Genomic DNA, 57671 nt, shown 5'->3' on the forward strand with positions numbered 1-57671 from the left:
GATTTCCAGCATCGAGTTGGGGAAGTCCGAGTCCCAGCCGCCAGTACCGAAACCGACCTGACCGAACACTTCGCGGTGATGAAACGACAGTTTGGCGAAGGCTTTCGATGTGGCAACGAAGTCGTAGAACGTGCGGTCGTCCCACAGCGGTACGAGGGTGTTCCACAGTTCCTTGAGGCGTGGCACGTCACGGTCGCGGATCGCCTGCTGGATATCGGCGAACTGTGAGCCGGCCTCCAGAGCATCGGCCCAGGCGTCAGCCACTTCCTGGAACAGTGCAGGAAGATCCTTCAGGCTCTGTGCGTAATGGGTTTTGCCTTCCAGGTCGATCACGGTGCTGCCGGAGGCCGGCGTCAGCGGGTTGGGGAAGGGCCTGGTCTCGAGGCCGAGTTTGTCGACGTAGTGATAGAACGCGGTGGAAGACACCGGGAAGCGCATGCCGCCGAGCTCGGCGACGATGCCGTCGGTACCGTTGAACGCTTGCGAACGCAGGCGTCCACCAAGCTTCGAGGCCTCATACACGACCGGTTTCAAGCCGAGCTTCATCAGCTCGTAAGCCGCCACCAGACCGGCGATACCGGCCCCGACGATCGCCACTTCGGCACCGTGGTTGTGCTCGGGAATGCTGCCCAGGCCGGCCGGGTGTTCGATCCAGTCGTCGAAGGCGAAAGGAAAGTCCGGGCCAAAAATGGTGATCGGTTTCTTACCGTCTGCAGGATGGCGATTGTGCTTGTTCATGGCTGACCTTGCTGGCGACCCGACGCTGGAGGCGCGTCTGAGTATAGGAAAAGATGCCAGCCATTCTAGGGAGCGTAGAACACGTTAATAAGACGCAATGTGTCGTCGTTTTGAGTGTTTGAGCTGCAATGTGACGATGGTGATGATCAAACTGGATGCCCGCGATCAATCTTGCTGCTGAGGATGATCGACGTCGTGGTCTTCTCCACGCCGTCTACGCTGCCGATCTGATCCAGAAGCTGATCGAGTTGTTCCGGTGAATCGGTCCGCAGCCAGGCTACGTAGTCAAATTCACCACTCACCGCGCACAATTGCTGCACTTGGGCCATCGCGCTCAACCGGCGCAGCACCTCTTTGCCGGAGCGTGGCTGCACTTTGATTCCGACGTAAGCCTGCAGCCCGCCATCTACCACACGCTGGCCCAGACGCACGCCGTAACCAGTGATGACCTTGGCCTTTTCCAGTCGCGCCAGTCGTGAAGTCACGGTGGTGCGGGCGATCCCCAATTGCCGGGCCAGCATCGCCACGCTTTCGCGGGCGTTGATTTGCAGGGCAGCGATCAGCTGGCGGTCGATTTCATCGAGCACGGGTGGGCGGATGTCGGACAAAGAGGTTCTCCATGGCGTGCGGATTACTGGTCCGTATGTTACAGGCTCGTTTGGCGAGACGCTTGTGAGAGGCCACTGGGCAGTTGGTGGTGTGTGGCCGTTGTCGAATAGAGGGAAATGCTGAGTCGACAAAGCCGCGGTTTACGCGGCTTTTTACATCTGCGGATTCAGACTTCTGATTTTTTACATTGCCTGCTCAGGACATGTTCGATGAGTTCGACTTGAAAGCGATAGCGAGCGCTGACTTGTTTAAGTAACAACGCACCCAGAGACAGGCCTAGCACCATGGCAATGATCATCAACAGTGCAGTATTTCCCCAATTACCCAACACAAAACCGGCTTCAAGGGTTTTGCCAAGCCATGGAAAACCACCAAACTCCTTGGCGCAAACATAAGCTGTTCCCAGCAGGGCGAGCCCTGCCGTTTTTTCTCCAAAGAAATAAGCGACCCTTGCTTCTGCTCGGGTGATCTTTAGCTGCAGCCAGTATTTCGCTTCTTGTAGCACCGAAATCGCATGGTGCTGGAGTGAGTCGACCAACGTATTTTCATGCCTTATATCGTCGATCATGTTTTTCAGACTGATAGTTTTCCATCGTTTGAGAATGCAGATTTGCGCCACGATGGGAGTCAGGAACGAGAGCAGTACAGACACCGTCGAGGTAAAAATTAACACCAGTGCCAGGTCTTTTCCCCACATGGGAAGTGATTTGATGGAGCTATGCCAATAGGCCATGCAGCCCGCCAACGCAATTCCTCCCGCTCCGAAGCCTAGGAACAAGTTGGTCAATCTGTCGGCATTGACTTCCAGTTTGGTCCTGCGTGCTTTCGCTTTGAGCGGTTCGCAGGTATTCAGGTATTCGAGAACCTTGATGGTCTGTTCGATAGTGTTCTCTGGAATTTCCTTTTCCATGTTGCTCATTTTTTGCTCCAGTTGATGCAAGAGTCCGTCTTGGCATTGATGCAATGCCAGATGGGGCTTGAGTGCTTCCAGTGCACTTATGTTCCAAATACAAAAAAAGGTTTATGCCGTTGGCATAAACCTTTGTCTTGTTTGGTGGGCCCACACGGACTTGAACCGTGGACCAAAGGATTATGAGTCCTCTGCTCTAACCAACTGAGCTATAGGCCCTCAGTAGGCCGCGGATTATAGCGACGGTTTCTCGGCTGTGCTATCCGAAAAATCCGATACGGCTATACGAAGAAACGTCGCGGCGAACTCTTCTGGTGGCAGCGGCAGGCTGACGATGTAGCCCTGGATCTGTTCGCAGCCTTCGGCGGCGAGGAACTGTTGTTGGGCCTGGGTTTCCACGCCTTCGGCAATTACTGTGAATTGCATGCTGCGGCCCAGGGCGATGATGGCGCGGACAATCGCCGCGTCGTGCGGGTCGTCGGGCAGGCCGCGAACGAACGACTGGTCGATCTTGAGGATGTCCAGCGGCAGGCGTTTGAGGTAACTCAACGAGGAATAACCGGTGCCGAAGTCATCGATGGCCAGTTGCACGCCGAGTTGTTTGAGCTGGTGCAGCACTGCCAGCGCCTCTTCAGCCTGGCTCATGATGAAGTTTTCGGTAATTTCCAGTTGCAGTAATTCCGGCTGCAGGCGGTTGTCCTTGAGCAGTTGCTCGATGCGTCCCAGCAGATTCGGTTGACGCAGTTGTGCGCCGGCGAGGTTCACCGACAGCGGGCCGAGGGATTCATAGATCTGGCCCCACTCGAACATCTGCCGGCAGGCGGTTTCCAGCACCCAGTCGCCGATTTGCAGAATCATGCCGTTCTCTTCTGCCAGCGGAATGAAATGCTCTGGCGGCACTTCGCCGAAGTTCGGGTGGCGCCAGCGGATCAGGGCTTCGGCGCCGACCAGATTGTGATCGTCGAGGCTGATTTTCGGCTGGTAATAGAGGTACAACTCCTCGCGCTCGATGGCCCGGCGAAGTTCGTGTTCCAGTGCTACGCGTTCGCTGGCCTGGGCGGTGAGGTCGCGGGTGTAGCTTTCGACCCGGTTGCGGCCCTTGGCCTTGGAGCGGTACATCGCCGCGTCCGCGTTCTTGATCAGGGTCGCGACATCGCAGCCGTCGCGCGGGTAAAGGCTGGTGCCGATGCTGGCGCTGATGAAGAACTCATGCTCGCCGGCCTGGAACGGCGCGCCGAAGCAGTTCAGCAGTTTGGTGGCGATGTTGTCGGCATCGCCGGGTTGTTGCAGGCCGGGCAACAGAATGATGAATTCGTCGCCACCCAGCCGCGCGACGGTGTCGATGTCTCGCAGTTGCTCCTTGAGGCGTACGGCGATGCCCTTGAGCAGCAAATCGCCGACCGGGTGACCGAGGCTGTCGTTGATGTGCTTGAAACGGTCGAGGTCGAGGAAGAGCACAGCGCCCTGGCCGCCGTTTTCCTGCTGACTGTTGAGTGCCGTCAACAGACGGCTTTCGAACAGCGTACGGTTTGGCAGCCCTGTGAGCGGGTCGTGATGGGCCTGGTAGTCGAGTTTGGCCTGGGCGTGCTTGAGGCTGGAGATATCGGCAAACACCGCAACGAAGTGGGTGATGAACTTGTCGCGGTTGCGCACGGCGCTGATGGTCAGCCAGCTCGGGTACAGCTCGCCATTTTTACGCCGGTTGGAGATCTCGCCCTGCCAGTGACCTTCGTCGGTCAATTGATGCCACATCGCCGCGTAAAACGCGCTGTCGTGCAGTCCGGAGGCCAGCAGGCGCGGAGTGTGACCCAGTGCTTCGCTTTCGCTGTAGCCGGTGATTTCGGTGAAGGCCCGGTTCACGGCGCTGATGTGTTGCTGGGTGTCGGTGATCAGCACGCCTTCGGCAGTGCTCTCGAACACGGTCGCAGCTTGCTGCAGTTTTTCCTGCATCAAGTGGCGCTCGGTGATGTCCCGGGCGATGGTCAGCATGCAGTCTTCGTCGCCGATGGGCAGCGGACGGCTGGAGACTTCGCAGAGGCGGATCTGCCCGTCGCTGCGGCGGATGTGGCAGCTGAAGTCGCGAACGAACCCGTCGCGGTGCAGCAGATCGAGCATTTGCTTGCGCTCGTTGAGGTTGACCCAGATGCCCAGGTCCAGCGCCGAGCGATCCACCGACATGGCGCTGTTGAAACCAGTGATACGACTGAAACCTTCGTTGACCTCCAGCAGCAGGCCATCGCTCTGGCGCGACAGCAGCAGACCGTCCGGCGAGGCGTGGAAGGCCTTGGCGAACTTTTCTTCGGAGGTTTGCAGTTGCTGCTGGGTTTCCTTGAGCTGGGTGATGTCGCGCACCACCACGACCAGCGCCGGTGTGGTGTCGAGCTCGAAGGGTTCAGCGGAAATCAGCCCGGTGAACACTTGACCATTGTTGCGGCGAAAGGGCATCTCCAGGTTGCGAATGCTGCCGGCCTGCAGCCGCTGAAGCAGGCCGGGACCAACACCGGGAATGCCCCAGATGTTGAGTTCGGTGGCGGTCTGGCCGATGACTTCTTCGGCCTTGAGCCCGATCTGCTCCTCAAAGGCTTCGTTGACCTCCAGCAGGCAGCCGTCGGAGAGCCGTGCAATGACCAGGATGTCCGGGCATTGCTGGAATACCGACGCGAACTTCTGTTCCGACAGGCGCAACGCCTCTTCAGTGCGCTTGGTTTCGCTGATGTCGATCATCAGGCCGCGCATTACCGGTTCATGGCCATGTTCGATCAGGCTGACGATGTCGCGCACCCACAGGCAGCGGCCGTCAGCGGTGATCACCCGGTAATCGAGGCTGTGGTCGCGTCCAGCCAAGACTTCGTGATCGCAGAAGCTCTGGGCGCGGGTCAGATCCGCCGGGTGAATGATGTTGCGCCAGAAGCCCGGAATCAGCCAGTGAGACAGCGGATAACCGAGCAGATCTTCGGCGTGGGGCGAAACATAGCTGTAGGTGAAGTCACTGATCCGCGCTTCCCAGGCGATGGCCGAAAGACTCTCCACGAGTCCGCGATAGTGGTATTCGCTGCTGCGCAGTTCCTGTTCGAGGTCGATGCGGCGGGCGATTTCCGAACTGAGGCGGCGGTTGATGCGGATCACCACCGCCAGCACGATGACCAGAAGCGAGAGACCCGGTAAGCCGTAAACCAGCAGATCGGACCAGAATGTCCGGTGATCGAGGACGTTGCCCACCCAATGTTCCTGAATGCTGCTGATTTCCTCCGGGGACATATCGGCAAGCACCTTGTCCAGAATCCCCACCAGCATTTTGTTGTCCCGAGGAACGCCCATCGCCAGTTGGTAGCGATAAGGGGTTTCGCCGCTGACATACAAACCATCCAGTTTGAGTTGGCGCAGGCTCCAGACGCTGGAGGCCAGATCGCCGACCACGGCGTCCACTTCATCGGTGGCCAGGGCCTGCAGCGCAGAGCTGACATTGGGCATCGCCACCAGGTTCAGGTCGGGATGATGGGTGCGCAGCAGTTCGTGGGGCGCGTAGTTTTCCACTACGGCGATTTTCAGGCCGTAAAGCTCCTCGAGCTTGCGCGGTTGCGGGCCGCCGACGTGGGCGAGGATGACGATCGGAAAGTCGAGATAAGGGCGGGTGAACGACAGGTAGCTCTGGCGTTCCGGGGTGGACATGATGCCCGGCAACAGGTCGATCTTGCCGTTTTTCGCTTGTTCGAGCACTACGGTCCAGCTCACCGGCTCGATGGGCGTGAGTTTGATCGCCAGGCGTTGGCGAATCACATCGATATAGTCCGCCGCCAGGCCCTGGTAGCGATTCTGGTCGTCGCGGAACTCGAAGGGCGGCCACGATGCATCGACACCCAGGCGCAGGTCCGGGTGAGCCGCCAGCCAGCTACGTTCTTCATCGTTCAGAGTCAGCGCGTCAGCCGTTGCGGTCCAGATCATCAGTGGCAGCAAAAAAAGCACGGACGCCAGTCTGGGCATAACGGTCTCGTTATGGCTCGGGGGGAATGTTTCGAGTGTAGACGGGCTGTGCGCGGGGGAGGGCGGAGCTGAGTATTTAATCTGCCATATAAACAAAACCCCCGGCCTGGGCCGGGGGTTCTGGTATCACTCGTCGAGGAAGGAGCGCAGATGCTCGCTTCGCGTCGGGTGGCGCAGCTTGCGCAGCGCCTTGGCTTCGATCTGACGGATCCGCTCGCGGGTCACGTCAAACTGTTTGCCGACTTCTTCGAGCGTATGGTCGGTGTTCATGTCGATACCGAAACGCATGCGCAGTACCTTGGCTTCACGGGCAGTAAGGCCGGACAGCACTTCGCGGGTCGCTTCTTTCAGGCTCTCAACAGTGGCGACATCGATTGGCGACTGCATGGTCGAGTCTTCGATGAAGTCACCCAGATGGGAGTCTTCGTCATCACCGATCGGGGTTTCCATGGAGATCGGCTCTTTGGCGATCTTCAATACCTTGCGGATCTTGTCCTCAGGCATTTCCATGCGTTCACCCAGCTCTTCCGGGGTCGGTTCGCGACCCATTTCCTGCAGCATCTGGCGGGAAATACGGTTGAGCTTGTTGATTGTCTCGATCATGTGCACCGGAATACGGATGGTGCGGGCCTGGTCGGCGATCGAGCGAGTGATCGCCTGACGGATCCACCAGGTGGCATAAGTCGAGAACTTGTAACCACGACGGTATTCGAACTTGTCCACCGCTTTCATCAGACCGATGTTGCCTTCCTGGATCAGATCGAGGAATTGCAGGCCGCGGTTGGTGTACTTCTTGGCGATGGAGATCACCAGACGCAAGTTTGCTTCAACCATTTCTTTCTTCGCGCGGCGGGCCTTGGCCTCACCGATCGACATGCGACGGTTGATGTCCTTGATCTCGGCGATGGTCAAACCGGTCTCGGTTTCCAGCGCGGTCAGCTTCTGCTGGCAACGGATGATGTCCGGTTGCACGCGAGCAATGGCTTCGGCGTACTTGCTCTTGCCTTTGGCCAGGGCGTCGGACCAGCTTTCGTCGACTTCGTTGCCCGGGAACTGGCGCAGGAAGTCGGCGCGAGGCATACGTGCATCACGTACGCAGAGTTGCATGATCGCGCGCTCTTGCTGACGCAGACGATCCAGGGCACTGCGAACACGCTCGACCAGGGCTTCGAATTGCTTCGGCACCAGTTTGATCGGCATGAACAGCTCGGCCAGGGCCAACAGTTCGGCAATTGCCGCCTTGTTGTGACGACCGTGCTTTTTCAGGGCCTTGCGGGTGATTTCCATCTGGTCGGCGACAGCACCGAAGCGCTGTGCGGCAATGACCGGATCCGGACCGCTTTCGGCTTCTTCTTCGTCATCGGAAGCTTCGGCGTCGTCATCGTCGTCGGATTCTTCGGCTTTCGCCGCTTTCGCGTCGATCGGCGGCGGCACTTCGGCGGCAGGCGGCGCAATGCCGTCGTCCGGGTCGATGTAACCGCTCAGAACGTCGGACAGGCGACCGCCCTCGGTAGTGACGCGAGTGTATTCGGAAAGAATATGGTCAACCGTGCCAGGGAAGTGCGCGATGGCGCTCATCACTTCACGGATGCCTTCTTCGATGCGTTTGGCGATTTCGATTTCGCCTTCACGAGTCAGAAGCTCGACCGTACCCATTTCACGCATGTACATGCGCACCGGGTCGGTGGTGCGACCGATATCGGTCTCCACCGCCGCCAACGCAGCGGCTGCTTCTTCCGCAGCGGCCTCGTCGGTATCGGCGTCGGCCAGCATAAGGGCGTCCGCATCCGGAGCACTCTCGTGTACGGGGATCCCCATGTCGTTAATCATGCGGATGATGTCTTCCACCTGCTCCGGATCTGAAATATCCTCGGGCAGGTGGTCGTTGACCTCGGCGTAAGTCAGATACTTCTGCTCACGACCCAGTTTGATCAACTCAATAATACGAGACTGCTGTTGCGCTTTTCCGGACATAACACCCTATCCACTGAAGGTCTTGGCGGGCAAAAAACAAGCCGAGGATTATACCTGAGCTATGACCTCACGCGCCAGTTGAGGTCGGGTTTGATGCGGAAACATTGCGACTTAAAAGGTCGCGCAGTTGATTTTTCTCTTCGGCGCTCAGTTCGCTTTGACGCGCTTTCCTGAGCAGTTGTTCCAGATTTCGCTCGCGTTGGCGGGCTGACAAGCTAGTAATGGTGTCGAAAAACTGTTGTTCAAGGTTGTCTCCGTCAATCAGCCATTCCTTTTCCGCCAGCGCCTTGAGCAAGCGGCCCTGTTCGGTTCCGTGCCATCGCGCGATCAACTGAAATGAGTTTAGCTTGGGATTCTTCTGTACGGCTTCGAGCAGTGCCACCAGCAGTTGTGCGTTGGTCTGGTTCTCGTCCGCGAAGTGCCCGGCGTCCTCGACTTTCTCCGCCAGTTGCGGGTGATGCAGCAAGGTTCTCAGGGCGGCCAGGGTCGGTGGTTCGACGGCGGCCGGCACGCGCGGGGCACGGGGCTGGTCGCGATCGCCGCCACGCTTGCCATTCTTGTCCCACGGTTTCTTGTCCCATTTCTTGCCGCCGGCACCGGGTTTCTTCGGCGTCCATTCCTGCTGCGGCACATACATGTCCTGTGCCTGCGGCTGATGGTAGTCGCTGTAGTCCGGCATGGCGTCATAGTCGATGCCCGGGTCGTAGGCGGGCGGTGCTTCCTGTGGCGCGCTCTGGGCCAGCTGGCTGACGCTTTCACTGCTCAGGCCGGTGATCTCGCTCAGGCGCTGACGCATCAGGATGCGCAGGTTGGCGCCAGGGACCTTGTCGATCAGCGGTGCTGCGAGCGTGGCCATGTGGGCCTTGCCCTCCAGTGAGCGCGGGTCGGCTTCTTCGGTCAGTTGCTGGAAGAAGTAGTCCGCCAGCGGCTGTGCATGCTGATTGATCCGGGCGCGGAAGGCGTCAGTGCCCTCGGCGCGAATCAACGTATCCGGGTCTTCGCCTTCAGGCAGAAACAGAAAGCGTGCACGGCGACCGTCCTGCAGGCAGGGCAGTGTGGCTTCCAGTGCGCGCCAGGCGGCATTGCGGCCAGCCTGGTCGCCGTCAAAGCAAAACAGTACGTTCGGCACGACGCGAAACAGGCGCTTGAGGTGTTCTTCGCTGGTGGCGGTGCCCAATGTCGCGACGGCATTGCGCAGGCCTTGTTGGGCCAGGGCGATGACGTCCATATAGCCCTCGACGACGATGATTTCGTCGAGGTTGCGATTGTTCTTGCGTGCTTCGTAGAGGCCGTAGAGTTCCTGGCCTTTATGGAACACGGGGGTTTCCGGCGAGTTCAGGTATTTCGGCTTGTCGTCACCGAGCACTCGTCCACCGAAAGCGATGATCCGTCCACGGGTGTCGCGGATCGGGAACATCACGCGATCGCGAAAGCGGTCGTAGCGTTTGCCGGTTTCGGCGTTTTCGATCAGCAGGCCGGCATCGATCATGGCTTTCTGCTGCAAGGTGTCGCTGCTCAAGTGTTTGAACAGGTTGTCCCATCCCGGCGGTGCGAATCCGAGGCCGAAGTCCCGGGCGATTTCGCCGGTCAGGCCGCGACCCTTGAGGTAGTCCACTGCAGCCTTGCGTGCCGGATGGCTTTTGAGCGCCTGTCGATAAAAGTCGGCGGCGGCTGTGAGCAGCGGGTACAGCGGTGAGTCGGTCGGCTGGCGCGGTTTGTTCGAGCGACCGCCTTCTTCGCGTGGGACTTCCATGCCGGCGGCTTTGGCCAGATCTTCGACAGCCTGGGGGAAGTCCAGGTTGTCGTGATCCATGAGAAAGCCGAGGGCGTTGCCGCCGGCGCCGCAGCCGAAGCAGTAATAGAACTGCTTATCGGGACTGACGCTGAACGACGGGGTTTTCTCTTTATGGAACGGGCAGCAGGCGGTGTAGTTTTTGCCGGCCTTCTTCAATTGCACGCGCGAGCTGACCACGTCGACGATGTCGGTGCGGTTCAGAAGGTCGTCAATGAAGCTCTGGGGAATCAGCCCGGCCATGGCGTTCTCGTCTGCGCTGTAATGGGTCCGATGCGAAAGGCGGCCGGACGCGGGTCAATGAGTGATGCGCGCACGTTGGGCGGCTCGACCGGTGTCGTTTGCGTAATCGCTGTCGGGAAGTGTATCTGCCGAAAATCCACTGACGTTAGTGCTCATCAGTCTTCGACTATTCGAAAATGTTGCGCTGAATCCGCTGACGGCTGGTAATCGGCCTCGGATAGCTCATGAAGCGGGCACGCAAGCTGGTGCCTTGGGCTGATCGTCGTAAGAGGAATCAGTGGGTGTGCTCGTCAGTAGCCTTGAAAGGCTCGTCAGAAAAGACGTGCACCGCTGGCAAAAGAGCCAGGCCTGACGCGGTGAAGCGGGTTTGTCTCGGTCGCATCTGCGGCTTCGACGGTGAAGCATCAAGCGTTTTACGCAAATGCCATTAGCCCGGCTGAGGGCCGGGCTTGGCAGAAGCTTGCTACGATCGTCTGTGTATTAGTACAGACGAACGGCGCGGCGCTGTTCGCGCTGAACTTTCTTGGCGTGACGCTTAACAGCAGCAGCTGCCTTGCGCTTACGCTCAGAAGTTGGCTTCTCGTAAAATTCGCGGCTACGAACTTCAGCCAGTACACCGGCTTTTTCGCAGGAGCGCTTGAAACGACGCAGAGCTACGTCGAAGGGTTCGTTCTCTTTAACTTTGACGGCTGGCATCCAGAGCTACCTTCATTCATTACCGGGGTCAACATCCTCGCGGCAAAAGAGCACTTGAAGACGTCGGTTTTTAAGGGTTGCGGATGTTAACCCCTCATCGCTCGGAATGCAAAGCCTCTGATCGAAAACCGCTGGTCGGGGCATCACGCGGCGACTATTATGCGCGCCTTCGAATTCAGCCTAAACAAGGCGCAAACCCATGCTAGTACTGGGATTAGAAACTTCCTGCGACGAAACCGGCGTCGCTTTGTACGACAGTGAACGCGGCCTGCTGGCCGATGCGCTGTTCAGTCAGATCGACCTGCACCGCGTCTATGGCGGCGTTGTGCCGGAGCTCGCCTCGCGCGATCACGTCAAGCGCATGCTGCCCCTGATTCGTCAGGTGCTGGCCGAGGCCGACTGCGTACCGACCGAGATCGACGCCATCGCCTACACCGCGGGTCCCGGCCTGGTCGGTGCGCTGCTGGTGGGGGCTTCGTGCGCCCAGGCGCTGGCCTTTGCCTGGGGCATTCCGGCCCTTGGCGTGCACCATATGGAAGGCCACCTGCTGGCGCCGATGCTGGAGCCAAAACCGCCAGAGTTCCCGTTCGTCGCTTTGTTGGTGTCCGGTGGTCATACGCAGCTGGTTCAGGTCGATGGCATCGGCCAATACAGCCTGCTCGGTGAAACGCTGGACGATGCGGCGGGCGAAGCTTTCGACAAGACTGCCAAAATGATGGGTCTCAATTATCCGGGCGGACCGGAAATCGCCAAGCTCGCAGAGAAGGGCGTCGCAGGACGTTTCACCTTCCCGCGTCCGATGTGTGATCGCCCTGGTCTGGATTTCAGCTTCAGCGGCCTGAAGACCTTCGCTCTCAACACCTGGCAGCAATGCGTCAGCGCCGGGGGCGACAGCGAGCAAGCCCGTTGCGACATCGCGCTGGCGTTCCAGCAGGCCGTGGTGGAGACTTTGACCATCAAGTGCAAGCGGGCCTTGAAGCAGGCCGGCATGAAGCGTCTTGTAATTGCCGGCGGCGTCAGTGCCAACAAGGCCCTGCGTGTGTCGCTGGAGAAAATGCTCGGCGACATGAAGGGCGATGTGTTTTATGCCCGTCCCGAGTTTTGCACCGATAACGGCGCGATGATCGCGTTTGCCGGTTGCCAGCGTTTGCAGGCCGGTCAGCAGGAAAGTCTGGCGATCAGCGTGCAGGCGCGCTGGCCGATGGAGCAGTTGTCGGCGCTGTGATGAGCGGCGCTCACGTACGTTATTTAAAAATGCCGTTCGCGCCCGGCGAACAGGTCGCGTAGATTGCCCCGGTGGCGCCAGACGATCAGCAATGTCAGCGTGCTCATCGGCAACAGCGCCGCCGGTTCCTGCCAGGCCAGCAACGGCAGGGTCAGCGGAGTGGCGATCAGTGCCGCCAGCGAGCTGGTACGGGTCAGGTAGAACGTCAGCAGCCAGGCGCACACGGCCAGCAGCGCAGCGGGTGGATACAGGCCCAGCAGCATGCCGGCCGCCGTGGCGACGCCCTTGCCACCGCGAAAGCGAAAGTACAACGGGAACAGGTGACCGATCACGGCGCAGACGCCGATCCACGCTTGATCCTGCAGCGAAAGGCCCATAGCCGAGGCGATCAGCACCGGCAGCAGGCCTTTGCACAGATCACCCAGCAGGGTCAGGATCGCGAGTTTGCGTCCGGCCAGGCGCAGCATGTTGGTGGCGCCGGCATTACCCGAGCCACTCATTCGCGGATCCGGATTTCCGGTCAGGCGGCTGAGCAAAATGGCGAAGGACAGAGAGCCGAGCAGGTAGGCGAGGATCGCCAGTAACCAAAACATGCTAACTATTCCGGGCGAGGACGCCCTGATTCTAACGGCGCATTGCGCCCTTGTCGTGCAGCGGAGAAAAGTGCTTGGACAGAGTGTTTATCGAGGGCCTGGAAGTCGACACCGTGATCGGTGCCTACGACTGGGAGCGCGGCATCCGACAGTGCCTGCGTCTTGATCTGAGCTTCGCCTGGGACAATCGGCCGGCCGCCGCCGGTGACGACCTGACCCTGGCGCTCGATTACGCCAGTGTATCCACGCGGATCCAGGCCTTTGCCGAGCAATCCCGGTATCAACTGGTCGAGACTTTCGCCGAACGTCTGGTTGAAGTGCTGATGAGTGAATTCAAGATCACCTGGGTGCGCCTGAAGCTGACCAAGCCAGGTGCCGTACCGGCCGCCAAGGGTGGCGTGGGTGTGGAGATCGAGCGCGGATGTCGCTGACCCAGGTCTATCTCGGGCTCGGTAGCAATATCGAGCGCGAAACCCATTTGCAGGCCGGTCTGGATGCCTTGTCCACGTTTCTGGTGGATATCCACTGTTCGCCTGTGTTCGAAAGCCAGCCGGTGGGGATCAAGAGCGGGCCGTTCTTCAACTTCGTGGTGTCGGCGTTCACCGATCTGCCGTTGATCGAACTGGATCGCCGATTGAAATTCATTGAAGCGGACAATGGCCGTTATGCGCCGGATCGCAAGGGCTTGCCGCTGGATATCGACGTGCTGCTGTACGGCGATCTGGCGGGCAACTTCGATGGACTGGTCCTGCCTCGGGCGGAAATCCTGAAAAATGCCTTTGTGCTGTGGCCGCTGTCTTTGATTGCGCCGGATCGGGTGCATCCCGGTGCAGGAAAAAGCTTTGCCACGTTGTGGGCCGAAGCGCAGATCGATCAGGTGCTGGCGCCGGTCGGATTCGAGTGGCGCGGTACTCAGCTCACGCCTTCAGATCTGTCTTGAATGGTTTGATCCGCCCTCGCGAGGGCGGATCAGGCGTTTTCAGGACGCCGCCGATTCCTTGTAAACCTTCAACGCCTTGAGCCGTTCGCGCTTGAGTGCCTCGCCCAGTTCCGGGCCCTTGAATCCCTTCTCCAGCAACGGCTGTACCGCCACGCCGCGCGCCACATTGGCCGCACCGCGCAGGTAATCGGCCTGTGGATAACTGCGCTGCTCAAGCCCTTTGCGGCCTCGGGCGTCCATCTCGCACGCGACGATAAATTCTTCGAAACGCTGTGGTCGACGGTAAACGTCAAAGCTTTGCAGCAACTCAAGCAAAGTCGACGCTTTCAACTCCAGGGCGCGATGCCCGTGGGTGTGATATTGGCCGACCAGCAAGGCCAACTCCTGACAGTCCTTCGGCGCCTTGAAGCGTTCGTTGACCGCTTTGATCAACGTCAGGCCTTTGTGCTCATGGGCGATGTGTCGTGGCCATTCCGCTTCTGGCGTCAGGCCTTTGCCGAGGTCGTGCAGCAGGCAGGCCCAGCGCACGGTCAGCGGCTGCTTGTGCAGGGCTGACTGCTCAAGCACGCTCAGGGTGTGAATACCGCTGTCGATTTCCGGATGATGGGCTTCCGGTTGCGGCACGCCGAACAAGGCATCGACCTCTGGCATCAGCACCTTCAAGGCGCCGCAATCGCGCAACACCTGAATGAACACCTGGGGCTGATCTTCCATCAGTGCGCGGGAAATCTCCTTCCAGCTGCGTTCGGCCGTAAGGGCTTCCAGTTCACCTGATTCGCTGAGCTGACGCATCAACTCCAAAGTTTCGGGCGCTACCTTGAAACCCAGCTCTGCGTAGCGGGCGGCAAAGCGCGCAACGCGCAGAACCCTGAGTGGATCTTCGGCAAACGCGGGGGAAACGTGGCGCAGGATCCGCTCTTCAAGATCACGCTGACCGTGGTAGGGATCGGTCAGGTTTTGCTGATCGTCTTCGGCCATGGCGTTGATTGTAAGGTCACGGCGGATCAGGTCTTCTTCCAGCGTGACCTCGGGGCTGGCGTGAAAGGTGAAGCCACCATAACCGCGACCGCTCTTGCGTTCGGTACGGGCGAGGGCGTACTCCTCGCCGCTTTTCGGGTGAAGAAACACCGGGAAATCCGCACCGACCGGGCGATATCCCTTGGCAAGCATTTCTTCTGTGGTTGCGCCGACCACTACCCAATCGATATCGGTGACCGGTTTGCCCAGCAGGCGATCACGTACCGCACCGCCGACCTTGTAAATCTGCATAAAAAACCTCCGTTGGCCCGACAGGATAACCCTTGCGCCGGACTTTCGGAGGCCTGAACGGGATCAAAGATGAATGACGGCCAGGTCGAGTCGACCGTAGTCCCCCTCGCTGTGTTCGCTGCGGGGCGGAACGTGATGGGTCTTCATGATCTGGTCGCCCTGCAGGGTTTCCAGATGAATGTCGAAGCCCCATAGCCGGTGCAGGTGTTTGAGGACCTCTTCGGTGGAATCGCCCAGCGGTTTGCGGTCGTGTTGCTGGTGGCGCAGGGTCAGCGAGCGGTCGCCGCGGCGGTCGATGCTGTAGATCTGCACGTTCGGTTCGCGATTGCCGAGGTTGTATTGCGCTGCGAGCGTTTCGCGAATGATCCGGTAGCCACCCTCGTCGTGTATGGCGGGCACCAGCAGATCGTCCTTCTGGTCGTCATCGAGGATGCTGAACAGCTTGAGGTCGCGGATCACCTTGGGTGACAGGTACTGCAGGATGAAACTCTCATCCTTGAAGCTGCTCATGGCGAACTTGAGGGTCGATAACCAATCGCTGCCGGCGATTTCCGGGAACCAGCGACGGTCTTCTTCCGTGGGCTCTTCGCACATGCGGCGGATGTCGCGATACATCGCAAAGCCCAGGGCATACGGGTTGATGCCGTTGTAATACGGGCTGTCGAACCCCGGCTGGAACACCACGCTGGTATGGGACGTCAGGAACTCCATCATGAAGCCGTCGGTCACCAGGCCTTCGTCGTACAAGTCGTTCATCAGCGTGTAGTGCCAGAACGTCGCCCAACCCTCGTTCATCACCTGGGTCTGGCGCTGTGGATAGAAATACTGGGCGATCTTGCGCACGATCCGCACGATCTCGCGCTGCCAGGGTTCCAGCAGCGGGGCGTGTTTCTCGATGAAATACAGGATGTTTTCCTGAGGTTCGGCCGGGAAGCGCGCGTTGTCTTTGTCGCTGTACTTGTCTGCGCCTTTGGGGATGGTGCGCCACAGGTCGTTGATCTGTTTCTGCAAGTGCTCCTCGCGATCCTTCTGCCGGCGCCGCTCTTCCTCCGCGGAAATCGGATACGGACGCTTGTAGCGGTCGACGCCGTAGTTCATCAGGGCATGGCAGGAGTCGAGCAGATCCTCCACCGCATCGATGCCGTGGCGCTCTTCGCACTGCATGATGTACTGCTTGGCGAACACCAGGTAATCGATAATCGAACTGGCGTCGGTCCAGGTGCGGAACAGATAGTTGCCCTTGAAGAAGCTGTTGTGGCCGTAGCAGGCATGCGCGACCACCAGCGCCTGCATGCAGATGGTGTTTTCTTCCATCAGGTACGCGATGCACGGGTCCGAGTTGATCACGATCTCATACGCCAGCCCCATCTGCCCGCGACTGTAGGATTTTTCGGTACTGAGAAAGTGCTTGCCGTAGGACCAATGGTGATAGCCCAGCGGCATGCCGACCGACGCATAGGCGTCCATCATCTGTTCGGCGGTGATCACTTCGATCTGGTTGGGATAGGTATCCAGGGCATAGCGGGCCGCGATACGGGCGATTTCACGGTCGTACGTCTGGATCAGCTCGAATGTCCATTCCGAGCCGGTGGAAATGGGTTGGCGCTTCTGCTCTTTGGCGGTCATGTCACTAACCTGCGCTGGAAGAGTTCACGGAAGACCGGATAGATATCCCCGGCCGAGACCAGTTGTTGCTGGGCAAAATTATCGGAAAAGGCTTCGGCGATGCGCTCGTACTCGTACCACAAGGCCTGATGTTCGCGCGGGGTGATCTCCACGTAAGTGTAGTACTGCACGAACGGCATGATCTGGTTGATCAGGATGTCGCGGCAGATCGGCGAGTCGTCGTTCCAGTTGTCGCCGTCGGAAGCCTGGGCGGCGTAGATGTTCCATTCGTTGCTTGGGTAGCGCTCGGCCATGATCTCCTGCATCAGCTTGAGTGCACTGGAAACGATGGTGCCGCCGGTTTCCCGGGAATAGAAAAACTCTTCTTCGTCCACTTCCCGGGCGCTGGTGTGGTGGCGGATGAACACCACGTCGATCTTGTCGTAGTTCCGCTTGAGGAACAGGTACAACAGGATGAAGAAGCGCTTGGCGATGTCCTTGGTCGCCTGGGTCATGGAGCCGGAAACGTCCATCAGGCAGAACATCACGGCCTTCGAGCTGGGGTTCGGCTGCTTGATCAGCAGGTTGTACTTGAGGTCGAAGGTATCGAGGAACGGCACCCGATGGATGCGCGCACTGAGTTTCTCGATTTCCGCCTCGAGATCCTGAATATCCCCGAAGTTATCCGGTTCTTCGCGTTTCAGTCGCGCCAGCTCTTCTTTGACTTCGCGCAGTTTGGCGCGGCTGCTGCCCGACAACGCAATGCGCCGTGCATGAGCCGAACGCAGGGTACGGATGATGTTGATCCGCGACGGGTTGCCCTCGTTGCTGATCCCCGCACGTACGGTCTTGAAGGTGTCGGTGCCGGTCAGGTTGCGCTTGACCAGGTTGGGCAGTTCGAGGTCCTCGAACATGAATTCGAGGAATTCTTCCTGGGTGATCTGGAAGACGAACTCGTCCATGCCTTCGCCGGAGTTGCCGGCCTTGCCTGGCCCACGGCCACCTCCGCCTCCCGGCGGACGGGCAATATGTTCGCCGGCGGTGAACTCCTTGTTGCCGGGATGGACCACGGTCTGCTTGCCGCCGCGACCATGGTGAAGCACCGGCTCGTCGATATCGCGACCGGGAATGCTGATCTGCTCACCGTGTTCCATATCGGTAATGGAACGCCGGCTGACCGCCTCTTCGACAGCCTTCTTGATGTGGTCACGGTAACGCCGCAGGAAGCGCTGACGGTTCACCGTGCTCTTGTTCTTGCCATTGAGACGTCGGTCGATCACATAGCTCATAGGAGGCCCTCCGGGCAGCTTCAAGTAGTGAGCTGCGAGCCGCAAGTGCAGGCATATGCCCTGGCATCAGGCTCATGCGCTTTTTTACTTGCAGCTCGAAGCTTGTAGCTTGCAGCTGCTTTACTGCGATTTCCGGACCCGCAGATACCACTCGGAGAGCAGTCGTACCTGTTTGTCGGTGTAGCCGCGTTCGACCATTCGTGTAACGAAGTCGTTGTGTTTCTGTTGATCCTCTTTGCTGGCCTTGGCGTTGAAGCTGATGACTGGCAGCAGGTCCTCGGTGTTCGAGAACATTTTCTTCTCGATGACCACCCGCAGTTTTTCGTAGCTGAGCCAGGTCGGGTTCTTGCCGTTGTTGTTGGCCCGGGCGCGCAACACGAAGTTGACGATTTCGTTGCGGAAATCCTTCGGATTGCTGATGCCGGCCGGTTTCTCGATTTTTTCCAGCTCCTCGTTGAGGGCGACGCGGTTGAGGATCTCGCCGGTTTCCGGATCTCGGTACTCCTGATCCTGAATCCAGAAGTCCGCATACAGCACGTAGCGGTCGAAGATGTTCTGGCCGTATTCGCTGTAAGACTCGAGGTAGGCGGTTTGGATCTCCTTGCCGATGAATTCGATATAACGCGGCGCCAGGTATTCTTTCAGGTAGCGCAGGTAGCGCTCGCGGGTTTCGGCCTGGAACTGTTCCTGTTCGATCTGCTGTTCCAGCACATAGAGCAGGTGTACCGGGTTGGCGGCGATTTCGTGCGGATCGAAGTTGAAGACCTTGGACAGAATCTTGAACGCGAACCGGGTCGACAGACCATTCATGCCTTCGTCGACGCCCGCCGCATCGCGGTATTCCTGAATCGACTTGGCCTTCGGATCGGTGTCCTTGAGGTTTTCGCCGTCATACACGCGCATCTTCGAATAGATGTTGGAGTTTTCCGGCTCCTTCAGGCGTGAGAGCACGGTGAACTGCGCCAGCATCTTCAGGGTGTCCGGCGCGCAATGGGCCTTGGACAAGGAGCTGTTGAACAACAGCTTGTCGTAGATCTTCACTTCGTCACTGACCCGCAGGCAGTACGGCACCTTGACGATGTAGATCCGGTCGATGAAGGCTTCGTTGTTCTTGTTGTTGCGGAAGGTGTGCCACTCCGATTCGTTGGAGTGAGCCAGCAAAATCCCGGTGAAAGGAATCGCGCCCAGGCCTTCGGTACTGTTGTAGTTGCCTTCCTGAGTGGCGGTCAGTAACGGGTGCAGCACCTTGATCGGTGCCTTGAACATCTCGACGAATTCCATCAGGCCCTGGTTGGCCCGGCACAGCGCACCTGAGTAGCTGTAGGCGTCGGCGTCGTTCTGCGGGAATTCTTCGAGTTTGCGGATATCGACCTTGCCCACCAGCGCGGAGATGTCCTGGTTGTTTTCGTCACCCGGCTCGGTCTTGGCCACGGCGATCTGGTTGAGGATCGATGGGTACAGCTTGACCACGCGGAACTGGCTGATGTCGCCGCCGAATTCGGCCAGGCGCTTGGTGGCCCATGGCGACATGATGGTGTTCAGGTAGCGCCGTGGAATGCCGAAGTCTTCCTCGAGGATCGCGCCATCTTCGGTGGCGTTGAACAGACCCAAAGGCGATTCGAATACCGGCGAGCCCTTGATCGCGTAGAAGGGCACTTTTTCCATCAGTTGTTTCAGCTTCTCGGCCAAAGACGATTTACCGCCGCCGACAGGGCCGAGCAGATAGAGGATCTGTTTCTTCTCTTCCAGGCCCTGGGCGGCATGGCGGAAATACGACACGATCTGGTCGATGCATTCTTCCATCCCGTGGAAGTCTTCAAAGGCCGGATAGCGACGGATTACCTTGTTGGAAAAAATTCGCGACAGTCTCGAGTTGGTCGAGGTGTCGAGCAGCTCCGGTTCGCCGATGGCCAGCAATAGACGCTCGGCGGCAGAAACGTAGGCGCTACGGTCGTTCTTGCACAGCTCCAGGTACTCTTGCAGCGAGAGTTCTTCCTGGCGTGTGGACTCGAAGCGTTGTTGGAAGTGGCTAAAGATACTCATGACGTCACCTCGCTCGATACGTGGAGCCGACGCCGGATCACTCAGTCGATGCTGGCAAGCAGCCGCTGTGGCAGCTGATTGTTTACCCCCCAGAACACTTTCGCGGTCGACAACCTTGAAAGTCACTCCCGATGACCCGTGCGCCGGTGTACCGGCTCTCCCCTGTTTTGGATGGCCTGGGCTTAAGGATAGTTGGGAATTCGGGAGGTAAAGGCGAGATACGTAATTAGTTGTGGCAAGACCGTTCGTCTGCCGCCGCGGGCCCACGGGAGCCGGGGCCTGCGCGTTACAAAAAAATTATTCGGAGCTGCCTTGCGCGGTTTCCGAAGGAAAAGTCGTACGCCACAGTTCGAAGCCGCCGTCCATGCTGTAGACGTCGGAGAAGCCCTGGCTCACGAGGTAGGCCGCGGCACCCTGGCTCGAGTTGCCGTGGTAGCAGACCACGACGGTCGGAGCATCGAGGTCGGCGCCCTGGATGAAAGCATGCAGGGAATGATTATCCAGATGTTTCGAGCCGCTGATGTGCAGGGCGGCGAAGGTCGCCGGGTCGCGGACGTCGACCACGACTGCACCTTGCTCGCGCAGGGCCTGGGCCTGCTCCGGGGGAATACGTTTGAATTCGCTCATGGCGGGTTCCTGTTGCTCGGCTGAAAGCGCAGTCTAACGCGGGACGCTGACTGGCGAAGTTTCGGGGATAAGTGGTGCGACGGTTGGGGCAAGGCCACCATGCTCATCGCATTTGCATGACAGGCGTTCGCCGCTGTCGACGTTCATCAGGGTCAGACTGCCGCCCCAGACACAACCGGTGTCCAGTGCGCAGATGCCTGGCTCATGGACATTGCCTTCCAGCGCCGCCCAGTGACCGAAGATGATCCGCAGACCTTTGGTCTTCCGATCCTTGTGCTGGAACCAGGGCTTATATCCCGGTGGCGCGGTGTCGAGGCCTTCCTTGCTCTTGAGGTCAAGCTTGCCTTCGGCGGTGCAGAAGCGCATGCGCGTGAAATAGTTGGTGATGACTCGCAGGCGGGTGACGCCTTTGAGATCGTTGTCCCACTTCGCCGGTTCGTTGCCGTACATGCCGTCGAGGTAGGCGGGAAACAGATTGTCGTCGCGCAGGGCGGTTTCGACCTCGGCGGCGCACTTCAGAGCGCGCCGCAGCGACCATTGCGGCGGGATGCCGGCGTGGGCCATGGCGACATCACGCACTTCGTCGTAGTGCATCAGCTTTTGCTGACGCAACCACTCCATCAGCACCGGGCCGTCGGGGGCTTCGATAATCTCGCGCAGGGTGTCGGACTTTTTCAGGCGCTCGATCTTTTTAGCGGCCGCCAGCAGGTGCAGGTCGTGATTGCCCAGCACGCAAACCAGCGATTCGCGCATGCCATATAGAAAACGCAGGGTTTCCAGCGATTGCGGGCCACGGTTGACCAGGTCGCCGACCAGCCACAGCCGATCGATCGACGGATCGAACGCAACCTGCTTGAGCAGGCATTTCAGCGGTTCGAGGCAGCCTTGCAAGTCCCCCACGGCATACGTCGCCATCAGTGAAGGGCTCCGGGGACGGCGAGGCGGAAGGGCTTGATGATTGCGTCGAAATGTTTGCCGTCGCTGGCAACCATTTCGTAAGTGCCTTGCATGGTGCCGACCTTGGTGGTCATGACCGTGCCGCTGCTGTACGTGTGGCTTTTGCCTGAATCGATCAGTGGTTGCTGGCCGACGACACCGGCGCCGCGGACTTCTTCGACATGGCCGTCGCCGTCAGTGATCACCCAGTGACGCGACATCAGGCGTGCGGGCTGCTCGCCATTATTCTGCACGGTGATGGTGTAGGCGAAGGCGAAGCGGTCGTGCTCGGGTTGCGATTGGTCTGCCAGATAGTGGGTAACGACGCTGACATCGACCTGATAACGAGGATCGGACATGCAAAAGGGCCTTAAACGAAGCGGAACGCGAGGGGTAGCTGATGGGGAATCAGTCTAGGCAAGTATCGGGCAGTAAACCAGAGTGGCGTCCTGCCCGATAGCGTTCACGGCTGTCAGTCGGCGGCGGGGGTTGCCGGGATCTGTACCGCGAGCTGGTCGGCCAGACGTACGAATGCCGCCAGATCCAGTTGCTCGGGACGCAGACTGCCATCAACGCCGGCGGCTTCGATTTCAGCGTTGCTGAGCAGTTGTTTGAGGGTGTTGCGCAGGGTTTTGCGGCGCTGGTTGAAAGCTTCGCGAACCACGCGTTCGAGCAGGCGATGATCCTTGGCCGGGTGCGGCAGAACCGCGTGCGGCACCAGGCGAACGATGGCCGAGTCGACTTTCGGTGGCGGGTTGAATGCGCCTGGCCCCACGTTGAACAGATGCTCTACGCGGCAATGGTACTGAACCATGATCGACAACCGACCCCAGTCACCACCACCCGGACCTGCGGCCAGACGTTCGACCACTTCCTTCTGCAGCATGAAGTGCATATCGCGAATGATGCCGGCGTTGTTCAGCAGGTGGAAAATCAGCGGCGTGGAGATGTTGTACGGCAGGTTGCCGACCACGCGCAGGCTGTTCGGCGCAGCATTCAGGCTGTTGAAGTCGAACTTCAGCGCATCGCCCTGATGCAGGTTGAAATTGCTCTTGCCGGCGAACTGCTGGTTGAGGATCGGGATCAGGTCCTTGTCCAGCTCCACTACGTCCAGCTGTGCGCCGGAGTTGAGGATGCCGGCAGTCAATGCGCCCTGGCCCGGGCCGATCTCCAGCATGCGGTCGCCGGCCTTGGCACTGATGGAGCGCAGGATGCGGTCGATGACGCCGGCATCATGCAGGAAGTTCTGGCCAAAGCGTTTGCGCGCCTTGTGTTGGTATTGCTCGGTCATAAACGGGTCTCGGCCATCTGGTAGGCGGTTTCCAGGGCGACTTGCAGGCTGCCGGTGTCGATCCTGCCGCTGCCGGCCAGATCCAGGGCGGTGCCATGGTCGACCGACGTGCGGATGATCGGCAGGCCCAGGGTCACGTTGACCGCAGCGCCGAAGCCTTTGTACTTCAGCACGGGCAGGCCCTGGTCGTGGTACATCGCCAGCACCGCGTCGCAGTGCTCCAGATATTTGGGGGTAAACAGAGTGTCGGCAGGCAGCGGGCCACGAAGGTCCATGCCCTCGCCGCGCAGGCGCTCCAATGTGGGTTCGATGATGTCGATTTCTTCATGGCCCAGGTGTCCGCCTTCACCGGCGTGCGGATTGAGCCCGCAGACCAGGATGCGCGGTTGGGCGATGCCGAATTTTTGTTGCAGGTCGGCGTGCAGAATCCGCGTGACCCGTTCCAGCCGCTCCGGCGTGATCGCATCGGCGATGGCGCGCAAGGGCAGGTGAGTGGTGACCAGCGCCACGCGCAAACCGCGGGTGGCGAGCATCATCACCACTTGGGCGGTGTGGGTCAGGTCGGCGAGAAATTCGGTGTGACCGGAAAACGCGATACCCGATTCGTTGATCACGCCCTTGTGAACCGGGGCGGTGATCATCCCGGCGAAATCACCGTTCAGGCAGCCATTGCCGGCGCGGGTCAGGGTTTCGAGGACGAATGCGGCGTTGGCCTTGTCCAGTTGCCCGGCGACCACCGGGGCGCTGAGTGGGGTGTCCCAGACATACAGGCTGTTGGCGGGCGCCGGAGCGTCCGGCCAGTGGTCAGGCGCAACGTCCAGCAAACTGACGGCCAACCCCAGCTGCGCGGCCCGCTCTTGGAGCAGGTCGCGGCTGGTGATGGCAATCAGGGGATGTGGCTGGGCTTGCGAGGCGAGCAGCAGGCACAGGTCGGGACCGATGCCGGCCGGTTCGCCGGGTGTCAGCGCGAAACGCTTGGGTTTCACTGCGCTGCCTGGTCTGCACCAGGGAGTTTGATCTCTACGTACGCTTCGTCACGGATCTGACGCAGCCAGGTTTGCAGCTCTTCGTCGTATTTGCGGTTACGCAGTACGGTCATCGCTTGCTGCTCACGTGCCTGTTCGGTGCTGTCGGTGGCGCGACGGCCAAGGACTTCCAGAACGTGCCAGCCGTACTGGGTCTGGAACGGCTTGGACAGCTGACCCTGCTGGGACTTGGCCATCACGGCGCGGAATTCCGGTACCAGTGCGTTCGGGTCGATCCAGTTCAGGTCGCCGCCGTTGAGGGCAGAACCCGGGTCTTCCGAGTACTTCTTGGCCAGTTCGGCAAAATCTTCACCGGCTTCGATGCGGTTATAGAGCGACTGAGCCAGTTCCTTGGTCTTGGCTTCGTCGCGAACCGGACTTGGCTTGACCAGAATATGGCGCACATGCACTTCGTCGCGCATCTGGCTTTCGCCACCACGTTTTTCCAGCAGCTTCAGGATGATGAAACCACCTGGGGTGCGTGCCGGTTGAGTGATGTCGCCGATTGCCATGCGGCTCAACTCACGGTCGAACGGCGGTGGCAGTTGAGCGGCTTTACGCCAGCCCATATCGCCGCCTTCCAGAGCGTTGTCACTGGCGGAGTTGGCCACGGCCATCTGGCCGAAGTCAGCGCCTTGCTTGAGCTGCTGGTAAACGTCCATCGCCTTGCGTGCAGCACTCTGAATCGCTTCGGAGTTGGCGCTTTCCGGGGTCGGGATCAGGATGTTGGCCAGGTGCAGCTCTTCTGACAGTTGCATCTTGCCCAGGTCGGAGGCGAGGAAGTTCTTCACTTCCTGTTCCGATACCTGAATGCGCTCGGCCACGCGGCGCTGACGCACACGGCTGATGATCATTTCACGACGGATCTGCTCGCGAGCGTCGTTGTAAGACAGACCATCGCGAGACAGGGCGATGCGGAACTGCTCCGGGGTCATGTTGTTGCGCTGGGCAATGGTGCCAACCGCCTGGTTCAGCTCTTCATCGGTGATGCGGATGCCGGAACGTTCGCCGATCTGCAGTTGCAGATTTTCAACGATCAGGCGCTCGAGCACCTGTTGATCCAGCACGCCCGGAGGCGGCAGACCGCCGCCACGCTTGGCGATGGTTTGCTGAACTTCGTGGACGCGTTGATCCAGCTGGCTCTGCATGACCACGTCGTTGTCGACGATGGCCACAACCTTATCGATGGACTGCACCGCGGCGTTGGCCGCGGTACCCAGGAACAGCGCGCCCAGCATCAGCGGGCGCAGACAATCAGAAAGCTTGGTCTTCACGTTGACGATAACCTTGGATGCCTTTGTCGAGGAAGCTCTCTACCTTGGCGCCGGTGAGGCCGCCGAGTCCCTTCAGAACAATTTGGAGGAAGACGCCGTGGTCGCCTTTTTCGTTTTCCGGGGCGTTCTGACTGAATTCGTCATAGCTGACCCAGTAACGGTTGATCAGGCGCAGTTTCCAGCAGCAGTTGTCATATTCGAAACCACCGAAGGCTTCCAGCGTGCGATTGCGGTTGTAGTCGTACTGCCAGCGGCTGATCGCGCTCCACTGCGGAACGATCGGCCAGATGACCGAGAAGTCATGCTGCTGGATCTTGTAGTAGTCCTTCACGTAGCCAGGCTGGCCTGGGGTGCCGTAGTCACCGCCACCCACCGACCATTTACCGGTGTTCTGGTCGTAACGGACCTGGTCGTTGCGATAGCGATAGCCGACGTTGACCACCTTGTTCGGGTTGTCTTCAGGCTGGTAGTGGAACATCGCGCTACCCGAACGCGGGCTGCGGCTGTCCGGATCCCAGTTGTAGTCGGCCGTGGTGCGCCAGTCGCGGTTCCAGCGGTATTCGTATTCCAGCGCGTAAGGCGAAACATTGGCCTTGGCGTCGTCGCGGTCGTTGAACGCGATGCCTGGCAGTTGGACTTCGCGATCCTTGAAGTACAGAGCCTGGCCGACGCTGATGCGTTGACGCTCGAACCCGTCGTCTTCGATCCAGCGGCTGGTCACGCCCAGCGACAGCTTGTTCTCGTCGCCAACACGGTCGGAACCGGAGAAACGGTTGTCACGGAACAGCGACGCATAGTTGAAGGTGTATTCGCTGGTGTCGAATACCGGAATGTCTTCCTGATCCACCTTCGGCACATAGAGATAGAACATGCGCGGCTCAAGCGTCTGGCGGTAGTTCTTGCCAAAGAAGGACGTGTTGCGGTCAAAGTACAGACCACCGTCAACGCTGGCGATCGGCACGCCGCGACTCTGGTTGCTGTCGAAGGTGCCGTTGAGTTTGTTCTGCTCTGCTGTCTGGGCGGCAATTTGCGATTTGCCGGTGCCGTCCAGATCCAGTTGATACTGGGTGTACTGATATTTGAGCGACGGAGTCAGGTAGCCATAGGTCGTGCTCATCGGCAGGCTGACACCTGGTTTCAGGTTCAGACGGTCACCATTGGCGCGAGCGAGCCCGAATACGTTGTTATCGAGGCGTGGCTCGACAGTGCCGTCTTCGTTGGTAAAGTTGCCGTTTTTCAGATCACGGTCAAAACGAACGATCTCGGTCTCGTAGTCGAAATTCAGGCCTTCCGGATGATAGGGCAGCTGACCATTGAAGGTGATCTGCGGCAGACGGTCATATGGCGTGATGTTCGATACGGTCGCCAGCTGGTACGCCTGGGCATTCAAACGGGCGATGTAACTGTCGCCACGATAGGTGACCGAGCCCTGCTGATTCACGTAGTCGTCGCTCTTCACACCAATCTGATCGGTCTGCAAATCCTGGAAGTAGTACGGATCGCTGATCTTGGTGTAATCCACCTGGGTGAGCACGCGGGAGTCGAGACCACCCTTGTGTTGCCAGTTGTACATGTAGCGGGTCTTGTCGTAGTCGGTCTGGCCCTTGCGCTCGTCGTCCTCGTCGTTGAGGTACGCCGCACCGAACTGACCTTCGCTGGACTTGGTGAGGTAGCGGAATTCGCCTTCCATCAACAGGCCGCGTTTAGCCATGTAACGTGGATACAACGTGGCATCGTAGTTCGGTGCCAGGTTGAAGTAGTACGGGGTGACCAGCATGAAGCCGGTGTCGCTGCCGGTGCCGATGGTCGGCGGCAGGAAACCCGACTGACGACGATCGTCGATCGGGAAGTAGATGTACGGGGTGTACAGGACCGGAATGTCCTTGACCCGCAGCGTCACGTTGGTCGCGGTACCGAAACCGGTGGCAGGGTTCAGGGTGATGTTGTTGCCCTTGAGCTGCCAGGCGTTGCTGTTCGGTTCGCACGTGGTGTACGTGCCGTCCTTCAGACGAATGATCGCGTTTTCGGCACGCTTGGCGTACAGCGCGTTACCGCGGATGCGCGATTTGTGCATCACGTATTCGGCGTTGTCGACCTTGGCTTCACCAGTGTCGAGCTGCACATCGGCGTGGTCGCCGACGATCAGCGCGCCGTTGTCGCGAATGCGCACGTTGCCCGCCAGTTCGCCACGGCTTTCGGCCTGATACAGGTTGGCCTCATCGGCTTCGACCTGCATGCTGCCCTGACGCATGACCACGTCACCGGCCAGACTCGCGACCTGCGAATCCTGCTGATAACGCGATGCCTTGGCGCCGATGAAGGTCGGGGCGTCACTTTTATTCGTCTTGTCATTCATGCCAGGACGAATCGGTTCGATATAGGAACCAGAGCAGTAAGGACCGGTCTCGGCCAGTTGGGCGGCGGTGAGCTTCTCGCGCGGAACCCAGTCGAGGTGACTGTAGTCTTCGCTACGGGATTTCAGGCCGCGGCCCTTGGACTCGGTAACCAGTACCGGCTTGGGCCCGGACTCCGCGGTGGAGCCGTTCTGGGCCGGAGCTTCGCCAGCGGCGCTGACGGCACTGCCGTCGTGCACGGGACGCGGCGGCAAGGCAGCGGCCGGCGTCTTCGGCGAGCAGGCCCAGCCACCCGTTGCCGACACGGCGCAGTCATACTGCTCGGCGGCAACAACGAATGAACTGGCCAGAGGTTGCATAGCCAGCAGACTGCCGGTTACCAACAACGGAAATTTTTTACGAAACGCGGGGGATTTCAATGCCATCTTATTAGTCCGGGCTTCCTGCGTGCCATCTGCCCGCGGTGTGGGCCGCACGCCTCTCGATGGTCTGAAAAAGATGCTGGATAATAAAGCATGACCCGCTTGACGGCTAGCGCCGTCGGAGACCCTTGCAATGCCTGATCAAGATGTACGCTTGCAACACCTGAAAGTTTGGCTCGATGAACAGTTGGCAACCCTTTTTGCAGATCAGGGCTGGGGAGCCGTACCCCCGGCCACGTTGACCGCGGCCAGCAGCGACGCGAGTTTCCGCCGGTATTTCCGTTGGGAAGGCGCGGGTCGCAGCTTCGTCGTGATGGACGCGCCGCCGCCTCAGGAAAACTGCAAACCGTTCGTGGATATCGCCTTTTTGCTGGCGAAATCCGGTATCAACGTGCCGAAAATTTATGCCGAAGACCTCGAACGTGGCTTTCTTTTGCTCAATGACCTGGGCAACCAGACCTATCTGGACGTGATCGACAGCGAAAATGCCGACGCGTTGTTCAGCGATGCCCTGCAAGCGCTGCTGGCTTTTCAGCAGCTGCCGATGGTGGCGCCGCTGCCGAGCTATGACGTCGCGTTGTTGCGCCGCGAGCTGGAACTGTTTCCCGAGTGGTACGTGAAACGCGAGTTGGGCGTCGAGTTCGATGCAACCCAACAGCAGCAGTGGCAAAAGGTCAGCGAGCTGCTGATCGACAGCGCCCTCGCCCAGCCGAAAGTGCTGGTGCACCGCGACTACATGCCGCGCAACCTGATGCTCAGCGAGCCTAATCCCGGCGTGCTGGATTTCCAGGACGCCGTGTACGGCCCGGTGACCTACGACGTGACCTGCCTGTTCAAGGACGCATTCCTCAGCTGGCCTGAAGAACGTGTGCGCGGCTGGCTGGAAAGCTACTGGCAGCAGGCGTCAGCACTGGACATCCCGGTGCAGCCGGACTTCGAAGAGTTTCTGCGCGCCAGCGATCTGATGGGCGTGCAGCGTCATCTGAAAGTCATCGGCATCTTCGCCCGCATCTGCCATCGCGACGGCAAGCCGCGTTACCTCGGTGATGTGCCGCGTTTCTTCTCTTATATAGAAGCGGTCATCGCCCGCCGTCCCGAGTTGGCGGATCTGCAGGCACTGCTCGCCAGCCTGCGTGGTGGAGTGACGGCATGAAGGCAATGATTCTGGCGGCCGGCAAAGGCGAGCGCATGCGCCCGCTGACCCTGACCACCCCGAAGCCGCTGGTGCGTGCCGGCGGCGTGCCGCTGATTGAATATCACCTGCGTGCCCTGGCCGCGGCCGGTTTCAATGAGATCGTGATCAACCATGCCTGGCTCGGCCGGCAGATTGAAGATCACTTGGGCGATGGCTCGCAGTTCGGCGTGTCGATCCAGTACTCGCCGGAGGGCGAGCCACTGGAAACCGGCGGCGGCATTTTCCGCGCCTTGCCGCTGTTGGGCGACGACGCGTTTCTGGTGGTCAACGGCGATATCTGGACCGATTACGACTTCAGCGTGCTGCATCAGCCGATCACCGGGCTGGCGCATCTGGTGCTGGCGGACAACCCGGCCCATCACCCGACAGGCGACTTCACCCTGACCGACGGCCAGGTGCGTGATGGCCAGGCCGAGGCGGCAACCCTGACCTACAGCGGCATCGCCGTATTGCACCCGCAGTTGTTTGACGGCTGCTGCGACGGTGCCTTCAAACTGGCGCCGCTGCTGCGTAAAGCCATGGCGGACGGGCAGGTGACCGGCGAGCGACTGAAAGGTCGCTGGGTCGATGTCGGCACGCACGAGCGTCTGGCCGAAGCCGAAGCCTTGATAGAAGCGAGTCGCTGATATGTTGTGGCCAGGGACTCTGATTGGAGCCGGAGCGGGTTTTGCTATCGCCAGCATTCCGGGGGCCATGCTTGGGGCTTTGTTGGGGCAGGCGCTGGATCGGCGCCTGCATTTGCAGAGCTGGGGGCATTTGCGGGAAAAACTCGGCGGCCGGCCGATGCTGCGCAACGACGAACTGTTATTCGTGTTGCTCGGGCGTCTGGCCAAGAGCGACGGGCGGGTCACGGACGGTCACATCCAGCAGGCGCGGCATGAGATGCGCGCGCTGGAAATGAGCGAGCCGGCGCAGCGCCGGGCGATTGCCGCGTTCAATCGCGGCAAGTCCGGCAACGACAATCTGCGCGGTTATCTGCGTCGATTGAGCACTCAACCCCATGCCGCTGAAGGTGTATTGCGCGCCTGCTGGCGAATGGTCTTCGCCGATGGTCGGGCCGGCGTCAGCGAGCGGGAATTGCTGGCGCAGTGGGGCAAGTGGCTGGGCTGGACGACCCACCAGATCCAGGCGCTGGCGGCGGACTACGAGCCACACAAGCGTCCGATCGTCAGCGCGGCGGTGAGTTATCAGGAGGCGATGCGCCTGCTCGGCGTCTCAGCCACCAGCGAACCGGCGCAGATCAAGCGTGCCTATCGGCGTCTGCTCAGCCGGCATCACCCGGACAAGGTGGCCGGTACGGGCGCTACGCCGGCGCAGGTGCGCGAGGCCACCGAGAGGACCCGTGAATTGCACAATGCCTACACGTTGATTCGCGAACGGCGGGATTTTCGCTAGGCATAAAAAAATCGCAGCGTTGGGCTGCGATTTTTTTATGCGCTTTGTCAGTCCGGGCTCTGCGGATTCAACCAGCCACGCACCCGGCGGAACAACTGCTCCTGCTCGGCCTTGTTGTCCGGCAAAGCCTTGAGTGCGACCTGACTGAACGCGGAGGTCTTCAGTCGCTTGCTCGCCTGCATGCGCTCCAGTGCCGCGTTGCGGTCCAGCGCTTTATCCATGTAGAAAATGTCCGCGGTCGGCAGCTTCAGGGTCGGCGTCAGTTCCACCAGTTGCGGTTGGGCCTTGGCCGGGGTCTGCGCGGCTACCAGGACCAGCTTCTCGACCTGCGAGTTTTGTCGCTCGCTCATGTAGCGCGCCGCCCAGTAAGCACCGGTGCCATGGCCGAGGACGACGATGCTGCGCGCGCTCTGTTGTTCGGCGTAGGCCAGCGCGGCGTCGATGCGGGCGAAAATTCGCTCGGCGTCGGCCTTGAACTGTTCCTCGGAGGTTTCGGCAACGACCTTATCGGCCACATCGGCTTCGCCGCCGGCGGCTTGTTCGATCGGCTCGGCGGTGGTCGAATCCTTGCTGCCCGGGTCGGCGGTTTTCGCTGCGGCGGGCGCTTCGGCCACGCGCGGTGCGATGGCATCGCTTTGCAGATCGGGCAGGGTGATACTCAAGCTGCTCCACTCGACGTCCGGCAACTTGCGGCGCAACGGGCCGATCGCCTGGGGCCAGTCGGCGGTTTCGCCGGCGCCGGGAATGAGGATCACCGCGCCTTTGGGTTCGGCGGTGTTGGCCGGTTTCCACAGGGCGAGGAAGGTGTCGCTGCCCGCTTGCAGTTGCTGTTGTTCCTGGGCTGGAACCTTGCGTTCGAGTGCCGCGGCTTCTTCCTGACTACGCTCAAGCAGTGGCTGGCGTTCGACCGGTTTTTCCTCGGCGGCTTTTTCTGCGGCGGGGGCGGGTGCCGGATCTGCGGCTTCGACGGAAAACGCACAAGGCAGGATCAGCGACAGGCACAATGCTGGCATTGCCAGGCGATAGACAGGGGGCATCGGTTATTCCAGGCCAGAAGTTATCCCGGCAGCCTAATGGGTTGGTCAGAATTTGTCAGTGTATGAGACTTCAATGATGCGTTTTTGCTGCCTGTGGGTTATCGGCTGTCTGGCGTTTCCCTTGATGGGCTGGGCGGCGCCTGCGCCACCGAGTCACCTTGCGCGGTTGTCGGCGAGCGAGCAACAGTGGCTCGCGCAGCACAATGAATTGCGCGTGGGTCTGGTATTGCAGGCGCCGTACGCACAATACGACCGGCGCTTGCAGCGGCTGTCGGGGGCCAATGTCGAAGTGATGAAAGCGTTGGCGAGGGCGCTGAATGTCGAGCTGAGCTGGCGCAACTTTCAGGATCTGGCACAACTCGAGGCCGCTGCCCGGGACGGCGAAATCGACATCGCCCCAGGCCTGACCCAGACTCCGGGCGGCCTGCGTCTTTGGCAGTTTTCCGACCCGTACATGCGCGTGCCGCAACTGGTGGTCAGCGACCAGAAAAGCAGCGCGACCGTGGAACTGGAAAAACTCGACAGCCAGACCCGCGTCGCCGTGCGCATGCCCGGCGTCACCGCCGATTACCTGCGCAGCAACTATCCCCACCTGAATCTGCAAGGCGTGCCGATGGAGCGTCAGGCGCTGCAACTGTTGCTGAGTCAGCAGGCGTCCTACGCGGTGGTCGATGAGGCGCAGCTCGGTCGGCTGTCGGTGGAACCGGAGTTTGCCGGGCTGGTGGTGGTCGGCGACATCGGTCTGCCGCAACTGCTGCGCATCGGCACCCGTCGTGACTGGCCGGAACTGGCCGGGATCGTCGAGAGTGCCTTGCGCGCAATTCCGGCCAAGGATCTGGAGCGCCTGCATGCCCAATGGCTGCAACCCAAATATCCGCGACTCTCCGAATCGCCGGGCTTCTGGCAGAACCTGAGCCTGTTGTTCGCGGTGCTGCTGCTCAGCTGCGTGGCCATCGTCTTCTGGCAGCGCCGCCAGCAGCGCAGTCTTGAACAGCGCCTGCTCGACGCCCGTGAAGACATCGCCCTGCGCGCCGCCAGCGAAGAAGCTCTGCGTCTGACTCAGTTTTCAATTGATCAGAGCACCGTCGGCATTCTCTGGGTCAACTGGGATAGTCATGTGCGCTACGCCAATCGCGCGGCAGAAAACATGCTCGGTTATCCACAGGGCGCCATCATCGACCGGCCGTTGATCGACTTCGAACCGGGCCTGCACATGGATCGCTGGCTCAATCTGTGGAAACGCGCCCGGGCCAGCGAAGAAGGGCCGCTGAGTTTTGAAACCAACTGCGTGCGGGCCGATGGCAGTGTGCTGCCGGCAGACGTGTCGCTGAGCTTCCTGCGTTTTCGCGATGGCGAGTACCTGGTGGTTTATCTCACCGATGTCACCGAGCGCCGTCGTGCCCTGGCTGCGTTGCAGGAAAGCGAGGCGCGGCTGCAAGGCATCGCGGCCAATGTGCCGGGGCTGGTATTCCGCCTTGAGCGCGCACCGGTGACCGGGCAGATCGACTTTGCCTACATCAGCGAGGGCAGCGAAAGTCTGGTCGGCTACGCGCCGGCCGCCATCGCCCATCGCGACATGGGCCTGCGCAGTCTGGTGCATCCGGATGACCGGGCCGCTTATCACCAGACTCAGGACCAGGCGCTGGACACCGACAGCGACTGGTCGTGGCAGGGCCGGATTCTCACGCGCCAGGGCGAGCAGCGCTGGGCTGAGATCAAGGCCATCACCCGTCAACTGGAGGGCGGTGCCTATGTCTGGGACGGCATTGTCTGGGACATCACCGAAAGTAAACGCATCGAACTGGAGCTGGCGGCCTCCCGCGAACAACTGCGCGAACTGTCGGCGCACCTGGAAAGCGTGCGGGAAGAGGAAAAGGCGCGCATCGCCCGGGAGGTTCACGATGAACTGGGGCAGATGCTGACGGTGCTGAAACTGGAAACGTCGATGTGCGAACTGGCCTACGCGCAACTTGATCCGGGTCTGAACGAGCGCTTGAACAGCATGAAGCGCCTGATTGCCCAGTTGTTCCAGCTGGTGCGGGATGTGGCGACGGCGCTGCGCCCGCCGATCCTCGATGCCGGGATCGCCTCGGCCATCGAGTGGCAGGCGCGGCGCTTCGAGGCGCGCACGCAGATTCCGTGTCTGGTGCAGGTGCCGGACAACCTTGCGCCCCTCAGTGACGCCAAGGCCATCGGCCTGTTCCGCATTCTTCAGGAGGCGCTGACCAACGTCATGCGCCATGCCCAGGCGCATACTGTGGAACTGACGCTGACGCAGGAAGGCAACGAATTGTGTCTGACGGTCAGCGATGATGGCGTAGGATTTGTCGCCGCTGCCGGCAGGCCGACATCCTTTGGACTGGTGGGCATGCGCGAGCGGGTGTTGATCATGGGCGGGCAGCTGTCACTCGACAGCGAGCCGGGCGAGGGCACCACGCTGAGCGTGCGGGTGCCACTGGATGAGGAGAAGTAAGTGATCCGTGTACTGGTAGCCGAAGACCACACCATCGTTCGCGAAGGCATCAAGCAATTGATCGGCCTGGCCAAGGATCTGCAAGTAGTGGGGGAGGCGAGCAACGGCGAGCAATTGCTGGAAACCCTGCGCAATGTGCCCTGCGAAGTGGTATTGCTGGACATCTCGATGCCCGGCGTCAACGGGCTTGAAGCGATTCCGCGGATCCGCGCGCTGAACCATCCGCCGGCGATTCTGGTGCTGTCGATGCACGACGAAGCGCAGATGGCCGCCCGGGCGCTGAAGGTCGGCGCCGCCGGTTATGCCACCAAGGACAGCGATCCGGCACTGCTGCTGACGGCAATTCGCAAGGTCGCGGCGGGCGGGCGCTACATCGACCCGGAGCTGGCCGACCGCATGGTCTTCGAAGTCGGCCTGACCGATGCGCGGCCGCTGCACTCGTTGCTGTCGGAGCGCGAGTTCTCGGTGTTCGAACGCCTGGCGCAAGGCGCTAACGTCAACGACATCGCCCAGCAACTGGCCCTGAGCAGCAAGACCATCAGCACCCACAAGGCGCGGCTGATGCAGAAACTCAACATCACTTCGCTCGCCGAGCTGGTGAAGTACGCGATGGAACACAAGCTGCTCTGAGCGGCATATCCAATAGCGACAGGCGCTTTTGCCGGTTCTGACGGCTTGAGCCCCGACCCATGCGTCGGGTTTGCCAAAACGCGCCATCCTTGTAGGGCAATCCCTACCCCCGGCCTTCCATCCGGCTGAGGCGATTCTCTCCTGCGCCCCGATTTGCGTGACTGCAAGCAGCCACTAGGCTTAATCCCACAGCAGTCATCAATAACAAAGGTGTGGGTATGAGCCAGGTCGAATCAAACGCAGGGGCCAGCGATGTGCTGGTCAGCTTTCGTGGAGTGCAGAAGAGCTACGACGGCGAGAACCTGATCGTCAAAGACCTCAACCTGGACATTCGCAAGGGCGAATTCCTCACCTTGCTCGGGCCGTCCGGCTCGGGCAAGACCACCAGCCTGATGATGCTCGCCGGTTTCGAAACGCCGACCGCCGGTGAGATCCTCCTCGCCGGGCGGGCGATCAACAACGTGCCGCCGCACAAACGCGACATCGGCATGGTGTTCCAGAACTACGCGCTGTTCCCGCACATGACCGTCGCTGAAAACCTGGCGTTTCCGCTGACCGTGCGCGGCCTGAACAAGAGCGACGTCAGCGACAAGGTCAAGAAAGTCCTGAGCATGGTCCAGCTTGATGCGTTCGCATCGCGTTATCCGGCGCAATTGTCCGGCGGTCAGCAACAACGTGTGGCTTTGGCCCGCGCGCTGGTGTTCGAGCCGCAACTGGTGCTGATGGACGAACCCCTCGGCGCCCTCGACAAGCAGCTGCGCGAACACATGCAGATGGAAATCAAACACCTGCACCAGCGCCTCGGCGTGACCGTGGTCTACGTGACCCACGACCAGGGCGAAGCCCTGACCATGTCCGATCGTGTCGCCGTATTCCATCAGGGCGAAATCCAGCAGATCGCCCCGCCGCGCACCCTCTACGAGGAACCGAAAAACACCTTCGTCGCCAACTTCATCGGCGAGAACAACCGCCTCAACGGTCGCCTGCTCAGCCAGAGCGGCGAGCGCTGCGTGGTCGAGCTGGGGCGCGGGGAAAAGGTCGAGGCGCTGGCGGTCAACATCGGCCAGACCGGCGAGCCGGTCACCCTGTCGATCCGTCCGGAGCGCGTCAGCCTCAACGGTTCGAGCGACCAATGCGTCAACCGCTTCTCCGGGCGGGTGGCCGAATTCATCTATCTGGGCGACCACGTCCGGGTGCGCCTGGAAGTCTGCGGCAAGACCGACTTCTTCGTGAAACAACCGATTGCCGAGCTCGATCCAGCGCTCGCGGTCGGCGACGTGGTTCCGCTTGGCTGGCAGGTCGAGCACGTTCGCGCGCTCGATCCACTTCTAGAGGCGCACTGAAACGCCCCGCAATACCAACACCAACCCTGCACGTGGAGAGAACAATAAATGTTGAGATCCCTGAAGTTCACAGCCCTGACCCTGGGCCTGATGGGTGCGGCAAGCGCAATGGCCGCCGGCCCGGATCTGACCGTGGTGTCGTTTGGCGGGGCGAACAAGGCGGCGCAAGTCAAAGCCTTCTACGCACCGTGGGAAGCGGCGGGCAACGGCAAGATCGTCGCTGGTGAGTACAACGGTGAAATGGCCAAGGTCAAAGCCATGGTCGACACCAAGAGCGTGTCCTGGGATCTGGTAGAGGTTGAATCGCCGGAGCTGTCCCGTGGCTGCGACGAAGACATGTTCGAGCAACTCGATCCTGCGCTGTTCGGCAAATCCGAAGACTACGTCAAAGGCGCGATCCAGCCTTGCGGCGTGGGTTTCTTCGTGTGGTCGACCGTATTGGCCTACAACGCCGACAAGCTGAAAACCGCACCGACCAGTTGGGCGGATTTCTGGGACACCAAAAAATTCCCGGGCAAACGTGGCCTGCGCAAAGGCGCCAAGTACACCCTCGAATTCGCACTGATGGCCGACGGCGTAGCGCCGAAAGACGTGTATAAGGAACTGGCCAGCAAGGGCGGTCAGGATCGCGCGTTCAAGAAACTGGATGAGTTGAAACCGAACATCCAGTGGTGGGAAGCCGGCGCCCAGCCGCCGCAATACCTCGCTTCCGGTGACGTGGTCATGAGCTCGGCCTACAACGGTCGTATCGCTGCCGTGCAGAAAGAATCCAATCTGAAAGTGGTGTGGAACGGCGGTATCTACGACTTCGATGCGTGGGCCATCCCGAAAGGCCTGGACGCCAAGCGCGCCGAAGCGGCGAAGAAATTCATCGCGTTCTCGGTGCAGCCGCAACAGCAGAAGACCTACTCGGAAAACATCGCCTACGGCCCGGCCAACTCCCAGGCTGTGCCGTTGCTGGACAAGGCAATCCTGAAAGACATGCCGACCACCCCGGAAAACATCGCCAATCAGGTGCAGATCGACGTCAGCTTCTGGGCTGACAACGGCGAGCAACTGGAGCAGCGCTTCAACTCCTGGGCTGCGAAGTAACCACGTCACACGGGCCGACGGCTACCGGATGATCATTCCCACGTCGAGGCGTCGAACCGTCCGCGTGGGAATGTCGCCCGGGACGCTCCGCGTCCCTGTGACGCAGAGCGTCACTGAATGCGTTCCCACGCAGAGCGTGGGAACGATCAGTACCCAAAGTTCGAGGCGGTATTCGCCGCTTTTGTAACGATCAAAGATTTGCGGAGTACGTCATGGCCATCGCCGTTCCCCTGAACGAGGGCAACAGCCCCACCTTGAAGCAGCGGCTCAAGCACGCCGAGCGGGTCAACCGCTGGAAGGCCCAGGCGCTGATCGCGCCGCTGGTGCTGTTTCTGTTGCTGGTGTTCCTGGTGCCGATCGTGGCGCTGCTCTATAAAAGTGTCGGCAACCCGGAAGTGGTTGGCGGCATGCCGCGCACCGTAACCGCGATTGCTGCGTGGGACGGCCGAGGCCTGCCCGCAGAACCGGTCTACAAAGCCGCCAGCGAAGACCTCGCCGAAGCGCGCAAAAACCAGACTCTGGGCGATCTGTCCAAGCGCCTGAACATGGAGTTGGCCGGCTATCGCAGCCTGCTGACCAAAACCGCCCGCTCGCTGCCATTCGCCAGCGAACCGGCCTCTTATAAAGAAGCGCTGGAGGGCCTCGACGAGCGTTGGGGCGATCCGGCCTACTGGCAAGCGGTTAAGCGCAACACCAGCAGCATCACCCCGTTCTATCTGTTGGCAGCGGTGGATCACCGCATCGACGACCTCGGCGAAATTGCCCCGGCCACCCCGGATCAGGCGATCTACCTCGACATCTTCGCCCGGACCTTCTGGATGGGCCTGATCATCACCGTGATCTGCCTGGTGCTGGCCTATCCGCTGGCCTACCTGCTGGCCAACCTGCCGTCGCGTCAAAGCAACCTGCTGATGATTCTGGTGCTGCTGCCGTTCTGGACTTCGATCCTGGTGCGAGTCGCCGCGTGGATCGTGTTGCTGCAATCCGGCGGATTGATCAACAGCGCGTTGATGGCGATGGGGATAATCGATAAACCGCTGGAGCTGGTGTTCAACCGCACCGGGGTCTACATCTCGATGGTGCACATCCTGCTGCCGTTCATGATCCTGCCGATCTACAGCGTGATGAAAGGCATCTCGCCGACCTACATGCGTGCCGCGATTTCCCTCGGCTGCCATCCGTTCGCCAGTTTCTGGCGGGTGTACTTCCCGCAGACCTACGCCGGCGTCGGCGCCGGTTGCCTGTTGGTGTTCATCCTCGCCATCGGCTACTACATCACCCCGGCGCTGCTGGGCAGCCCGAACGATCAGATGGTCAGCTACTTCGTCGCGTTCTACACCAACACCAGCATCAACTGGGGCATGGCCACTGCGCTCGGCGGGCTGTTACTGCTGGCGACCGTGGTGCTTTATCTGATCTACAGCTGGCTGGTGGGCGCTAGTCGCCTGCGCCTGAGCTAAGGGGAATTTGAAATGCTGAGTCCTTATATGTCGCCTGTCGAGCGGGTGTGGTTCTACAGCTTGCGGATCCTCTGCGGCTTGATCCTGTTGTTCCTGATCCTGCCGGTGCTGGTGATCGTGCCGCTGTCGTTCAACTCGGGCAGTTTTCTGGTGTACCCGCTGCAAGGCTTTTCGCTGCAGTGGTACCACGACTTCTTCGCCTCGGCGGAGTGGATGCGCTCGCTGAAGAACAGCATCATCGTCGCCCCGGCCGCGACCGTGCTGGCGATGGTGTTCGGCACGCTGGCGGCCATCGGCCTGACCCGTGGCGACTTTCCCGGCAAGCCGCTGGTGATGGCGCTGGTGATTTCGCCGATGGTGGTGCCGGTGGTGATCATCGGTGTGGCCAGTTACCTGTTCTTCGCGCCGCTGGGCCTGGGCAACAGTTTCTTCTCGCTGATCGTGGTGCACGCGGTGCTCGGTGTGCCGTTCGTGATCATCACGGTGTCGGCGACGTTGCAGGGTTTCAACCATAACCTGGTGCGGGCGGCGGCCAGCCTTGGTGCTTCGCCATTGACCACGTTCCGTCGGGTGACCTTGCCGCTGATTGCGCCGGGGGTGATTTCCGGGGCGCTGTTTGCCTTTGCAACCTCGTTCGATGAAGTGGTGGTGACGTTGTTCCTTGCAGGTCCCGAGCAGGCGACGTTGCCTCGGCAGATGTTCAGCGGGATTCGCGAGAACCTGAGTCCGACGATTGCTGCGGCTGCGACGTTGTTGATTGCCTTCTCGGTGATTCTGTTGCTGACGCTGGAATGGCTGCGTGGGCGGAGTGAGAAGCTGCGTACTGCTCAGGTCTGAGCCCAGCTCGATATTGTTCCCTCGCTCCGCGTTCCAGCTCCCGAATGGAACGCGGAGCGTCCCTGGCTGCATTCCCACGCGGAGCGTGGGAACGATCAGTGTGCGGGTTGCCATTCATGCGCTGAATGACAGACAACCCGATTTCCCCAGCTACGCTTGTGCTCAGCTCCCACATCTATAAGAGGCTGCGCACGATGAGTCTTTCCTCGTTCAAGATTGCTCACAAACTGATCACCGGCGCCGGGGCCATCGAGCAGCTGGCGGCCGAACTCTCGCGGCTGGATATCGACAACCCGCTGATCGTCACCGACGCCGCATTGGTCAAGTCCGGCACGGTGGAGCTGGCGCTGGCGCAGATCGGTGAGCGCGAGTACGAAATCTTCGACCGGGTGCTGCCGGATCCGGAGATCGCCATCGTCGAGGATTGCATGCGTGTCTACCGAGAGGGCGGGCATGACGGGTTGATCGGCCTCGGTGGCGGCAGTGCCATCGACATCGCCAAGAGCGTTGCGGCGTACGCCGGTTATCACGGTGCACTGGAGGATCTGTTCGGCGTCGATCAGGTGCCGCGCAAAGGCCCACCGTTGATTGCGATCCCGACCACTGCCGGCACCGGTTCTGAAGTGACCAACGTCGCCATCCTTTCGGACAAGGTCGCGCAACTGAAGAAAGGCATCGTCAGCGACTACCTGTTGCCGGACGTGGCGTTGGTCAGTCCGCAAATGACGCTGACCTGTCCGCGCAGTGTCACCGCCGCCAGTGGCGTCGATGCGCTTGTGCATGCCATCGAGTCCTATCTGTCACTGAATGCCTCGCCGATCACCGATTCGCTGGCCATCGGCGCGATCAAGTTGATCGCCCGATCCTTGCCCAAGGCCTACGCCAATCCGTCCAACCTGCAAGCCCGGGAGGATATGGCCACCGCCAGCCTGATGGCCGGCATGGCGTTCGGTAATGCCGGGGTCGGCGCGGTGCATGCGCTGGCGTATCCGCTGGGCGGGCGATTCAACATTGCTCACGGCGTCAGCAATGCGTTGCTGCTGCCGTATGTCATGACCTGGAACAAGATGGCCTGCGTCGAGCGGATGCAGGATATTGCCGAAGCCATGGGGGTGAAGACCGCTCATCTGAGTCTCAATGAAGCGGCCGACAGCGCCGTCGCGGCGATGACCGAACTGTGCGCGGCGGTAGAAATCCCGCAGGGTCTGCGCAGTTTCGGCGTGCCTGAAGAAGCGATCCCGGCCATGGCCGTAGAGGCCGCCGGCATCGAGCGCCTGATGCGCAACAACCCGCGCAAGCTCAGCGCCGCCGACATCGAGAAGATCTACCGGGCGGCCTACTGAGAACCCGCCGGTCATCGGTCATGGCACAACCCAATCATCGCGGTCACGGTGCGCGCGCGGAAACTTGAGGTATACAATGCGCGCCATCGTGATTTAGCTCAGAAAAGGTGCGTCATGCAGCCCTTCGTTATTGCTCCGTCGATTCTCTCTGCCGACTTCGCCCGCCTGGGCGAGGAAGTGGATAACGTGCTGGCCGCCGGTGCCGACTTCGTCCACTTCGATGTCATGGACAACCACTACGTGCCGAACCTGACCATCGGCCCGATGGTCTGCGCCGCGTTGCGCAAGTACGGCGTGACCGCGCCGATCGACGCGCACCTGATGGTCAGCCCGGTGGATCGCATCGTCGGCGACTTCATCGAAGCCGGCGCCACTTACATCACCTTCCACCCGGAAGCCACGCTGCACGTCGATCGTTCGCTGCAACTGATCCGTGAAGGCGGCTGCAAATCCGGTCTGGTGTTCAACCCGGCAACCCCGCTGGACGTGCTCAAGTACGTGATCGACAAGGTCGACATGGTCTTGCTGATGAGCGTCAACCCGGGCTTCGGCGGGCAGAAATTCATCCCCGGCACCCTCGACAAGCTGCGCGAAGCGCGGGCGATCATCGATGCCTCGGGCCGTGACATCCGCCTGGAAATCGACGGCGGCGTCAACGTCAACAACATCCGCGAAATCGCTGCTGCCGGCGCCGACACCTTTGTCGCCGGCTCGGCGATCTTCAATGCGCCGAACTATCAGGAAGTCATCGACAAGATGCGTTCCGAACTGGCGCTGGCTCGCCCATGAGCGGTTTTGAGCAGCTGTTCCCGGGGCAACTGCCGCGGTTGGTGATGTTCGATCTGGATGGCACGCTGATCGATTCGGTACCCGACCTGGCGGCGGCTGTGGATAACATGCTGCTCTCCCTCGGGCGCAAGCCTGCCGGTATCGAGTCGGTGCGCGAGTGGGTCGGCAACGGTGCGCCGGTGCTGGTGCGCCGCGCCTTGGCCGGCGGCATCGATCATTCCTCCGTGGATGACGTCGAAGCCGAGCACGCGCTGGAAGTTTTCATGGAGGCCTACGGCGCCAGCCATGAGCTGACCGTGGTCTATCCCGGCGTGCGCGACACCCTCAAATGGCTGCACAAGCAGGGCGTGGCCATGGCGCTGATCACCAACAAGCCGGAGCGCTTCGTCGCGCCGCTGCTGGATCAGATGAAGATCGGCCGCTACTTCAAGTGGATCATCGGCGGCGATACCCTGCCGCAGAAGAAGCCCGATCCGGCGGCGCTGTTCTTCGTCATGAAGATGTCCGGGATTCCGGCCTCGCAATCGCTGTTCGTCGGTGATTCGCGCAGCGACGTGCTGGCGGCGAAAGCGGCGGGGGTCAAATGCGTCGGGCTCAGTTATGGCTACAACCATGGCCGGCCGATTGCCGAGGAATCCCCGGCGCTGGTGATCGACGATCTGCGCAAGCTAATTCCCGGTTGCCTGGATACGGCCGCTGAGATAACGTTGCCCGACGCTTCTCAATCCCCTTCTGGAAACGCCATCGTGGTGGTCACCCGCAAACTCTGGATGAAAGTCATCAAGGCCCTGGCCCGCTGGCGTTGGCGCGCCTGACTTGTTCCTGGCCGGCCTGCCGGCGCGTTTGCACACCTGACTGATTTGCCCCTCACACCACGAGGCACCCTATGATCCGCGAAGAATTCCTGCGTCTGGCCGCTGACGGCTATAACCGCATTCCGCTGGCCTGCGAAACCCTGGCCGACTTCGACACCCCGCTGTCGATCTACCTGAAACTGGCCGACCAGCCCAACTCCTACCTGCTCGAATCGGTGCAGGGCGGTGAGAAATGGGGCCGTTACTCGATCATCGGCCTGCCGTGCCGCACCGTGCTGCGGGTTCACGATCATCACGTGAGTATCACCGTCGATGGCGTCGAGACCGAAAGCCACGACGTCGACGATCCGCTGGCCTTCGTCGAAACCTTCAAGGCCCGCTACAACGTGCCGACCATTGCCGGTCTGCCGCGCTTCAACGGCGGTCTGGTGGGTTACTTCGGTTACGACTGCGTGCGTTATGTAGAGAAGCGCCTCGGCAAATGCCCGAACCCGGATCCGCTGGGCGTGCCGGACATTCTGCTGATGGTTTCCGACGCGGTGGTGGTGTTCGACAACCTCGCCGGCAAGATGCACGCGATCGTGCTGGCCGACCCGGCGCAGGCCGATGCCTACGAGCAGGGCCAGGCGCAATTGCAGGAGTTGCTGGAAAAACTGCGTCAGCCGATCACCCCGCGCCGTGGCCTGGATTTCAGCAAGCAGCAGGCGGCCGAGCCGGTGTTCCGCTCCAGTTTCACCCAGGACGACTACGAAAAAGCCGTCGACACCATCAAGGAATACATCCTCGCCGGTGACTGCATGCAGGTCGTGCCGTCCCAGCGCATGTCGATCGACTTCAAGGCGGCGCCGATCGATCTGTACCGCGCACTGCGTTGCTTCAACCCGACGCCGTACATGTACTTCTTCAACTTCGGCGATTTCCACGTCGTCGGCAGTTCGCCCGAAGTGCTGGTACGGGTCGAAGACAACCTGATCACCGTGCGCCCGATTGCCGGCACCCGTCCTCGCGGGGCGACCGAAGAGGCGGACGTGGCGCTGGAAGAAGACCTGCTGTCCGACGACAAGGAGATCGCCGAGCACCTGATGCTGATCGACCTCGGTCGTAACGACACCGGGCGCGTATCGGAAATCGGCTCGGTGAAGCTCACCGAGAAAATGGTCATCGAGCGTTATTCCAACGTGATGCACATCGTGTCCAACGTCACCGGTCAGTTGAAGGCCGGGTTGACGGCGATGGACGCACTGCGGGCGATCCTGCCGGCGGGCACCTTGTCCGGCGCGCCGAAGATCCGTGCGATGGAAATCATCGACGAGCTGGAGCCGGTCAAGCGTGGCGTGTATGGCGGCGCGGTCGGGTACTTCGCCTGGAATGGCAACATGGACACCGCGATTGCGATCCGTACCGCCGTGATCAAGAACGGCGAGCTGCACGTGCAGGCTGGTGGCGGCATCGTCGCCGACTCGGTGCCGGCGCTGGAATGGGAAGAAACCATCAACAAGCGCCGGGCGATGTTCCGAGCTGTTGCACTGGCCGAGCAAACCCCGGACTGAGTGATTGCTGATTCGGCCATAAAAAAACGCGGCGCCTGTGAGGGCGCCGCGTTTTTTATGGCCTGCGAATCAGAAGTCGAGTGCTACGCCGACGTTGATCCCTTGCTGGGTGAAGTCGTCATCCTTGCGGATGTCGTAGCTCGCGCGCAATGCCAGATCCTTGGTGAGGTTGTGGCTCACGCCCAGGTTCAGGCGGTTCAGGTTGGTTTGAGGGGCGTAGCCGGCCAGGGTGTAGCGGTTGTTCGGCAGGCTGTTGAGGTTCATCGTCACATGCTGGGTGTCGTCGTTGTACTCGCGTTCGTGGGCCAGTTCGCCGAACATCTGGGTCTGCGAGGTGATCTGGTACTTGCCCTGAATCCCGAGGCCCAGGCGCCGGGAAATGCGTGACTGGTCATCGAACGTCAGTGCCGTGGAGTCGGCGCCGTTTTCCGAATAGCCATCGACTTCAACCTTGGCGAAGTCGGCGCTGACGAACGGCGACAGATGCCATGGGCTGCTCGCTTCTGGCGCAATGTCGTAGCCCACGCGTCCGCTGAAGGCCAGGACATAGCCGTCGGTATCGCCTTTCTCGCCGCGTTCGTTGACCCCCAGTTGGAATTTGCGTTTGAGGCTGTCGTAATCCAGATGCCCGGCGGTCACGGCGGCGTCACCCCACCAGCGGTTCTGCTGGTACTGGGCGAATGCGGTGCCCAGATAAGTGTTCAGCTTGTAGTCGGAGTCGTTGTCGCCGGCCTCGAGCTTCTGATTGTAGAAACCGGCCGCCACGCCCACACGCCAGGCGTCGTTGAGACGGTAGCTGCCGCCGATGTTCAGGTTGTAACCGTTGCCGTCGGCGCTGGCGCCGCTGCGTTGGCTGTCGAAGTCCTGATGCTGGCCGCCACCGGCGACAATCGCCCGCCATTGGCCAACGGCCTGCCAGTTTTCCCAATCTGCCAGCCACTGGTTGCGCAGTTCATCCTGATGCGAGCGCAGGGTGCCTTGGGCCATTTGCGGCAACAGGGTCGCTTCCCATGGTGCGGCCAGCAGCGAGTAGGCGTAATCGGCAATCAGGCGCTGCCCGGCTTCGGTCGGGTGGACGGCGTCGTTGTAGATCAGCTTGGACGGATCCGGGGTGGCGCTGTTGATCCCGTACCGCGCGTTCTCCGTGCAGCTGTTGCCGCTGAAGCAGGTGCCGACCAGATTCTGGTCAGTGGCCAGGCCGAACTGCGCCGGATTGGCAAATGCCTCTTTGAGCAGAACCGGGACGTTCAGCGGGATGACGTTGGCATTGACGCTCTGCAACTGGCTGACCAGTTCGGTGTTGAACTGGGCGCTGAGTTGCGAGGTGAAGGCCTGCAGCGGTGAACCGTTGATGGCCGGAGTCAGGCCGATGTCCGGCAACAGCCAGACCATGATGTAACGGGCGCCGGCGCCTTGCAGTGTGCGTACGCTGTCGACCAGTCGATCGGCAGCGGCATTCGCCTGAGGAAGACTGGTGACGCGGCCCTGGAGGAAATCGTTGCCACCCCCGGTCAGGTAATACAGGGCATTCGGGTCGGCGCGGAAACCGTTCGACGGCAGATAACCGGCGCGGGTGCGTTCGCCGGTGGCGGACTGGCTGGTGATCGAGTCGAGAATCTGGTCGGTACGGTAGCCGCCGACAGCCCAGTTGTTACCGTCCGGCTGGCCTTGGCCGGCACGAACTGCTGAGGACGAGGAGGCGGTCTGGTCCGGGGTGAAGCCGAGACGGCCTCCGAGCAATTGGGTGGAATTGAGTGAGTAGAACTCACCGCTGCCGTCCTGATAGTTCGGGCCCGTGCGGTTGGTGTAGCGTTCGGTGGCGCCGGCCGGGCCGCCGCTGTCGGTGAAAGTCCCCGCATCGCTCAGGCTGTCGCCGAAGACCACGAAATTCGAATAAGGATTGGGTGCGGCGTTCGCCTGGGCGCAGGCCATCGCGAGCAGGCATCCGGCGAGCGGTACAAACAACGTCTGTTTGATCATGAGCAAGTCCGTTTATTTATTGTTGTAGTGAACGAAACGACAGTACCAAAAACTTCCGGCGATTTGCCATCGGTCGTCAACCCTCCCATTGTTTTATCCCCCACGGCCCCGGCCATATTGCACGCTCCGCCCAGCTAAGTTACTGTGCCGAAACGTATGAACGAGACCTTCCCCGTGTTGATCACCAGCAAACTTCTGGATCAAGTCATCAAGGCACACGCCCGCTGGCGTTGGCGCGCCTGAATCTATTCTGCCGGCCCCGCCGGATCTGTATCGCTTTGCCTTCCTTGCCCGTTTGAAATGCCGCTGTGCCGACGCGACCTGCGCGCCTGACCGTGTGCAGCGCCTGGCAAGTCATCCGAAGGCTGTCTTCAAGTCAGAATTCAAGAGGTTCGAAACGCCATGTTGCTGATGATCGACAACTACGACTCCTTTACTTACAACGTTGTGCAATATCTCGGCGAGCTGGGTGCCGAGGTCAAGGTGGTGCGCAACGACGAACTGACCATCGCCGAAATCGAAGCGCTCAACCCTGAGCGGATCGTCGTATCCCCGGGCCCGTGCACGCCGACCGAAGCCGGCATTTCCATCGAAGCCATCAAGCACTTCGCCGGCAAACTGCCGATCCTCGGCGTCTGCCTCGGTCACCAGTCCATCGGTCAGGCTTTTGGCGGCGATGTCGTCCGCGCCCGGCAGGTGATGCACGGTAAGACTAGTCCGGTATTCCACGAGGACAAGGGTGTGTTTGCCGGGCTGAATCGCCCGCTGACCGTCACCCGCTATCATTCCCTGATTGTTAAACACGAAACGTTGCCCGATTGCCTGGAGCTGACGGCGTGGACCCAGCACGATGACGGTTCGGTCGACGAAATCATGGGCCTGCGTCACAAGACCCTGAATATCGAGGGCGTACAGTTCCACCCGGAATCGATCCTCACCGAACAGGGCCATGAACTGTTCGCCAACTTCCTCAAACAAACCGGCGGCACGCGCTAAGGACTTCCCATGAATATCAAGACAGCCCTGAGCCGTATCGTCGATCACCTTGACCTCAGCACCGATGAAATGCGCGACGTGATGCGCGAAATCATGACCGGCCAATGCACGGACGCGCAGATCGGCGCGTTCATGATGGCCATGCGCATGAAGAGCGAGAGCATCGACGAGATCGTCGGCGCCGTGTCGGTGATGCGCGAACTGGCGGACAAGGTCGAACTCAAGACCCTCGACGGCGTGGTCGATGTGGTCGGCACCGGCGGTGACGGGGCGAATATTTTCAACGTGTCGACCGCGTCTTCCTTTGTGGTCGCTGCTGCTGGCTGCACCGTGGCCAAACACGGTAACCGTGCCGTATCGGGCAAGAGCGGCAGTGCCGACCTGCTGGAAGCCGCCGGCATCTACCTCAACCTCACCCCGGTTCAGGTGGCGCGCTGCATCGATAACGTCGGCATCGGTTTCATGTTTGCCCAGACTCACCACAAAGCCATGAAGTACGCCGCCGGCCCGCGTCGCGATCTCGGTCTGCGCACCCTGTTCAACATGCTCGGCCCGCTTACGAATCCGGCCGGTGTGAAACATCAGGTGGTGGGCGTGTTCACCCCGGCGCTGTGCCGGCCGTTGGCTGAAGTCTTGCAGCGTCTGGGCAGCAAGCACGTGCTGGTGGTGCATTCGAAGGACGGTCTGGACGAGTTCAGCCTGGCGGCGCCGACGTTTGTCGCCGAGCTGAAAGACGATCAGATCTCCGAGTATTGGGTCGAGCCGGAAGATCTGGGCATGAAGAGCCAGAGCCTGCATGGCCTGTCGGTCGAAGGCCCGGAAGCGTCGCTGGCGCTGATCCGCGATGCACTAGGCAAGCGCAAGACCGAGAACGGCCAGAAAGCTGCCGAAATGATCGTGCTCAATGCCGGTGCGGCCCTGTACGCCGCCGACCTGGCGACAAGTCTGAAGGAGGGCGTGGCACTGGCCCACGACGCTCTGCACACCGGTCTTGCTCGGGAAAAACTCGAGGAGTTGGGTGCCTTTACCGCGGTATTCAAAGTGGAGAATGAGGGATGAGTGTACCGACGGTTCTGGAAAACATTCTGGCCCGCAAGGTTCAGGAAGTCGCCGAGCGTAGCGCCCGTGTGAGCCTGAGCGAGCTGGAAAGTCTGGCCAAGGCGGCCGATGCACCCCGTGGTTTTGCCCAGGCATTGCTGGCGCAGGCCAAGAAGAAACAACCGGCGGTGATCGCCGAAATCAAGAAGGCGTCGCCGAGCAAGGGCGTGATCCGTGAGAACTTCGTTCCCGCCGATATCGCCAAAAGCTACGAGAAGGGCGGGGCGACCTGCCTGTCGGTGCTGACCGACATCGACTACTTCCAGGGCGCCGATGCCTACCTGCAACAGGCCCGTGCAGCCTGCTCGCTGCCGGTGATCCGCAAGGACTTCATGATCGATCCGTACCAGATCGTCGAAGCCCGTGCCTTGGGCGCCGATTGCGTGTTGTTGATCGTCTCCGCACTGGATGACGTGAAAATGGCCGAACTGGCGTCGGTCGCCAAAGACGTCGGCCTCGATGTGTTGGTGGAAGTGCACGACGGCGATGAGCTGGAACGCGCGTTGAAAACCCTCGACACGCCGCTGGTCGGGGTCAACAACCGCAATCTGCACACCTTTGACGTGAGCCTGGAAACCACCCTCGACCTGCTGCCGCGCATTCCGCGTGATCGTCTGGTCATCACCGAGAGCGGCATCCTCAACCGTGCCGATGTCGAGTTGATGGAAATCAGCGATGTTTACGCGTTCCTGGTCGGCGAAGCGTTCATGCGCGCCGAAAGTCCGGGCATCGAACTGCAGCGTCTGTTCTTCCCTGAACGCGGCGTTCCGGTGAGCGGTTCGACCCTCGACTGATCGAGTCTTTGCAGGCGCCCGTCCCCCTGTGGGAGCGGGCTTGCCCGCGAAGGCGGCATAAGATTCACCTCAGACTCAACGTCCTATGGAAACCTTATGATCCCCACATCCCTGACCATCGAAGCCGGCCTGCAAGCCGAACAGGATCTGCTGGCCTCGGTCTGCGCGGGCGATGCCGAATTCGGCTTGTTGTTCTGGCAGCCCAGCGACCGCGCTTTGGTCATGCCGCGCCGTTTGAATCGCCTCTCCGGATTCGATCACGCCTGCGAAGTCTCCGCCGCGGCCGGTTGGCCGGTGTTGCTGCGTGAAACCGGCGGCGAACCGGTTCCGCAATCGGCGTCGACCATCAATATTGCGCTGGTCTACGCACCGCCTCGCAGTGAAGGCGATCTGAACCGCATCGAAACCGGTTACCGGAGGTTGTGTGATCCGATCTGTGAGTTGCTGGATGAGTTGGGCGGCACTTCGTCGTTGGGTGAAATCGACGGTGCGTTCTGCGACGGTCGCTTCAACGTCAATCTCGGCGGTCGCAAGATGGTCGGCACCGCTCAGCGCTGGCGCCAGAGTCAGGGTGGTCAGCGTCCGGTGGGATTGGTGCACGGGGCGATGCTGGTGGATGACGAACGTGAGTCGATGGTCGCGGCGGTCAACCGATTCAACGAGGCGTGTGGCCTGGAGCAGCGGGTCCGTGCCGCCAGCCACATCGCTCTGCACGAAAAATTCCCGGCGCCCCATGCACTGGCGCGTCTCGATGAACTCTTCCGTTTGATGCTGGCGCAGGTCTACGCCGGCTGAGCTTTGGAACTCAGCGAGTGCCGAAGACCACCATGGTCTTGCCTTTCACATCGACCAGGTTGCGCTCCTCAAGATCCTTGAGCACGCGACCGACCATCTCTCGAGAACAACCGACAATCCGGCCGATTTCCTGACGGGTCACCTTGATCTGCATGCCGTCCGGGTGAGTCATGGCGTCCGGTTGTTTGCACAGCTCCAGCAGGCAGCGAGCGACACGACCGGTGACGTCGAAGAACGCCAGGTCGCCGACCTTGCGTGTGGTGTTGCGCAGGCGTTGTGCGATTTGTCCGCTGAGGACGTAAAGAATGTCCGGATCCTGTTGCGACAACTCGCGGAACTTGGCGTAGCTGATTTCCGCGACTTCGCATTCAACCTTGGCCCGCACCCAGGCGCTGCGCTGCTGTTCCTGGCCGGCTTCTTCGAACAGGCCCAGCTCGCCGAAGAAATCCCCTGCATTCAGGTACGCGATGATCATCTCGCGGCCGTCGTCATCCTCGATCAGGATCGTGACCGAACCGCGGATGATGAAGTACAGCGTGTCGGAGCGATCCCCGGCGCAGATGATGTTGCTCTTGGCCGCGTGACGGCGGCGCTGGCAATGCATCAGCAGCTTGTCGAGGTTCTTGATTTTGGGTGTGGGGGTAATACCAACCATGGTTGTATCCCGAAAAGACTGCACGGTTATATTTGGTTTTTATATGAGGCGCTGAGGCGGTCGCTACACAGTCTGGCGAAGGCGCCAGTGAATTGGCGCCAGCTTACCAGACACTTCGTCGAAATTTCGAGAAATCACCTACGTTAAAGGTGCATTCGTCCTAGGAACGTGCTCGCTGTCCGGGCGGGGCCCTGTGCTAAGCTGGCGACCCTTTTTTCTACAGTGGAGTCTTGGCGATGAAGGCACGCATCCAATGGGCTGGCGAAGCCATGTTCCTCGGCGAATCCGGCAGCGGTCATGTCGTGGTCATGGATGGTCCGCCGGACGCCGGTGGTCGTAATCTGGGTGTCCGCCCCATGGAAATGCTCCTGCTGGGTGTCGGCGGTTGCAGCAATTTCGACGTGGTCAGCATTTTGAAGAAGTCCCGTCAGGCCGTTGAAAGCTGCGAAGCCTTTCTGGATGCCGAACGCGCGACCGAAGATCCGAAAGTGTTCACCAAGATCCACATGCACTTCGTGGTCAAGGGCCGGGGCCTGAAAGAAGCCCAGGTCAAACGCGCCATCGAACTGTCTGCGGAGAAGTATTGCTCGGCCTCGATCATGCTCGGCGCGGCTGGCGTAGCGATCACCCACGACTACGAAATCGTTGAACTCGGCTGAGCCGACATTCAACTATCATAAAAGCAGTGCAGACTCTGGCGATCCCCCGCTGACGTCTGCATAATGCGCCACTTTTTTCAGGGCCGTGATCAGTCAACCGACGGGTCATCCGCCTGAACAGATAACCAAAATCGCCATCGCGAAGAGGTGTTAACCGTCCTACGCAGGTGCGTTGTTCGCACTTGACGGGCATGCTTGATCACGCGGCCGTGCCGCATACATAGAGAGTTTTTAACGGTGAAAAGCAAACTCAAGCTCCACGGGTTCAATAACCTGACAAAGACCTTGAGCTTCAACATCTATGACATCTGCTACGCGGAAACCCCGCAAGACCAGCAGGCTTACGTCGAGTACATCAATCAAGAGTACAACGCCGAACGCCTGACGCAGATCCTCACGGAAGTTGTCGAAATCATTGGTGCCAACATTCTGAACATTGCGAGTCAGAACTATGAGCCTCAGGGTGCCAGCGTCACGATTCTGATCTCGGAAGAGCCGGTGACCCCGACCGAAAGCCAGATCGAAGAATCCCCGGGCCCGTTGCCCGAAATCATCCTGGCCCACCTCGACAAGAGCCACATCACGGTGCACACCTACCCGGAAATCCATCCGGACGCCGGTATCGCGACCTTCCGTGTGGACATCGACGTGTCGACCTGTGGTGTCATTTCACCGCTCAAAGCGCTCAACTTCCTCATTCACCAGTTCGATTCGGACATCGTGACCGTGGATTACCGTGTGCGCGGCTTCACCCGTGACGTTGAAGGTAACAAGCACTTCATCGACCACGAGATCAACTCGATCCAGAACTACCTCTCCGAAGACACCCGCGACGCGTATCAGATGACCGACGTGAACGTGTATCAGGAAAACCTGTTCCACACCAAGATGCTGCTGAAGAACTTCGAACTGGACAACTACCTGTTCGGCGACGCCACCAGCAATCTGTCTTCCGAGCAACGTGCTCAGGTGACCGAGCGTGTGAAGCACGAAATGCTGGAAATCTTCTACGCGCGCAATATGCCGAGCTAAGAAATCCAGGCACAAAAAAAGGCGACTGCTTTGCGGCAGTCGCCTTTTTTATGGGCGTTTTTCAGATCCGGTAAGTGCTCTTGGTCATCACTTTGGCCAGCAGGCTCATGCCGAACTTCACCGGCGCCGGAAAGCGGAAACCGCCAGCCTCCAATGCACTTTCCGCATGATGCTCTTCATCAATACGCATCTGCTCCAGAATCGCCCGGGATTTTTCGTCCTCGGCCGGGAGTTGCTCCAGATGCTCGTTCAGATGCTTGCAGACCTGATGCTCGGTCGCCGCGACAAACCCGAGGCTGACCTTGTCGCTGATCAGCCCGGCCACTGCACCGATGCCGAACGACATGCCATAGAACAGCGGATTGAGCACGCTGGTGTGGCTGCCCAGCTGGTGAATGCGCTGTTCGCACCAGACTAGATGATCGATCTCTTCTTCGGCCGCATGCTCCATGGCCTCGCGCACCTGTGGCAGCTTGGCGGTCAGCGCCTGGCCCTGATACAGCGCCTGGGCGCAGACTTCACCGGTGTGGTTGATGCGCATCAGGCCGGCGACATGGCGGGTGTCTTCATCGCTCATTTGCACATCGGGCTGCACGATCGCCGGCGACGGACGGTACGGCTGGCCGCTGAAGGGCAGCAGGGTACGCATCGCGGCATCGGCTTGCAGCAGAAGACGATCAATGGGCGAGTAGTGACGTTGGGTAGTCATGCTGACCTCCGGGAAGAATCTCGGCGGCCAGTTTAACCGAATCGGCCGGGGAAGGTTTGCGCTGGGTCATGTGGGAGCGGGGCGCTCCCACCGATCGTTGGGTTCAATCAGCCCGGCGGCCAGTTCATCTGGCGTTGACCGAGCACGTGCATGTGAATGTGGTAGACAGTCTGCCCGCCCATTTCATTGCAGTTCATCACCACCCGGAAGCCTTCCTCGCAACCCAGTTCCAGCGCCAGACGCTGGGCGGTGAACAGGATATGCCCGGCCAGTGCCTTGTCGTCTTCGGTCAGGTCATTGAGGGTGCGTACCGGTTTCTTCGGGATCACCAGAAAATGCACCGGTGCCTGTGGGGCGATATCGTGGAACGCCAGAACCTGGTCGTCCTCGTAAATGATCTTCGCCGGGATTTCCCGGTTGATGATCTTGGTGAACAGAGTATCCACAGCTGTTTTCTCCGTTGTTTGGGCTGGCCTGAGTGTACTCATAGGGGGATTAGCCCGCCCAGTGTTTTGCCGTAGGGCTTTTCAGCGCGGGCAGTAAGCCTTGTTGACCATGCCGACAATCGTGCGATTGAGCCAGCGCGAACCGAGCCGTGGCAGAAAGGCGAACCAGCGGTTTCGGCGTCCGGGAATGATGATCGCGCGGTTTTTCTCCAGGGCGCGCACGGTATACAGCGCGACCTCCTCGGGGCTCATCAGCAGTTTGCTGGCGTTGAGTTTGTCGTTGTTCAGTTGCGCGGTGCGAAAGAACGCGGTGCGGGTCGGACCGGGACAGAGCACCGACACCTTGACCGCACACTTCTTCAATTCCACCCGCAGTGCTTCCGAGAAGTGCAGAACATACGCCTTGCTGGCGTAATAGGTGCTCATCCACGGCCCGGGGTTGAAGGCCGCCACCGACGCGACATTGAGAATCTGCCCGCCACCCTGCAACGCCATGCTGTTGCCGATGGCATGGCAGAGGCGGGTGAGCGCGAGGATGTTCACTTCGATCAGGTCCTGCTCGGTCATCCAGTCCTGGGCCAGGAACGGGCCGCAAGTACCGATGCCGGCACAGTTGACCAGCAGATCGATCTGCCGGTCGCCTTCTTCAAGCTCCAGCAGAAAGCCGGACAGGCGCAGCGGCTCGCCGAGATCACAGGCGCGGAACAGCACCTCCACGCCGAAGCGTTGGGTCAGTTCAATCGCAATGCTTTCCAGCTGATCACGCTGGCGGGCCACCAGAATCAGGCTGCGGCCACGGCGCGCCAGGGCTTCGGCCATGGCCAGGCCGATGCCGCTGGAGGCGCCGGTGATCAGAGCGTAACGGGTCATGCAAATCTCCATCGCAACAGCGCCGCGCCGTCGACGCAGGTGTCACGGCGGGGAGCGTTGTTCATTCTTTCGCAGAGTCTACAGGGGCGAGAGCAGCTTCGGCTGCATCGTCTGCCGAATTCGCGGCCGGCTCGACTTCGACATCGATTTCATCGGTGGTCACCGAACCGCTCTCATAGCTGCTTTCAAGACTGCTTTCGTATTCCTGCTGGATGGCGGTAATCCCACCCAGCAAGCCGCCCATGAAAAACAGCCCGATAAACACGATCCACAAAGAGCACAGCACTTTGACTGCCGTACTGTTCGGCGGAGGTGGTGGGCCATAGCGGTTGGCGCCGGTATTGCCCGGCACGACCATGATCACCAGCGGGAAGAAGCTGCCCACGAACGGAACAAGGGTCAGCAGCCAGAGCCATCCCGACCAGCCGATATCGTGCAAGCGCTGAATGCTGAACAGGATGCCGACGATCGCGAAGGCCAGGAACAGGAAGAAGGCGAGGAGACCGCCGATGATCAGCCCCGTCGTCGAGTCGGCGCTGACCAGGCCCAGGCCGATCAGCGCGAACACGCTGACGATTGGCAGGGTTACCAGGCTCAACACCATCGACCAAGCCAGGTAACGCAAACGGCCGATCCGGCCCTCGACGCTGAACGGCTTTAGCGGCGCGAACGCCGGCAGGCTTTCACCGACAGCGGCGCGAGGGGGCGCATAAGGCGAGTCAGGCTCCGCGACGGCGGCGCTTTGCTCGTGGACATCCGACAGATTCAGCTCGATGGGCGTTTCCGCTTCGATCCGGGCGTCGATCCCGGTCTTGCCCAGCGCTTGCAGATAGGTCTGCGCATCGCTGTGCGACAGATCACGCTTGAGCGCGACGGTGCGGCCATTGAACAGGCGCTCGATGGCGGCGACATCGCTTTTGAACAGATCGGCCAGGTTCAATTTGGCCGTGGTGATATCGACGCCGGGCTGGAGCGCGCCGTCGAAAACGATCTTGTAACGGGGTTCGCTCATGGCCGAGGCATCCTTGTCGCGAGATAAATTGAGTCTAAGGCCAGTCAGACAGCGACCGGCCAGGTTTCATTCAGCGCGGCCAGCGTTTCGGCAGTTGCGCTGCGTGCTCCAGGGCTTGGCGGTACTCGGCATCGAGACGCGCCACCAGTTGATCCACGCTTGGCAGATCGTCGATTTGCCCCACGCCCTGACCCGCAGACCACACGGTTTTCCAGGCCTTGGCTTCGTCGTTGATCGGCTTGAGCTTGTCGCCGAAATTCACTTCACCCTTGCCTTGCAGGGCTGCCATGTCGAAACCGGCGGCCTCCAGGCTTTGGCGCATGAAGCTGGCCGGAACACCGGACACGGCAGGAGTATGAATGATGTCGGCGGCTTTGGCAGTCAGCAGCATCTGCTTGTAGGCGTCAGGCGCATGACTTTCAGTGGTGCCGATAAATCGCGTGCCGAAGTAGGCCAGATCCGCGCCGAGCAGTTGTGCGGCGAGAATCTCATGCCCATGGTTCAAACATCCTGCAAGCAACAGGGTCTTGTCGAAGAACTCGCGGATCTCGGCGATCAGCGAAAACGGGCTCCAGGTCCCGGCGTGCCCACCGGCACCGGCTGCAACAGCGATCAAACCATCGACGCCGGCCTCGGCGGCTTTCTCGGCATGGCGGCGGGTCGTCACGTCGTGGAAGACCAGGCCGCCGTAACTGTGTACGGCGTCTACCACTTCCTTCACTGCGCCGAGGCTGGTGATGACGATGGGCACCTTGTGCTCGACGCAGATGTTCAGATCCGCCTCCAGACGTGGATTGCTCTTGTGAACAATCAGATTCACGGCATAAGGCGCCGGGTTCTCCAGTGTCGCCAGTCCCGCTTCGATCTGCTCCAGCCAGGCCTTGAATCCGCTGCTTTCGCGTTGATTCAGCGCCGGAAAGCTGCCGACCACGCCGTTACGGCAGCACGCCAGCACCAGTTCGGGGTTGGATATCAGGAACATCGGCGCCGCCACCACAGGCAGACGCAGACGTTGTTCGAGCAGTGCGGGCAGCGACATCGGAAGTACCCCGGAAAGTTGTATTTGTTGAAGTTAGAACGGCTTGACCACGACCAGAATTACGATAGCCAGCAATAGCAGAACCGGCACTTCATTGAACCAGCGATAAAAGACATGGCTGCGGGTGTTCTCGCCACGGGCAAAACGTTTTACCTGCGCGCCGCACATGTGGTGGTAACCGATCAACAGCACGACCAGGGTCAGTTTGGCGTGGATCCAGCCACCGCTGCTAAAGATGCTCGGGTTGAGATAGATCAGCCAGCCGCCGAAGATCAGCGCGGCGATCATCGCCGGGCCCATGATGCCGCGATAGAGCTTGCGCTCCATGATGCTGAAGCGTTCCTTGCTGATCGTGTCTTCACTTTGCGCGTGATAAACGAACAGTCGCGGCAGATAGAACAGCCCGGCAAACCAGCACACGATGCTGACGATATGTAGCGCTTTGATCCACAGATAGAGCATTTTTGGTTATTCCCTGATTCACGGTAAGCCGGATAGTAGAGGCTTGAGCGTCCGCACGTCACCTTGACGGTTGTCGCAGGGGCGCGCGGCCCCTATTATCGACGGCTTTCCAGTGGGTTCGTTGAGGGCAGGTTTATGGTCAAGGTCGGAATCGTCGGCGGCACGGGTTACACCGGTGTCGAACTGCTGCGTCTGTTGGCGCAGCATCCGCAGGCAGAAGTGGTGGTGATCACTTCCCGATCCGAGGCCGGTCTGGCCGTGGCTGACATGTACCCGAACCTGCGCGGTCACTATGACGGTCTGGCATTCAGCGTACCGGACATCAAGACGCTGGGCGCTTGCGACGTGGTGTTCTTCGCGACTCCGCACGGCGTTGCTCACGCACTGGCCGGCGAATTGCTGGCGGCCGGCACCAAGGTCATCGACCTGTCGGCAGACTTCCGTCTGCAGGACGCCGATGAATGGTCCAAGTGGTACGGCCAGCCGCACGGCGCGCCAGAGCTGCTGGACGAAGCGGTTTACGGCTTGCCGGAAGTCAATCGCGAGCAGATCAAGAAAGCACGCCTGATCGCGGTGCCGGGTTGCTATCCGACCGCGACGCAGCTGGGTTTCCTTCCGTTGCTTGAGGCGGGCATTGCCGACGCTTCGCACCTGATCGCCGACTGCAAGTCCGGTGTCAGCGGTGCCGGTCGTGGTGCTGCCGTAGGCTCGCTGTACTCCGAGACGTCGGAAAGCATGAAGGCCTATGCGGTGAAAGGTCACCGTCATCTGCCGGAAATTCGTCAGGGGCTGCGTCGTGCTGCAGGCAAGGACGTCGGTCTGACTTTTGTGCCTCACCTGACGCCGATGATTCGTGGCATTCACTCCACGCTCTACGCGACTGTGGTGGACCGCTCGGTGGATCTGCAGGCGCTGTTCGAGAAACGTTATGCCAATGAGCCGTTCGTCGACGTGATGCCGGCTGGCAGCCATCCGGAAACCCGCAGCGTGCGTGGCGCCAACGTCTGCCGCATCGCCGTTCACCGTCCGCAGGATGGCGATCTGGTGGTGGTGCTGTCGGTGATCGACAACCTGGTCAAGGGCGCGTCGGGTCAGGCCGTGCAGAACATGAACATCCTGTTCGGTCTGGATGAGCGTTTTGGCCTGTCCCACGCCGGCATGCTGCCGTAACGACTGATCTTGCTTGGTAAAAAGGCCCGTCTAACGGGCCTTTTTGCATTCTGGTCGGTTGATCTGCTTTATTGATATACCGTAACAATAGTTGACCGATTTTCTAGGACAAGCGGATAATGCGCGTCATCACGCATTATGGCGGCGTAACGCCGGGAG

At 60.5% G+C, this 57671-nt stretch carries 51 protein-coding genes and 1 tRNA gene (1 of these 52 running past the window's edge); 23 read left to right on the top strand and 29 right to left on the bottom strand.

What is annotated here, in order from left to right:
* The 8 genes from CAF80_RS13035 to rpsU all read right to left on the bottom strand — a co-directional run.
* Positions 1 to 738, bottom strand: the 5' portion of a protein-coding gene (locus CAF80_RS13035; RefSeq protein WP_085667430.1) for an NAD(P)/FAD-dependent oxidoreductase. Its footprint begins 945 nt before the window's first position; only the first 738 of its 1683 coding nucleotides appear in the window; it begins with the start codon at positions 736 to 738; its stop codon lies beyond the left edge, outside the window.
* Between the two features lie 146 nt (positions 739 to 884).
* Complete coding sequence (locus CAF80_RS13040) at positions 885 to 1346, bottom strand: Lrp/AsnC family transcriptional regulator (RefSeq protein ID WP_064599860.1); 462 nt, start codon at positions 1344 to 1346, stop codon at positions 885 to 887.
* A gap of 167 nt (positions 1347 to 1513) precedes the next feature.
* Positions 1514 to 2266, bottom strand: a complete 753-nt coding sequence (locus CAF80_RS13045; RefSeq protein WP_052266542.1) for a hypothetical protein — start codon at positions 2264 to 2266, stop codon at positions 1514 to 1516.
* Between the two features lie 133 nt (positions 2267 to 2399).
* Positions 2400 to 2476 (bottom strand) — tRNA-Ile (locus CAF80_RS13050).
* Between the two features lie 15 nt (positions 2477 to 2491).
* Positions 2492 to 6238: a bifunctional diguanylate cyclase/phosphodiesterase gene (locus CAF80_RS13055; protein ID WP_039768065.1), complete on the bottom strand. Its 3747-nt coding sequence runs from the start codon at positions 6236 to 6238 to the stop codon at positions 2492 to 2494.
* Positions 6239 to 6364: 126 nt separating this feature from the next.
* The gene (gene rpoD / locus CAF80_RS13060; RefSeq protein WP_039768067.1) at positions 6365 to 8212 is read right to left on the bottom strand and encodes an RNA polymerase sigma factor RpoD; all 1848 of its coding nucleotides are present in this window, start codon (positions 8210 to 8212) and stop codon (positions 6365 to 6367) included.
* A 67-nt stretch (positions 8213 to 8279) separates the two neighbouring features.
* A complete protein-coding gene (gene dnaG / locus CAF80_RS13065; protein ID WP_074692219.1) occupies positions 8280 to 10247 on the bottom strand; it encodes a DNA primase in 1968 nt (655 codons plus the stop codon).
* A gap of 480 nt (positions 10248 to 10727) precedes the next feature.
* Positions 10728 to 10943 carry a 30S ribosomal protein S21 gene (gene rpsU / locus CAF80_RS13070; RefSeq protein ID WP_002551877.1) on the bottom strand — a complete coding sequence of 72 codons (216 nt, stop codon included), beginning with the start codon at positions 10941 to 10943 and terminating at the stop codon, positions 10728 to 10730.
* Positions 10944 to 11142: 199 nt separating this feature from the next.
* Between rpsU and tsaD the strand changes: the two genes are divergently transcribed.
* The gene (gene tsaD / locus CAF80_RS13075) at positions 11143 to 12168 is read left to right on the top strand and encodes a tRNA (adenosine(37)-N6)-threonylcarbamoyltransferase complex transferase subunit TsaD (RefSeq protein ID WP_085667431.1); all 1026 of its coding nucleotides are present in this window, start codon (positions 11143 to 11145) and stop codon (positions 12166 to 12168) included.
* 23 nt (positions 12169 to 12191) lie between these two features.
* Here tsaD and plsY read toward each other — a convergent pair whose 3' ends face one another.
* Positions 12192 to 12761 (bottom strand): glycerol-3-phosphate 1-O-acyltransferase PlsY, encoded by a 570-nt coding sequence (gene plsY / locus CAF80_RS13080; RefSeq protein ID WP_007959895.1) that lies wholly within the window; start codon positions 12759 to 12761, stop codon positions 12192 to 12194.
* Between the two features lie 74 nt (positions 12762 to 12835).
* On the opposite strand from plsY, the gene folB reads away from it, so the two are divergent.
* The gene (gene folB, locus CAF80_RS13085) at positions 12836 to 13192 is read left to right on the top strand and encodes a dihydroneopterin aldolase (protein ID WP_064380331.1); all 357 of its coding nucleotides are present in this window, start codon (positions 12836 to 12838) and stop codon (positions 13190 to 13192) included.
* A complete protein-coding gene (gene folK / locus CAF80_RS13090; RefSeq protein WP_085667432.1) occupies positions 13183 to 13701 on the top strand; it encodes a 2-amino-4-hydroxy-6-hydroxymethyldihydropteridine diphosphokinase in 519 nt (172 codons plus the stop codon). The genes folB and folK overlap by 10 nt, the downstream gene beginning before the upstream one ends.
* Positions 13702 to 13740: 39 nt before the next feature.
* Here the strand turns inward: folK and CAF80_RS13095 are convergent, their stop codons facing one another.
* From CAF80_RS13095 to CAF80_RS13145, 11 genes are all read right to left on the bottom strand, one after another.
* Complete coding sequence (locus CAF80_RS13095; protein WP_039768076.1) at positions 13741 to 14970, bottom strand: multifunctional CCA addition/repair protein; 1230 nt, start codon at positions 14968 to 14970, stop codon at positions 13741 to 13743.
* 63 nt (positions 14971 to 15033) lie between these two features.
* Positions 15034 to 16596, bottom strand: coding sequence for a SpoVR family protein (locus CAF80_RS13100; RefSeq protein ID WP_085667433.1), 1563 nt, complete (start codon positions 16594 to 16596; stop codon positions 15034 to 15036).
* Positions 16593 to 17864 (bottom strand): YeaH/YhbH family protein, encoded by a 1272-nt coding sequence (locus CAF80_RS13105; protein ID WP_085667434.1) that lies wholly within the window; start codon positions 17862 to 17864, stop codon positions 16593 to 16595. The genes CAF80_RS13100 and CAF80_RS13105 overlap by 4 nt, the downstream gene beginning before the upstream one ends.
* A 120-nt stretch (positions 17865 to 17984) precedes the next feature.
* The gene (locus tag CAF80_RS13110; RefSeq protein ID WP_039768078.1) at positions 17985 to 19907 is read right to left on the bottom strand and encodes a PrkA family serine protein kinase; all 1923 of its coding nucleotides are present in this window, start codon (positions 19905 to 19907) and stop codon (positions 17985 to 17987) included.
* Between the two features lie 297 nt (positions 19908 to 20204).
* On the bottom strand, positions 20205 to 20534 hold the full coding sequence (gene glpE / locus CAF80_RS13115; protein WP_039768079.1) for a thiosulfate sulfurtransferase GlpE: 330 nt from the start codon (positions 20532 to 20534) through the stop codon (positions 20205 to 20207).
* 33 nt (positions 20535 to 20567) lie between these two features.
* Positions 20568 to 21449 carry a symmetrical bis(5'-nucleosyl)-tetraphosphatase gene (locus CAF80_RS13120; RefSeq protein WP_074692226.1) on the bottom strand — a complete coding sequence of 294 codons (882 nt, stop codon included), beginning with the start codon at positions 21447 to 21449 and terminating at the stop codon, positions 20568 to 20570.
* On the bottom strand, positions 21449 to 21829 hold the full coding sequence (gene apaG, locus CAF80_RS13125; protein WP_039768081.1) for a Co2+/Mg2+ efflux protein ApaG: 381 nt from the start codon (positions 21827 to 21829) through the stop codon (positions 21449 to 21451). Before apaG ends, CAF80_RS13120 begins: the two co-directional genes overlap by 1 nt.
* Positions 21830 to 21942: 113 nt before the next feature.
* A complete protein-coding gene (gene rsmA / locus CAF80_RS13130) occupies positions 21943 to 22761 on the bottom strand; it encodes a 16S rRNA (adenine(1518)-N(6)/adenine(1519)-N(6))-dimethyltransferase RsmA (RefSeq protein ID WP_039768082.1) in 819 nt (272 codons plus the stop codon).
* Positions 22758 to 23747, bottom strand: a complete 990-nt coding sequence (gene pdxA / locus CAF80_RS13135; protein WP_039768083.1) for a 4-hydroxythreonine-4-phosphate dehydrogenase PdxA — start codon at positions 23745 to 23747, stop codon at positions 22758 to 22760. Before pdxA ends, rsmA begins: the two co-directional genes overlap by 4 nt.
* A complete protein-coding gene (gene surA / locus CAF80_RS13140) occupies positions 23744 to 25060 on the bottom strand; it encodes a peptidylprolyl isomerase SurA (RefSeq protein ID WP_039768084.1) in 1317 nt (438 codons plus the stop codon). Before surA ends, pdxA begins: the two co-directional genes overlap by 4 nt.
* A complete protein-coding gene (locus CAF80_RS13145; protein ID WP_039768085.1) occupies positions 25041 to 27839 on the bottom strand; it encodes an LPS-assembly protein LptD in 2799 nt (932 codons plus the stop codon). The genes surA and CAF80_RS13145 overlap by 20 nt, the downstream gene beginning before the upstream one ends.
* Before the next feature lie 130 nt (positions 27840 to 27969).
* On the opposite strand from CAF80_RS13145, the gene CAF80_RS13150 reads away from it, so the two are divergent.
* The 3 genes from CAF80_RS13150 to CAF80_RS13160 are packed head-to-tail and all read left to right on the top strand — an operon-like array spanning position 27970 to position 30426.
* Positions 27970 to 28989: an aminoglycoside phosphotransferase family protein gene (locus tag CAF80_RS13150; RefSeq protein WP_085667435.1), complete on the top strand. Its 1020-nt coding sequence runs from the start codon at positions 27970 to 27972 to the stop codon at positions 28987 to 28989.
* Positions 28986 to 29657, top strand: coding sequence for an N-acetylmuramate alpha-1-phosphate uridylyltransferase MurU (murU, locus tag CAF80_RS13155; RefSeq protein ID WP_085667436.1), 672 nt, complete (start codon positions 28986 to 28988; stop codon positions 29655 to 29657). The genes CAF80_RS13150 and murU overlap by 4 nt, the downstream gene beginning before the upstream one ends.
* Before the next feature lies 1 nt (position 29658).
* Positions 29659 to 30426: a TerB family tellurite resistance protein gene (locus tag CAF80_RS13160; protein ID WP_039768088.1), complete on the top strand. Its 768-nt coding sequence runs from the start codon at positions 29659 to 29661 to the stop codon at positions 30424 to 30426.
* A 47-nt stretch (positions 30427 to 30473) separates the two neighbouring features.
* Here CAF80_RS13160 and CAF80_RS13165 read toward each other — a convergent pair whose 3' ends face one another.
* On the bottom strand, positions 30474 to 31463 hold the full coding sequence (locus tag CAF80_RS13165; protein ID WP_085667437.1) for an alpha/beta hydrolase family protein: 990 nt from the start codon (positions 31461 to 31463) through the stop codon (positions 30474 to 30476).
* Positions 31464 to 31536: 73 nt separating this feature from the next.
* Here CAF80_RS13165 and CAF80_RS13170 point away from each other — a divergent pair, with 73 nt between their 5' ends.
* The 10 genes from CAF80_RS13170 (at position 31537) to trpE (ending at position 43795) form a co-directional block, all read left to right on the top strand.
* Positions 31537 to 33936, top strand: a complete 2400-nt coding sequence (locus CAF80_RS13170) for a PAS domain S-box protein (RefSeq protein ID WP_085667438.1) — start codon at positions 31537 to 31539, stop codon at positions 33934 to 33936.
* The gene (locus CAF80_RS13175) at positions 33937 to 34566 is read left to right on the top strand and encodes a response regulator transcription factor (RefSeq protein WP_007959929.1); all 630 of its coding nucleotides are present in this window, start codon (positions 33937 to 33939) and stop codon (positions 34564 to 34566) included.
* 218 nt (positions 34567 to 34784) lie between these two features.
* Positions 34785 to 35909: an ABC transporter ATP-binding protein gene (locus tag CAF80_RS13180; protein WP_085667439.1), complete on the top strand. Its 1125-nt coding sequence runs from the start codon at positions 34785 to 34787 to the stop codon at positions 35907 to 35909.
* A gap of 48 nt (positions 35910 to 35957) precedes the next feature.
* Positions 35958 to 37001, top strand: coding sequence for an ABC transporter substrate-binding protein (locus CAF80_RS13185; RefSeq protein ID WP_007959933.1), 1044 nt, complete (start codon positions 35958 to 35960; stop codon positions 36999 to 37001).
* A 212-nt stretch (positions 37002 to 37213) separates the two neighbouring features.
* Positions 37214 to 38461, top strand: coding sequence for an ABC transporter permease (locus tag CAF80_RS13190; RefSeq protein WP_007959935.1), 1248 nt, complete (start codon positions 37214 to 37216; stop codon positions 38459 to 38461).
* Between the two features lie 12 nt (positions 38462 to 38473).
* Positions 38474 to 39298: an ABC transporter permease gene (locus tag CAF80_RS13195; RefSeq protein ID WP_039768093.1), complete on the top strand. Its 825-nt coding sequence runs from the start codon at positions 38474 to 38476 to the stop codon at positions 39296 to 39298.
* Between the two features lie 194 nt (positions 39299 to 39492).
* On the top strand, positions 39493 to 40641 hold the full coding sequence (locus tag CAF80_RS13200) for an iron-containing alcohol dehydrogenase (RefSeq protein ID WP_074692242.1): 1149 nt from the start codon (positions 39493 to 39495) through the stop codon (positions 40639 to 40641).
* Positions 40642 to 40755: 114 nt separating this feature from the next.
* Positions 40756 to 41430: a ribulose-phosphate 3-epimerase gene (gene rpe, locus CAF80_RS13205; protein ID WP_007918813.1), complete on the top strand. Its 675-nt coding sequence runs from the start codon at positions 40756 to 40758 to the stop codon at positions 41428 to 41430.
* Positions 41427 to 42245, top strand: a complete 819-nt coding sequence (locus CAF80_RS13210) for a phosphoglycolate phosphatase (RefSeq protein WP_007956306.1) — start codon at positions 41427 to 41429, stop codon at positions 42243 to 42245. The genes rpe and CAF80_RS13210 overlap by 4 nt, the downstream gene beginning before the upstream one ends.
* A 71-nt stretch (positions 42246 to 42316) precedes the next feature.
* Positions 42317 to 43795, top strand: coding sequence for an anthranilate synthase component I (gene trpE, locus CAF80_RS13215; protein ID WP_074692245.1), 1479 nt, complete (start codon positions 42317 to 42319; stop codon positions 43793 to 43795).
* Positions 43796 to 43864: 69 nt separating this feature from the next.
* On the opposite strand, the gene estP is transcribed toward trpE, so the two are convergent.
* The gene (gene estP, locus CAF80_RS13220) at positions 43865 to 45775 is read right to left on the bottom strand and encodes an esterase EstP (RefSeq protein ID WP_074692248.1); all 1911 of its coding nucleotides are present in this window, start codon (positions 45773 to 45775) and stop codon (positions 43865 to 43867) included.
* 402 nt (positions 45776 to 46177) lie between these two features.
* Here estP and CAF80_RS13225 point away from each other — a divergent pair, with 402 nt between their 5' ends.
* The 4 genes from CAF80_RS13225 to CAF80_RS13240 all read left to right on the top strand — a co-directional run bounded on the left by CAF80_RS13225 (position 46178) and on the right by CAF80_RS13240 (position 49458).
* Positions 46178 to 46771: an aminodeoxychorismate/anthranilate synthase component II gene (locus CAF80_RS13225; RefSeq protein ID WP_007956309.1), complete on the top strand. Its 594-nt coding sequence runs from the start codon at positions 46178 to 46180 to the stop codon at positions 46769 to 46771.
* Positions 46772 to 46780: 9 nt separating this feature from the next.
* Positions 46781 to 47830 (top strand): anthranilate phosphoribosyltransferase, encoded by a 1050-nt coding sequence (trpD, locus tag CAF80_RS13230; protein WP_064599810.1) that lies wholly within the window; start codon positions 46781 to 46783, stop codon positions 47828 to 47830.
* Positions 47827 to 48663 carry an indole-3-glycerol phosphate synthase TrpC gene (trpC, locus tag CAF80_RS13235; protein ID WP_007956311.1) on the top strand — a complete coding sequence of 279 codons (837 nt, stop codon included), beginning with the start codon at positions 47827 to 47829 and terminating at the stop codon, positions 48661 to 48663. Before trpD ends, trpC begins: the two co-directional genes overlap by 4 nt.
* A gap of 96 nt (positions 48664 to 48759) precedes the next feature.
* Complete coding sequence (locus CAF80_RS13240; RefSeq protein ID WP_074692250.1) at positions 48760 to 49458, top strand: lipoate--protein ligase family protein; 699 nt, start codon at positions 48760 to 48762, stop codon at positions 49456 to 49458.
* Positions 49459 to 49468: 10 nt separating this feature from the next.
* Here CAF80_RS13240 and crp read toward each other — a convergent pair whose 3' ends face one another.
* A complete protein-coding gene (gene crp, locus CAF80_RS13245) occupies positions 49469 to 50113 on the bottom strand; it encodes a cAMP-activated global transcriptional regulator CRP (protein WP_011336190.1) in 645 nt (214 codons plus the stop codon).
* Positions 50114 to 50349: 236 nt separating this feature from the next.
* Here crp and CAF80_RS13250 point away from each other — a divergent pair, with 236 nt between their 5' ends.
* Positions 50350 to 50772, top strand: coding sequence for an OsmC family protein (locus CAF80_RS13250; RefSeq protein WP_016772921.1), 423 nt, complete (start codon positions 50350 to 50352; stop codon positions 50770 to 50772).
* A 237-nt stretch (positions 50773 to 51009) separates the two neighbouring features.
* On the top strand, positions 51010 to 51804 hold the full coding sequence (speD, locus tag CAF80_RS13255) for an adenosylmethionine decarboxylase (RefSeq protein ID WP_007956315.1): 795 nt from the start codon (positions 51010 to 51012) through the stop codon (positions 51802 to 51804).
* Between the two features lie 61 nt (positions 51805 to 51865).
* Here speD and coq7 read toward each other — a convergent pair whose 3' ends face one another.
* The 6 genes from coq7 to hemJ form a co-directional block, all read right to left on the bottom strand.
* The gene (gene coq7 / locus CAF80_RS13260) at positions 51866 to 52513 is read right to left on the bottom strand and encodes a 2-polyprenyl-3-methyl-6-methoxy-1,4-benzoquinone monooxygenase (protein WP_007956317.1); all 648 of its coding nucleotides are present in this window, start codon (positions 52511 to 52513) and stop codon (positions 51866 to 51868) included.
* Between the two features lie 107 nt (positions 52514 to 52620).
* Positions 52621 to 52959 (bottom strand): histidine triad nucleotide-binding protein, encoded by a 339-nt coding sequence (locus tag CAF80_RS13265; protein ID WP_007956318.1) that lies wholly within the window; start codon positions 52957 to 52959, stop codon positions 52621 to 52623.
* A gap of 81 nt (positions 52960 to 53040) precedes the next feature.
* A complete protein-coding gene (locus tag CAF80_RS13270; RefSeq protein ID WP_007956321.1) occupies positions 53041 to 53829 on the bottom strand; it encodes an SDR family oxidoreductase in 789 nt (262 codons plus the stop codon).
* A gap of 61 nt (positions 53830 to 53890) precedes the next feature.
* Positions 53891 to 54841, bottom strand: a complete 951-nt coding sequence (locus CAF80_RS13275; protein WP_039768105.1) for a DUF805 domain-containing protein — start codon at positions 54839 to 54841, stop codon at positions 53891 to 53893.
* Positions 54842 to 54911: 70 nt separating this feature from the next.
* Entirely contained in the window at positions 54912 to 55880 is a 969-nt protein-coding gene (locus CAF80_RS13280; protein ID WP_074692253.1) for a nitronate monooxygenase family protein, read from the bottom strand.
* 33 nt (positions 55881 to 55913) lie between these two features.
* Positions 55914 to 56342 (bottom strand): protoporphyrinogen oxidase HemJ, encoded by a 429-nt coding sequence (hemJ, locus tag CAF80_RS13285; RefSeq protein ID WP_011336184.1) that lies wholly within the window; start codon positions 56340 to 56342, stop codon positions 55914 to 55916.
* A gap of 135 nt (positions 56343 to 56477) precedes the next feature.
* On the opposite strand from hemJ, the gene argC reads away from it, so the two are divergent.
* A complete protein-coding gene (gene argC, locus CAF80_RS13290; RefSeq protein ID WP_074692255.1) occupies positions 56478 to 57512 on the top strand; it encodes an N-acetyl-gamma-glutamyl-phosphate reductase in 1035 nt (344 codons plus the stop codon).
* The last annotated feature ends 159 nt before the right edge of the window (positions 57513 to 57671 follow it).

The sequence above is a fragment of the Pseudomonas sp. B34(2017) genome, assembly GCF_002112915.1.
Lineage (GTDB): Bacteria > Pseudomonadota > Gammaproteobacteria > Pseudomonadales > Pseudomonadaceae > Aquipseudomonas > Aquipseudomonas pharyngis.

Coding starts and splice junctions, on each gene's coding strand:
- CAF80_RS13045 (WP_052266542.1), bottom strand. CDS start 2,266: ATGAGCAACATGGAAAAGGAAATTCCAGAGAACACTATCGAACAGACC.
- CAF80_RS13055 (WP_039768065.1), bottom strand. CDS start 6,238: ATGCCCAGACTGGCGTCCGTGCTTTTTTTGCTGCCACTGATGATCTGG.
- rpoD (WP_039768067.1), bottom strand. CDS start 8,212: ATGTCCGGAAAAGCGCAACAGCAGTCTCGTATTATTGAGTTGATCAAA.
- dnaG (WP_074692219.1), bottom strand. CDS start 10,247: ATGGCCGGGCTGATTCCCCAGAGCTTCATTGACGACCTTCTGAACCGC.
- rpsU (WP_002551877.1), bottom strand. CDS start 10,943: ATGCCAGCCGTCAAAGTTAAAGAGAACGAACCCTTCGACGTAGCTCTG.
- tsaD (WP_085667431.1), top strand. CDS start 11,143: ATGCTAGTACTGGGATTAGAAACTTCCTGCGACGAAACCGGCGTCGCT.
- plsY (WP_007959895.1), bottom strand. CDS start 12,761: ATGTTTTGGTTACTGGCGATCCTCGCCTACCTGCTCGGCTCTCTGTCC.
- folK (WP_085667432.1), top strand. CDS start 13,183: ATGTCGCTGACCCAGGTCTATCTCGGGCTCGGTAGCAATATCGAGCGC.
- CAF80_RS13095 (WP_039768076.1), bottom strand. CDS start 14,970: ATGCAGATTTACAAGGTCGGCGGTGCGGTACGTGATCGCCTGCTGGGC.
- CAF80_RS13100 (WP_085667433.1), bottom strand. CDS start 16,596: ATGACCGCCAAAGAGCAGAAGCGCCAACCCATTTCCACCGGCTCGGAA.
- CAF80_RS13105 (WP_085667434.1), bottom strand. CDS start 17,864: ATGAGCTATGTGATCGACCGACGTCTCAATGGCAAGAACAAGAGCACG.
- CAF80_RS13110 (WP_039768078.1), bottom strand. CDS start 19,907: ATGAGTATCTTTAGCCACTTCCAACAACGCTTCGAGTCCACACGCCAG.
- glpE (WP_039768079.1), bottom strand. CDS start 20,534: ATGAGCGAATTCAAACGTATTCCCCCGGAGCAGGCCCAGGCCCTGCGC.
- CAF80_RS13120 (WP_074692226.1), bottom strand. CDS start 21,449: ATGGCGACGTATGCCGTGGGGGACTTGCAAGGCTGCCTCGAACCGCTG.
- apaG (WP_039768081.1), bottom strand. CDS start 21,829: ATGTCCGATCCTCGTTATCAGGTCGATGTCAGCGTCGTTACCCACTAT.
- rsmA (WP_039768082.1), bottom strand. CDS start 22,761: ATGACCGAGCAATACCAACACAAGGCGCGCAAACGCTTTGGCCAGAAC.
- CAF80_RS13145 (WP_039768085.1), bottom strand. CDS start 27,839: ATGGCATTGAAATCCCCCGCGTTTCGTAAAAAATTTCCGTTGTTGGTA.
- CAF80_RS13150 (WP_085667435.1), top strand. CDS start 27,970: ATGCCTGATCAAGATGTACGCTTGCAACACCTGAAAGTTTGGCTCGAT.
- murU (WP_085667436.1), top strand. CDS start 28,986: ATGAAGGCAATGATTCTGGCGGCCGGCAAAGGCGAGCGCATGCGCCCG.
- CAF80_RS13160 (WP_039768088.1), top strand. CDS start 29,659: ATGTTGTGGCCAGGGACTCTGATTGGAGCCGGAGCGGGTTTTGCTATC.
- CAF80_RS13165 (WP_085667437.1), bottom strand. CDS start 31,463: ATGCCCCCTGTCTATCGCCTGGCAATGCCAGCATTGTGCCTGTCGCTG.
- CAF80_RS13170 (WP_085667438.1), top strand. CDS start 31,537: ATGATGCGTTTTTGCTGCCTGTGGGTTATCGGCTGTCTGGCGTTTCCC.
- CAF80_RS13180 (WP_085667439.1), top strand. CDS start 34,785: ATGAGCCAGGTCGAATCAAACGCAGGGGCCAGCGATGTGCTGGTCAGC.
- CAF80_RS13185 (WP_007959933.1), top strand. CDS start 35,958: ATGTTGAGATCCCTGAAGTTCACAGCCCTGACCCTGGGCCTGATGGGT.
- CAF80_RS13190 (WP_007959935.1), top strand. CDS start 37,214: ATGGCCATCGCCGTTCCCCTGAACGAGGGCAACAGCCCCACCTTGAAG.
- CAF80_RS13195 (WP_039768093.1), top strand. CDS start 38,474: ATGCTGAGTCCTTATATGTCGCCTGTCGAGCGGGTGTGGTTCTACAGC.
- CAF80_RS13200 (WP_074692242.1), top strand. CDS start 39,493: ATGAGTCTTTCCTCGTTCAAGATTGCTCACAAACTGATCACCGGCGCC.
- rpe (WP_007918813.1), top strand. CDS start 40,756: ATGCAGCCCTTCGTTATTGCTCCGTCGATTCTCTCTGCCGACTTCGCC.
- CAF80_RS13210 (WP_007956306.1), top strand. CDS start 41,427: ATGAGCGGTTTTGAGCAGCTGTTCCCGGGGCAACTGCCGCGGTTGGTG.
- trpE (WP_074692245.1), top strand. CDS start 42,317: ATGATCCGCGAAGAATTCCTGCGTCTGGCCGCTGACGGCTATAACCGC.
- estP (WP_074692248.1), bottom strand. CDS start 45,775: ATGATCAAACAGACGTTGTTTGTACCGCTCGCCGGATGCCTGCTCGCG.
- CAF80_RS13225 (WP_007956309.1), top strand. CDS start 46,178: ATGTTGCTGATGATCGACAACTACGACTCCTTTACTTACAACGTTGTG.
- trpD (WP_064599810.1), top strand. CDS start 46,781: ATGAATATCAAGACAGCCCTGAGCCGTATCGTCGATCACCTTGACCTC.
- trpC (WP_007956311.1), top strand. CDS start 47,827: ATGAGTGTACCGACGGTTCTGGAAAACATTCTGGCCCGCAAGGTTCAG.
- CAF80_RS13240 (WP_074692250.1), top strand. CDS start 48,760: ATGATCCCCACATCCCTGACCATCGAAGCCGGCCTGCAAGCCGAACAG.
- crp (WP_011336190.1), bottom strand. CDS start 50,113: ATGGTTGGTATTACCCCCACACCCAAAATCAAGAACCTCGACAAGCTG.
- CAF80_RS13250 (WP_016772921.1), top strand. CDS start 50,350: ATGAAGGCACGCATCCAATGGGCTGGCGAAGCCATGTTCCTCGGCGAA.
- coq7 (WP_007956317.1), bottom strand. CDS start 52,513: ATGACTACCCAACGTCACTACTCGCCCATTGATCGTCTTCTGCTGCAA.
- CAF80_RS13270 (WP_007956321.1), bottom strand. CDS start 53,829: ATGACCCGTTACGCTCTGATCACCGGCGCCTCCAGCGGCATCGGCCTG.
- CAF80_RS13275 (WP_039768105.1), bottom strand. CDS start 54,841: ATGAGCGAACCCCGTTACAAGATCGTTTTCGACGGCGCGCTCCAGCCC.
- CAF80_RS13280 (WP_074692253.1), bottom strand. CDS start 55,880: ATGTCGCTGCCCGCACTGCTCGAACAACGTCTGCGTCTGCCTGTGGTG.
- hemJ (WP_011336184.1), bottom strand. CDS start 56,342: ATGCTCTATCTGTGGATCAAAGCGCTACATATCGTCAGCATCGTGTGC.
- argC (WP_074692255.1), top strand. CDS start 56,478: ATGGTCAAGGTCGGAATCGTCGGCGGCACGGGTTACACCGGTGTCGAA.